We start from the raw sequence: 56,606 nt of genomic DNA, 5'->3' as shown, positions 1-56,606 counted from the left end.
GTCGTGCCTTTTTCCGGAACCGGCATCACGGCCCGATGCCAGAATGCCAAACCGAGCAACATCAACGCTGCAAGAGCAAAACAGGCAAACCAGGAGATCCACCCAGCAATGATCACCAGAGCCCCATTACCAACCAACATGGCTACCCGGTAGGCCGCGACCCGCAAACCGGAGTATCCGGCCTGTTCACTTTCCGGTAAGGTCTGGATATAAAAACCATCGACGGACATATCGTGGGTGGCGGACATCACCGCCATGAGCGCGAAAATCTTGAAGGCTAGTGACAGATTCATCGTCTGCGCGGGCCAGATGAGCAGCATGGCTACTCCCGCCAGGATCAGTTCCATGACAAAGATCCAGCGCTTTTTATTGCCGAAGAGATCAATCAGTGGGCTCCAGAACAACTTGAAGTTCCAGGGCAGCCCCAGCAGAGAAAGTAAGCCGATCAGAGGAGTTCCAGCTCCAGCAGCGGTAAAAAATTGTACAGACACTTGCTGTACCAGGGAAAACGGTAGCCCCTCGGCATAATAGCTACTGGCGATCCAGAATACTTTTCGCATAAAAAACCCCGCATGAAGCGGGGTTTGTATCATGAAACCAGTAGGTTTATGAAGCCTTGGGCGGCGCGATGGGCTTTTGCGCCAGTACCCAGGAGGCAAGTTCCTTGGCTTGCGCAGGGGTAACATCCTGGGCCGGCATAGGCATGCCACCCCATACACCGCTGATACCATGCTGGATGGCATCCGCCAGTTTTCCTTCTGCCTTCGGATTGCCTTTGTACTTGTAGGCTACCCAGGCAAACGCCGGTCCTACGACCTTGGCATCGACCTGATGACAAGCAAAACAGCCCTTCGCTTCCGCCAGGGATTTGGCCTTGGCCATCTGGTCTGTGCTCATCGCTGCTGGAACCAGATGAGCTGCGGGAGATGTCTGATAGGCCGCCGGTGAGTTGGTCTCTGCGCTGGAACCAGATTCTGTTGCTCCAGCACCACTGTCGCTGGAAGACATTGCCGTGCTGTCACTGCCACTTGCGGACGATGCTGCTGCACTGCTGCTTTCGTTACCTTTACCACAGGCTGCTGCAAGCCCAATGATCCCCAGCATTACTACGGTCCGCGCCAGCGGATGAATACGCTTCCCTTCCATAACCATTGCAAAACCTCCCTTTGTTTCCGTGAGATCTTTCTCGCCCAACGTTCTGTAATTTAAAAAAGAGGATAAAACAAAATGGGCCAGTGGAGAAGAACCCACCGGCCCATTCCCAGACAGCCTCTGTAGAGAGGATCAGTCGGTAGAGGTACTGGAGCCCCCACTGCCGTCATCACTGGAGGTCGCCGCATCCGCCGAATCCGAAGACTCGGTGCTGGCGGCACCACTCATGCCACTCATGTCAGAGGCCGTCGCCGCGGAACTTTCCGGCGCGGTGCTGGCTGCCGTGGCAGAACTCGTATCGGAGCTGGCGGCGGCAGAGGATTCGGTGGTGGCGCTGGAAGAAGCGGCGGCAGTGCTCTCCTCTTTCTTCGCGCAGGCACTGGCCAGGGCAATGACGCCAGCCAGCAGGACCAATCGGGTAACAGGCTTAATTTTGCTCATATCCAACATGCTCACATTCTCCCTGAATGAATGAGGAAGTAATCCCCGCTCAGCAATCTAGCATCATCATCTCTAAGCCTGCAAGAGAGCGAGAATCGGCCTGGAGAGAACCGGGGCTTGGGGCATCGTTACTTGCTCTCCTCATACAATAACGATATAAATATACTAATACACTATGATGTTAGGGGGTTTGTGATGCTTCAAAAATCTCTGCAACAGGATCTGGCGCAGGTACGTCCGATCCGGCTACAGGAGCTGCGCGCGGCCATCCGGCCGGAACGTTATCAACAATCCATCACCCGAGCGCTGCTGGCTTACTTCTTTGACGCCCTGCTCTACCTGGGCGCGATTGCCGGTGCCCTGCTCGCTCCCCATGGATGGCTAAAGCTGGTATTCGGATTGCTGGCCGGTGCAGCCGTCGCCTTCATGTTTGTTTGGGCCCACGATGCGGCGCACGGTGCCCTCTTCCGCAGTCAGCATTTGTCGCGCTGGTTGGGGACGGTTTTTATGCTGCCCTCTTTCAATATGTACCGCCTGTGGGCCTTCGGCCATAACCGCGTGCATCATGGCTTTACCAGTCTGAGTTCGGTTGACTGGATCTGGCGCCCTTGGACCCCTGCCGAATACCGCAAAAGCTCCTGGCCAAGGCGCCTGCTCTACCGTCTGGAGCGCAGCCCCTATGCTTGTGCCTTACACTACATTTTACGCGTCTGGTGGCCAGGCATGCTGCGTTTTCGTGGGGACGGAAAAAATCGCACTGCATTTCGCAATGACAAACTCATTACCCTAGCCTTTTTCCTGGGCTTCTCGGTACTCGCTTGGTGGATTGGGGGAATCTGGTCATGGATCTCGGCGGTACTTCTGCCCTTCATCGTTTTTAACTACTTCATCGCGCTCTTTGTCTTTTTGCATCACACGCACCCCGATCTACCCTTTTTCGCTGAAAAAGAGGATTGGACACCGGCGCTGGGTCAGCTCTATTGCAGCACCATCGTGCGTTGCTCGCGCATCAGCGAGATGCTGATCCACAACATCCTTATCCATACTCCGCACCATGTCGATGCGCGGATCCCTTTCTATCACCTGAAGGGGGCCTATGCCGATCTGCGCGAGCAGTATGGACAATATATCCACGAAATGCGCTTCAGTTTTCGCGCAGTATGGCGAATTTTTGCGCAGTGCCAGCTTTACGATTACGAACAGCATTGCTGGCTGCGTTTCCGCCAGGCGCGCTCGTGGCTTGCAACACAGGAGCAGAATGGCCTGCTGACGCGGGTGATCGATGTCGCCCCGGTGGTCCGCAGGCAAGGGACTGCGCAGGGTTGAAGAGGCTCTACTGGCCGCCGAAATAGTCGCGGTACCAGGCAACGAAGCGTCCAAGCCCCGTCGCCAGGTCTGTGCGCGGGGCGAAATCCACCGTCCGCTGCAATTCGCTGACCTCGGCATAGGTGGCGTGCACGTCGCCATCCTGCATCGGCAGAAGCTCCAGTTCGGCGCTGCGTCCCAGCGCCTCCTCCAGCAGCCGAATAAATTCCAGCAACGCCACGGGCTGATGATTGCCGATGTTGTGAATGCGAAACGGCGCTGCGCTGCTTGCTGGATCTGCCGGCCAACTTTCTTGCGGCGCGGGCGCAAGAGGGAGCAGCCGCGTCACTGCCTCGACGATGTCATCGATATAGGTGAAGTCGCGCTGCATCTGTCCGTGATTGAATACCGGGATCTTTTCTCCGGCCAGGATTTTCTGGGTGAAACTGAAATAGGCCATATCTGGCCGACCCCAGGGGCCGTAGACTGTAAAAAAGCGTAAACCGGTGCAGGGGATGCGGTAGAGGTGGGCATAGCTGTGCGCCATCAACTCGCCTGCCCGCTTGGTCGCGGCGTAGAGACTGACCGGATGATCGACCGGATCATGGGTGCTGTAGGGTAACTGGCTGTTGGCGCCATAGACAGAACTGGAAGAAGCAAAGAGCAGGTGTTGCACCTGCTGCTGCCGACAACCCTCCAGAACATTCAGAAAACCTTGCAGGTTACTGTCCACGTATTCGTGGGGCGCCTTCAGGGAATAGCGAACTCCCGCCTGGGCCGCCAGATTGACCACTGCCGCGAAAGGCAAGCGCGAAAACAGCGCTTCCATACCGGCTCGATCCGCGAGATCGAGTCGTTGAAACTGGAAAGCGGGATGACTTTCCAACTGCGCCAGACGGGCGCGCTTGAGAGCGGGATCATAATAGGCATTGAGGTTATCGATGCCATAGACCGAATACCCCTCCGCGAGTAGGCGACGACTGAGATGAAAGCCGATGAACCCGGCCGCTCCGGTTACCAGAATCCGTCCATCCATGCTCATTCCCTCTCACGCAGCCAGGCCTGATAGCGTCTCACGCCAGCTTCCACATCCAGGAAGGGAGCGGTATAGCCCGCGGCGCGCAATGTTTCGATATCGGCCTGGGTATAACTCTGATATTTGCCATGCAGGGCTTCGGGCATGGGCATGTACGTAATCATTCCTTGCTGTTGCAGTTCGACGAGGGAGCGGGGCGCTTTGCCGGTTTCTGCGTCGATCGTCTGGATGACGGCGAGGGCGACATCATTGAAACTCTGCGCCCGACCCGTTCCGACATTGTAGATGCCAGAATTTGGATGCTCCAAAAAGTGAAAATGGACGGCAACTACGTCGTCCACATGGATGAAATCGCGACGCTGTTCGCCATCCGCATAACCGGCACTACCAGCAAAGAGGCGTACCCTGCCCTCCTGGCGATATTGCCGGGAAAAATGCAGAGCCACCGACGCCATACGTCCCTTATGGAACTCCCGTGGCCCATAGACGTTGAAGAAGCGAAAGCCATGCACCGGTGCCTGTAGGGCGTGCCACTGGGCCCGCAGGTACTGGTCGAACTGAAATTTGCTGAAGGCATAGATATTGAGGGGATCTTCCGCTGCGCGCTCTTCGCGAAAGCGACCGGTCATGCCATACACCGAGGCGCTAGAGGCATAGAGGAACGGTACCCGGTTTTCCTGACACCAATGGAACAGGGCCTTGCTGTGGGCGTAGTTGTTGTCCATGACATAGCGACCATCACTGGCCATGGTGTCGGAACAGGCGCCCTGATGAAAGATGGCGTCGATCTTCCCCAGACGGCCCGCAAGCAGTTCGGGCAGAAAGGCCTCGGCCTCGAAATAATCGCGAATGTCGAGATCGGCGAGGTTGCGAAACTTGTCGGCACGTTGCAAATGATCACTGACCAGAATGTCAGAGATCCCTCGCTGATTGAGGGCGTGTACGAGATTGGCACCGATGAATCCAGCACCGCCAGTAACGATATACATGGGATTGGCCACCTCCTTTGCGCTATGATAGCAAAAACCCTGCTGGAAGGAGCCATGCCTGATCATTCTCTGCTGACGGTCGTTGTTCTGCTCGCCGCCGCAGTACTCACGGTGGCTGCGGCCCGGAAAGTGCGCCTGCCTCCCATCATTTCCTATCTGCTGATGGGGATGCTGCTCGGCCCGCATGCCCTGGCGTTGGTGCCAGACGAGGAACGCATGCGACACCTGGCGGAATTTGGGGTCGTCTTCCTGATGTTCAGTATCGGGCTGGAGTTCAGCTTGGCGCAGTTCATTCGCATGCGTCGCTTGGTTTTTGGCCTCGGCAGCGCGCAGGTGGTGTTAACGGCCATCACCTTCCTTGGTGTTGCCCTACTCATTCCCCTATCGTGGCGGACTGGTGTTGTGCTCGGCGGGATTCTGGCGATGTCGTCCACCGCCATGGTGGTGCGCGCCCTGGCGGATCGTCTGGAAACGCAAAGCCGTCATGGCCGCATTGCCATCAGTATATTGCTGTTCCAGGATCTCGCGGTCATCCCTCTGCTCATTCTCATCCCGGCTCTCGCAGGGTCGCCCAGGGAATTGCCCCATGATTTGGCCATTGCCGGTGCTAAAGCGGTTTTGGCATTGCTGCTGCTGGTGGTCATCGGTCGCCCGCTCGTCAGTCCCTGGTTTGAGTGGGTAGCCGCGCGCAAATCGAATGAGCTTTTCATGCTCAATCTCTTGCTCGTCACCCTCGGGCTGGCCTGGATTACCGAAGCAGCCGGGTTGTCTTTGGCCCTGGGCGCTTTCATCGCCGGCATGCTGCTTGCCGAAACCGCCTATCGCTACCAGGTGGAGGCCGACATCGCTTCCTTCCGGGATATCCTGCTCGGGCTTTTTTTTGTGACCATCGGCATGATGGTCGATGTTCCTGTCTTGATCGAGTATCTACCCTGGGTCTTGCTGGTCCTGGTACTGATCTTCTTTCTCAAGGGCGGCCTAGTGTGGATCATTTGCCGTGTGACTGGCTTTGAGAACGGAGTGGCGCTACGTAGCGCAGTGGTCTTGGCGCAGGCGGGGGAGTTTGGCTTCGTGCTCATTTCGCTCGCCAGCCAGAAAAATCTGCTGCCGCCCGGCGTATTGCAACCGGTGTTGGGTGCGATGCTCCTGTCCATGCTCTTCGCGCCGGTGCTGGTGCAGTACAATGGGGCCATTGCCCGTCTCCTGGCTCCGGGTTACCGTAACCGCCGACAGCAGGATCTGGAAGAAGTCCGGCAGCAGGATCTGCGGGAACATGTCATCATCTGCGGCTATGGTCGCGTGGGGCAGAGCATCGCACGCGTTCTCGAGGATGAGGGGGTTCCCTACTTGGCCCTCGATCTCGACCCTACCCGGGTACGCCAGGCCCAGGCCGCAGGGGAAACCATTTTCTATGGTGACGCCAGTCGCCGCGATCTGCTGGAGGCAGCCGGTATTGGTCACGCCCGTGCCATCGTCATTACCTATGGCAATGTCCAGGAAACCGCCCGCGTGCTTGCCGTCGCCAAGGAGCTGCGGCCGCAGATTCCCAGTGTCGTCCGGGCGCATGACGACAGTCAGATGGCAGCCTTGGAGGCAGCCGGTGCCGATGAGGTCATTCCGGAAGTTACCGAAGGGGCACTCATGCTCGCCTCCCAAACCTTGCTGCAAATCGGCTTTCCGCTTAGTACGGTATTGCGACGAGTGCGGCGTTTCCGGCAGGAACGCTACAGTCTCTTTCGCGGGAATTTTTGGGGCGGCTCAGCACCGGGAGAGGACCAGGAATCGCCACGCCTCTACTCCATCGCTTTGGGCGAGACCGCCTATGCCCTCGGGCGCCGCCTGGGTGACTTAGAGCTGGAAAAACGTGGGGTGCAAGTCGCCGCTGTGCGTCGCTTTGGAATTCGTGGGCGCGAACCTTCGCCAGAAACCAGACTCCGCCGCGGGGACGTTCTGGTACTTTTTGGTTCGCCAGAATCACTGACGGATTCCGAGCGCTTTGTGTTGCATGGGGAGCAGGAGGAGAAAGACGCGAAAGGTGTGGAGGCAGTGTAGGTCGGAAATCACGCAATCGAGAGGAGTTAGCGCTATGCGTTGGAGTTTGTTGGAAATTGCCGGTCGTGCGGAGATCGCCGTCTGGATCGGAGACAATGCCTTTCAGCTGCGGGAATTGGACGGGAATCTAAGCGTAAGCGATGTACTGAGCCGGAGTTCCCGCCTACGCGAGCAACTGGATCATATGCCAACACAATGCGCGCCCATCGATCAGCGCCAGATGCGTTATCTTCCTCCCCTGCTCGGCCAGAAGATTCTTTGTGCCGGACTCAACTATCGCGACCACATTGCCGAGACCGGGAGTGTGGCACCACAGTATCCCAATCTTTTTATTCGGTTTCCCGACTCACTGGTGGGGCACGAGGAGGCCCTGGAGATACCAGACGTCTCGGTGGAGTTCGATTATGAAGTGGAGCTGGCGGTGGTGCTTGGACGGCCTCTCTCTGGCCGGATCAGCCGGGAGCAGGCGTTGGCGGCAGTGTCCGGCTATACCATTTTCAACGATGGCAGCCTGCGAGATCTGCAGTTCCGCAGTAGTCAGTGGACCTTGGGCAAAAACGTGGCGCGCAGTGGTGCCATGGGCCCCTGGGTAGTAAGTGCCGACGATTTACCCGTCGGCGGCGCAGGGCTGCGCCTGCAGACCCGCATTGGTGAGGAAACCCTGCAGGATGGCAATACCGGCGATCTTCTGTTCGATGTGGCGGACTTGCTGGTCGCCACGGCCGCTGCCCTGCCCTTGCGACCTGGCGATGTGTTGGCGACCGGCACGCCGGCGGGGGTGGGCTTCAGCCGCCAGCCGCCGCGCTTTCTGCAGGCTGGCGAGATCTGCGAATTGCAGATCGAGGGCATTGGCACGTTACGTAATCCGATTCGCCATGCTCGGTAATTCCGGTACTACTCCAGGTAGGTGTAGCCTTGCAGACCATCGCGGAAGTCCCGTAAAAAGCCCTCCCGTTCTGCGGCGGGGACACTGCCGGCGCCTGCCAGTTTCTGCTCGAACTGGCGGACGAGTTCCTCGGCAGAAAATTGCACATACTGCAACACCTCGGCCACCGAGTCTCCTGGCACTGCACCTTCCAGGCGCAGGGCGCCATCTTCTTCACAAATCACATTGACGGCATCGGTATCGCCAAAAAGATTGTGCATATCGCCAAGAATCTCCTGGTAGGCGCCCACCAGAAACACCGCCAGATAATAGGGTTCGTCAGCGCGCAACCCATGAACTGGCAGCGTCGGCCCTAAACCATCAGCCGTGACGTAGGCATCAATGCGACCGTCGGAATCACAGGTGATATCCTCCAGGCGCGCGTGCCGCTCCGGGCGTTCGTCCAGGCGGTGTACAGGCATGATCGGGAAAACCTGATCGATCGCCCACACATCCGGTAGCGACTGAAACAGAGAAAAATTGGCAAAATATTTGTCTACCAACTTTTCTTCAAGTTCATCCAGAACTTCACGATGGGCGCGCTTGGCGGGGTCCAACAACGCGCGACAGCGCCACATCAGGTGCGCGTACAGGCGCTCCGCTTGCGCCCGTTGAGCAAGGGTAATCAATCCGAGCTTGAACTCCTGTTGCTCCTCACCAATGCGGAAAAGAGCCTCCTGATAAACCTCCAGGGCAGTATTGGCATCAGGGTGCTGCTGCACGCGATCCAGGAGGCGTCGCCACGGATGATTGGTATCTTCCGGAAGATCATCGGGGGCCAAGGTCTCGCCCGAGGCGCGCTCGACATCGACCACATTGAAGAGCAATACCGCGTGATGGGCGGTGAGGGCCCGACCCGATTCGGAAATGATTCGCGGCTGCGGCAAGTCTTCCTGATGGCAAATTTCCGCCAAGCCTCCTACCACCGCTTGGGCGTAGTCCCCCAGCCGGTAGTTAGTGGAACAGTAGGCCCGCGAGTGGGTGCCTTCGTAATCTACCCCCAGCCCGCCGCCGACATCGACTACCTGCACATCGGCACCCAGATGACGTAATTCCGCGTAGAGCCGCGCGCACTCGCGCATACCCCCGTGAATGAACTGGATATTAGGGATTTGTGAGCCAAGATGAAAATGCAGGAGCTGCAGGCAGTCCAGAGCATCGACGGCGGCGAGCTCGCTGAGGAGCTGCAGGATTTCTGTGGAGGAGAGCCCAAACTTGGATTTTTCGCCCCCCGTATTCTGCCATTTTCCCGCACCTGCCGAAGCCAGACGGGCGCGCACCCCAATGCGGGGGCGCACCTGCAATTCCTTGGCGATGCGCAAAATCAGCGGCAATTCTGCGCTTTTCTCGATCACGAGATAGACCCGCAGGCCCAGACGTTCCCCCATCAACGCCAGACGAATGTATTCGGCGTCTTTATAACCATTGCAGATGACGGTACCACCTACCGGCATCAATGCCAGCACGGTCAGGAGTTCGGGCTTGCTACCGGCTTCCAGACCCAGCTGACCCTGCCCGGCGCGCAGGATCTCTTCCACCACGCGCCGTTGTTGATTTACTTTGATGGGATAGACCGGGGTGTAGGGGGCGACGTAGTTCTCCGGCTGCATTGCCTCCTGGAAGGCAGTTTGCAGGGCTTCAACGCGCTGCTGCAGAATTTGCGGAAAGCGCAGGAGACAGGGTAATCCCAGATTTTGTCCGGAAAGCCGCTGGATGACGTCCACCAGACCGGCGCGGCTGCGGGCCTGCGGGCCATCGGGAGTGACCCAAAGTTGACCGTCTTCCCCCACCTGAAAAAAACCTTCGCCCCAATGGGCTAGATTGTACAGATTGCTCGAGTCTTCCGGCGTCCAGCCCATCGTCCCTTCCTTCATTTGACGCGCACAGTCTAGAAGTTGACAGGCTACGACTCAAGCTCTGTTAGAGCGCCTCATTGGCATAATCCGCGAGACGCGAGCGTTCCCCGCGCCGCAGAGTGATATGACCGCTATGCTCCCATTTCTTGAAACGGTCGACGACATAGGTCAGGCCCGAAGTGGTCTCCGTCAGATAGGGGGTGTCGATCTGGGCGATGTTCCCCAGGCAAACGACCTTGGTTCCAGGACCAGCGCGGGTGATCAGGGTTTTCATTTCCTTGGGGGTAAGGTTCTGTGCCTCGTCAATGATGACGAACTTTTCCAGAAAGGTACGCCCGCGCATGAAGCTCATGGATTTGATACGCAGTCGCTTGCTGATCAGGTCCTGGGTGGCGCTGCGCCCCCAACTGCCTGCCCCCTCGGGACCGCGCGAGAGTATTTCGAGATTGTCTTCGATCGCCCCCATCCAGGGCTGCATCTTTTCCTCTTCGGTACCTGGCAGAAAGCCGATTTCATCACCGACGGGAACCGTCGCCCGGGTGATGATGGCTTCGGCGTAGCGCTTTTCCTCGAAAATCTGCTGCAGTGCCGCAGCCAAAGTCAGCAGGGTCTTGCCCGTACCTGCCGGCCCGAGAATGCTGATGAAGTCGATCTCGGGATCGAGCAGCAGGGCCAAGGCGAAATTCTGCTCGCGGTTGCGCGCACGAATACCCCATACTGCATTCCGTTCCGAGCCGTAATCGGTAATCCTCTCGATAATAGCATGATCGGGAGCCACGCTGCGGACGATGGCGGAAAAGTCTTCGCGCTGCTCACCACCCGGATCCAATTGAATGAACTGGTTGGGATACCAGTGCTCTACCGCCGGGCCACGCAGACGGTAGAAGCTGCGACCATTCTCCTGCCAGGCATCGAGGTCGCGACTGTGGTGCTCCCAGAAGTCCTGAGACAGGACGTCGACACCGGTATAGAGCAGATCGGCATCTTCGAGGGCGCGGTCATTGTGATAATCCTCCACACGAATGCCGAGGGTGCGGCCTTTGATGCGTAAGTTGATATCCTTGCTGACGAGGATGACCTCGCGATCGGGATGCATCCCTTGCAGCGCCAGAGTAACGGCAAGGATCTCATGATCTGCTTTGCCACCCGCCAGATCTTCCGGCAGTGTTGCCTGATAGGCGGCCGTCTGAAAATAGAGTCGTCCCTGCGCATAGGGCAGCGGCAGGCCGATCTCGAGGTCCGCGTCACTGCCGAGCATTTCATCGAGATGTCGACTCACCTGGCGGACGTTACGGGCTTGCTCGCTCAAGCCCTTTTTGTGTTGATCCAGCTCCTCCAGCACAATCATCGGCAGGAGGATGTCGTGTTCCTGAAAGCGGAACAGCGACGCCGGATCGTGCATCAGAACATTGGTATCCAGCACATAGAGCCGCCTTTGTGCTGCCGCAGATCCCGTCGTCATCCGGCGAGCTTCTCGACGATGGCCAGGATCTTTTCAGCGTGACCGGCTGCCTTCACTTTTCGTTCGATGTAGGCAAGCTTTCCCTCGCGATCGATCACAAAGGTGCTGCGCTCGATCCCCAGATAGACCTTGCCGTAGTTCTTCTTTTCCTTGATGACGTCGTACGCCTTGCACAGGGTTTCGTCGGGGTCGGCAAGCAGGGAGAAAGGGAATTCGTATTTGCAAGCAAACTTCAGATGGCTGGCGACACTATCCCGGGATACCCCCAGTATTTCGGCGCCGGCCACCTGAAACTTGGGGTAGAGGGCGGTAAATTCCTGCCCCTCGGTGGTGCAGCCAGGGGTATCATCTTTCGGATAGAAATAGAGCACGACGCTCTTGCCCCGCAGGGAGCTCAGGGCGATATCCTCGTCTCGCTGATTTTTAGCGGTGAATTCTGGAGCAATTTGACCAATTTCGAGGCGTTCGGCCACGGCTTTTCTCCCATTGCGACGTCCTCGTGAATCTAACGCGCTCGCGACGTAGCTGTCCAGTTGCTTTGCTGACAGCGGATGCGCGGGGTACCATGCGGGGATGGAACGAGCGACGGATAATGCAGCGCAAACAGTAGAGGCGGAACGGCGGGTTCGTGCCGCCGGCCAGCGTCCGACCCGTGCCCGCCTGCAAATCCTGCAATCTCTGCTCGATCTGGGGCAACCCGTGAGCCACAGCGAGATTCAGGAACACATCCAAGTACGTTGGGCAGAAAGCATCGACCGTGTCACGCTTTATCGGGGACTGGACTGGCTGGTACAGCATCACCTGACGCATCGCATCACCGCCGATGATCGCGTCTGGCGCTTCAGCGCCATCAATCCGGAGCACCCATCGCATCCCCATTTTCACTGTCTGCGCTGCGGCCAGGTGCTCTGCCTCCCGGAAAGTCAGCTCCCCGCGCCAAAGCTTCCCGCGGAGTATCGCGTGGAAGAGATCGAGGTGGTCGTCAACGGCGTCTGCCCGCACTGCCAACGACAGGATTAGTTGGGTATGGGCACATGAACGAGGATGCCTGCCCTGCCGCCACCATCCAGGTTCAGCTCGCGGCGAGCCAATCCTCCAGCGTCTTCAGATCGACGACGACAGAGGCCCCAGTCTCCCCTCCCTGCAGGATCCTTCCTGGATGCTCCGGCTCTCCGAGCTGATCGAGAACCCGTAATGCCCCGGTAAAGTCTTGTCCCTGGGTATATTCCGTTTGCGTGATCAACACCGGCAGCCCGGCATCGAGCGCCGAGCGCAAACCATTCTCGGAGTCTTCCAGGGCCAGGCAATCGGCGGCCATCAGGTCCAGGCGCTGCAAGACATGCTGATAGATGTCTGGCGCCGGTTTTTTCTGCGGGACGATATCGCCGGCACCGATATAGTCAAAACGATTCCAGCCGCCCTCCCCCAAATTGCTTTGCAACAACGCCGCAACATTATCGGGGGTCGTGGTGGTGGCAATGGCCAAGCGCATCCCTGCCGCGCGTGCGGACTCCAGTAGGCGTTTCACCCCAGGGCGCAAAGGCGCGATACCCTCGGCAATGATTTCTCCGTAGAGGGCGGTTTTGCGCCGGTGAATTTCGCGGATCTCGCTGTCAGTCAGTTGCGGATATTGGGGATGATCCTGCAAAAAGCCACGCAGGCGCTCCTTGCCACCCGTGATCTTGAGATATTTGCCGTAGGTCGGCACATCCCACGCGAAAGGCAGGCCAAACTCGGAAAATGCGCGATTGAAGGCGACGCGATGGGCGTCGCGCTCGGTATCGGCCAGGGTTCCATCGACATCAAAAATGAGGGCACGCAGACGGGGCATGGGGACAACCTCCTGGGGAACGGGTTTATGGGTTTTGACGCCACTCGACTGATCGGTCGGTAGGATATACCGAAATGGGCGGCGTTTGCCAAAGTCAGAAATCTCTGCTACACCATGCGCGATTTTCTCCACATTAAGACAGGAAGACAGACCATGACGGATAGCGCTGCGGCCATCAAAACTAGTAACCCGCAAGAGCTTCAGGCTTTCACCCCGTACCAGCCGGCGGCTGACGAAGAGTACATGAGTGCGGGACAGATCGCCCACTTTCGCAAGATACTGGAAGACTGGCGAAGCGAACTGATGGCGGAAGTCGATCGGACGGTCCAGAACCTGCAGATCGAGAATGTCAACTACTCCGACCCCAATGACCGTGCCAGCCTGGAGACCGATATGGGTCTCGAATTGCGCGCCCGCGACCGCGAGCGCAAGCTGATTCGCAAGATCAACCAGACCCTGGCACGGATCGATGCTGGTGAGTATGGGTACTGCGAGGCTTGCGGCGTGGAAATCGGTCTGCGGCGCCTGGAAGCCCGCCCCACCGCCACCCTCTGCATCGACTGCAAGACGCTGGAAGAAAAGCGTGAGCGGCAAATGGCGCAGGACTGATTCGCAGCTACCCGGGGCTACTTCCGGCAGGCTTTCGCGCAGGTGACGGAGATGCAATGGCGGAGATACAACGACTGCTGACCGAGGAAGATGCTGCCGAATTGCGCAGAGCCCGCGAGCTTCTGGAAAACCCCGGCTTGGCAGCACGTCTTGTGGATCAGCTGGGGGCCCCCATCGAACAGGGGTTGCAACGACTGCCGCAAAAGTGGCACCGCGAGATTGGCCGAATCAGCAAGACGGCGCTGGGCAAGGCTGCCGACGCGGCGCTTTTCACCCTGGATGACGCACCCTTCCGTGCGCCATCTCCGCGTTGGCACCAGGCAGCGGTCGCGGCCTCTGGCGCAGTGGGGGGATTTTTTGGTCTTTCCGCCCTTGCTGTGGAGTTACCCATCTCGACCACGATCATGTTGCGTTCCATCATCGATATCGCCCGCAGTCAGGGAGAATCCATCAGCAGCCCTGCGACCAAAGCCGCCTGTCTGGAGGTCTTCGCCCTCGGGAGCACCAGGCAGGGCACAGATGATGCGGCAGAAACGGGCTACTACGCCGCGCGCATGGCCTTGAGTGGCTTGGTCAGCGAAGTGGGTCGGGCCGGTGCCAGTGGCGCCGGATCATCCGCCAGCGCCGCTCTGTTGGCCTTACTGCGCAAGGTCGCTGAACGCTTTGGTGTAGCGGTGACCGACAAGGCCTTGGCGCAGCTTGTGCCGGCCTTGGGCGCCATTGGCGGCGCCACGATCAACAGCATTTTCATTACGCATTTTCAGGACATGGCGACCGGCCATTTCCTCATCCGCAAGCTGGAACGCAAGTATGGTCAAGCATTCATAGCAGAAGCGTATCAGGCACTAGCCTGATAAATCTTACGCTACGGAACAAGGGTACTCGCTTTCTGTGATGCCTTTTGCGCGCTCTCGCAGCTCATCGGCAGGCCAGTCTCCTCCGATAGGCAGGGAGCCCGAAACAGCCTTCCCGTCCACATGCCGAGAAAGCTTTTGCGCGTTACAATCACCCAGAAAAACGCCAGCAGGATGGTGAAGACGGCTCCCAGGGGTTGGAAAACCCAGAAGCCGGTTTTGTCGGCCAGCAGGTACGTGGCCGCGTTGAACACCCCCAAAGGGAAGGTGAATCCCCACCAACCCATATTGAAAGGCAACCCCTCCCGCAAATAGCGCAGGGTGAAGAAGATCGCCATGCACATCCACCACAGGCCGAAGCCCCACAACAGCAAGGCGATCATGAGACCTGCCATCTGTGCAAAATGGGCCATTTCTGCCAGGACGCCATGAAAACTGGCGAAATCCGCATTACCGAGGGTAATCATGGCCATCGCGCCGGTACCGAGGGGACCCAGGGTCAACCAGCCCGATACAGCCATGTCCTGATGCGGCAGCTTGTGCAGGGTCAGACGTAGCAGCAGGATGGCGAGGATTCCCATGGCGAGCAAGACCGAAATGGCCCACAGTACGTAGCTCATGTAGATCACGTTCTCCGCTGCGGCGGAGGCCAGATGCGGGGCCACCAAACCGCCACTGGCCGCGGTAACCTCCGGTGGCACTATGGGGAGCAGCCAGGCTGCGGTCATCCGCTCCATGCTGTGGCCTTGGCTGGTGAACATAAAATAGGGCACCAGCAGCACCGAAGTGAGAGCGAGGATTACATCCATCCACCAGAAGGCTGTCGCGACGGCCAGGCTCTCGGGACGCAAGGGCCAGATGATGAAAAAACCATTGACGATGGTGGCGAATCCCATGGGGATGGCACCGATGAAAAGAGACTGCACGGGATGATCGAAGAGTTTCTGAAAATCCCGAAAGTAAAATATCGCCCGACTGAGGAAGAGGATACTGAATAGCGCAAAGAAAAAGCTGTTGATGCACCACAGGGCCTTGGCAATCTCCGCTTGTCCCCAGTGACCGTACGGAAAGAGGGCCAGCATCAGGGCCAGGATGCCCGTTCCCATATTGGCAGTGAACCAGTTGGGGGTAAAGTGACGAATCACCTGCCGGATGTCACCGTTTGGTACATTTGAGAGAAAACCCATGACGGAGCACTCCTTACAGATTGGACGGTGACATGTTATGCGCGGTAAAATATCAAATCCAATGCATTAAAGTAATTCATGTGATTATTAAATCTAATTTCATGGAGAGGGCCGCATGGAGCGACGTATCGATCCCAGCCTGCTTCTAATCTGGGCACAAGCCGCACGCGCCGGAAACCTGCATCAGGCAGCCGAACGCCTGTTTCTTACCCAACCGGCCATTTCCCATCGTCTCAAACAGTTGCAGGAGCGTGTGGGGGAGCCTCTCTATCGTCGCACCCATCGTGGTATCAGCCCTACTCCTATGGGCATTGCGCTGTGGCGTATTGGTGAGCACATCGAAGCCGCGTTGGCAGAAGCTGAGTCCCTGTGCGCAGACAGTCAAGGTCTGCTGACGGGTACCGTGCACATGGCTGCCAGTCAAAGTAACGCCGAAGTGTTGTTGCCCCGCTTGCTGGCGGAGTTTCACCGCGACTATCCTGGGATCCACTTGCAGGTTTGCGCGCTCAATAGCCGGCAAGCGCGGCAAAACAAGGATGAATATGATCTGGTCTTTGTAGAAGACGACGTGCAACTGGGAGAGCAAGGGAACTGGCGCTTGGAAATCCTCGTCAAGACCGAGATCGGCCTGATGCTGCCCGGGCAACATCCATGGGCACAGGAAGGCTCGGCGATCCCCTTGCAAGTCTTGGAGGGCAAGGATCTGATCTGGCGGGAACCGGGGTCCGGCATTCGCGAAGCAGTGCAGCAGGCTGCTCGGCGCCTCGACATCGACTTGGCCATTCGCTATGAGTTCAGTGGCCATGCGGCCATCCGCGAAGGTGTTCGTAGCGGTTTGGGTCTCGGATTTTCTTCCTTTTATCGGAGCAATCTCCCGGATGATCTGCGTCTGTTGCACTTCGACCCACCTATCCCGCATCGTCTTGCGGTCCTGTTCCGAGAAGATGCCAATCCGGCCACCCATACCCTGCTGCAAAGCTTGCGCTCGCATCTGCGAGGCGCCGACGCTTGAAACTACCTCCCCTTACCCCGGCAAAGCTATTGCGGCGCTACAAGCGCTTTCTTGCCGACTGTGAGCTGGAAAACGGCGAGGTGGTGCAGGTGCATTGTCCCAACCCCGGCAGCATGCGCAGTTGCGCCGAAGCCGGCCAGCCCGTCCTGTTGTCCTGGCATGCGGATAAAAAACGCAAGCTCCCCTGGACCTGGGAACTCTACTGGAGCGGTGCGAGTTGGGTAACGATCAATACCCAAAGACCCAATGCCGTGGTGGCCGAAGCGCTGCGCGAGCAGCGGATCGTGGAGCTCGCCGGGTATCGCGAGCTACGCCGCGAAGTTGCCTACGGCGAGCATGAACGAGTGGATTTCTGGCTGGGCGATCCCGAGCACGGCGAGGTCTTCGTTGAAGTGAAATCCTGCACCCTGCTGGACGATGAAGGCGTGCTGCGCTTCCCGGATGCCCACAGCCGTCGAGCGCTGCGTCATCTGCAGGCACTGGAAGGGGAGCGATCACGCGGGCATCGTGCCGTCATGCTGTTTTTGCTGGGACGCGAGGATGGTCACGGTTTTGCCCCCGCTGACGCGATCGACCCGAAGTACGGCGCCGCGCTGCGCCAGGCGCGCGAGCGCGGTGTTGAGGTGCTTGCCTACCGAAGCCGAGTCAGGCCTGATAGTATAGAGCTTTGTGACGCGGAACCGCTGCTGTTCTGAGTGAACCGTGCGAAGGAGCCTATATGTTACGCCGAGCCCAAGCCCGTCCCCCGGTAGTGGTCCACAACGCCGAAGAAATCGAAAAAATGCGCGTTGCCGGGCAACTGACCGCCATGGTCCTGAAAATGATTGCCGAGCATGTGCGTCCCGGCATCAGCACGGGGGAACTCGATAAGATCTGTCACGACTATATCGTCAATGATCTGCAGGGGATCCCGGCCCCCCTCCACTACCAGCCCAGCCCAGAGTATCCGCCCTTTCCCAAGTCCGTGTGCATCTCGGTCAATCACGTGATCTGCCACGGTATTCCTGGTGACCGCATTCTCAAAGATGGCGATATTCTCAATATCGATGTCACCGTTATCAAGGATGGCTTTCATGGTGACAGCAGCAAGATGTTCCTGGTGGGGAACGTCCCCCTGAAAGCGCGGCGCGTCGTCGAAGTGGCGCACGAGAGTATGGTGCGTGGCATCGAAGTCGTGCGCCCCGGGGCAACTTTAGGAGATATCGGGCACGCCATTCAGAGTTATGCCGAAGCGCAACATTGTTCGGTCGTGCGTGAATTTTGTGGTCACGGTATTGGCCGCAAATTTCATGATGAACCGCAGATCCTGCATTACGGCGAGCCTGGCAAGGGGCTGGCCCTGCAGGTCGGGCAAACCTTCACCATCGAGCCCATGATCAATGCTGGCAAGCGGCATATTAAGGCCCTTCCCGACGGCTGGACCATCGTCACCAAAGACCACAGCCCTTCGGCGCAGTGGGAACACACGGTTCTGGTGACGGAGACCGGCCATGAGGTACTCACCCAGTTACCGGGAGATTCCCTCTGAGAGCAGCGGCCTTGGCCTCTGACAGCGAGTCGGTGCCTCTCCCCGCCGCTGCAGCTTTGCCGTCGCCTTTTCCCGCTATGGGCAGCACCACGCAGCGCCTGCGCCGTTTTGCGCGGGAAACCGATGCCCTGTTGCAGACCCTCTGGCACCAGTTCGAGCCGCCTGCCGGGCTCAGCCTGATTGCGGTTGGCGGTTATGGACGCGGCGTCCTCTTTCCTTTCTCGGATCTCGATCTGCTGCTCTTGCGCGCGCCCGACTGCGCCGCGGAAGACTTTGTCAGACAACTTCTGACATCTCTCTGGGATCAGGGGCGGCAGGTTGGCGCCTCTTTGCGCACAATAGACGAATCCCTCGAGGCGGCGCGGGACGACTTGACTGTTGCAACCACCTTGCTGGAATGCCGTTTTCTTGCCGGCGACGCAGAGCTCTGGCAGGACCTGCAAGCACAACTGCAGAACAATCCCCCCTGGTCCATCAATGCCTTTTTTGCCGCCAAGGTGGCCGAACAGGAGGCGCGGCATCGTCGTTTCCGTGACACCGCCTACCATCTGGAACCGCAGATCAAAGATGGGCCAGGGGGGCTGCGCGATGTGCACCAGCTGCTTTGGTTTGCCGGGCGCGTTTGGCAACGGCCAGAGCTGGCGATGTTCAAGCGCGTCGACATCCTGGATGCGGCGGACTTGCGCCAGTTGCGCGCGGCCGAGCGTTTTATCGCGCAAGTGCGGGTAGCCATGCATCTGCGTAGCGGACGTGCCGAGGATCGGCTGCGTCTAGAGTTACAGGAAGCCATCGCGAAGGATCTTGGCTTTTCGGCAAAACGCGGCAGAAGTGCGGCGGAGCGTCTGATGCAACGCCTCTATCAGTCCTTTGCCGAAATCCAGAGTTTGGCAGCCATTGTTGAAGAGGCGATTGCGCACTACTTGGCCACGGGAGAATCCCCCGATAGCTCCGTCGATGCCGAGGAGAGTCCAAGTGCGCTGCTACGCCATTGGGGACAACGAGCGAGTGTTGCGGCGGATTTGCCCGCTCAGATGCTGCGCGCCGCTCGGCGCCAAAAAAGAGATTGGAAACCGCAACTGTTTTCCGATCCAGCCTTTCGTCTGGCATTTTTACGGGCCATTATCGAGCCTGTGCGCGCAAGCCGAATGCTGAACTGGTTGCATCGTGCCGGCATACTCGGACGCATCCTTCCCGCTTTCCAGCGGGTCAGCGGGCTAATTCAGCACGATCTGTTTCATGCCTACACCGTCGATCAGCACACCCTCTTCTTGATCGATCAACTTGCGGAGCTCTGGCGCGACGAGGAGACTGGCAGCATTCGCAGAGCCCGGCGCGAAATCGACCAACCTGCCTACCTGATCCTGGCTGGACTTTTTCACGACATAGGCAAAGGTCGCGGGGGGGATCATTCGCGTATCGGGGCACGGGAATGGCGCAGCTTCGCGCGACGGCTGCAGCTCCCGGAAAGCGAGCGCGCTCTGGTCGCCTGGCTCGTGGAAGGGCACCTGCAGATGTCCTCCATCTCGCAGCGACGCGATCTCGACGATCCCGAAATCATTCGCCAGTTTGCCCTCTGGGCGGGTACCCGCAAGCGCCTGGCGCACCTGTTTCTATTGACCGTAGCGGATATGCGGGCTACCAACCCAGAGCTCTGGAATGACTGGAAAGCCAGCCTTCTCTATAAACTTTATGAGCGCGCCGACGCCTTTCTCGCCTCTGATACCGCCCCGGATGATCGCCTGGAAACTGCGCGCCAGCGCATCGAGATATTGGGTCGAGATTTTCCCTCCATGCAACGCGAACGACTGGAGCGGTTGTGGCGCGCCCTGCCGGTAGGGTACTTTCTCCGCTACGATAGCGAAGAGCTGCTTTGGCAGGCTCGACAGATCCTGCAAAGAGACGAAGAGTATCACGTCGCCATCCGGCGCCATCCCCACCAGGGAGAGCAAATTTTCCTTTTCGGTCCCGACCGGCCAGGTTTGTTTCAGGATATTGCCGCACTCCTCGATCGTCATTCCCTGGCAGTTCTGGAAGCACGGATCGATACCAGCGACAACGGTCTCGTGCTGGATACCTTTCACGTACTCGACGAAACACGCGCCTTTCAGCGTTCGGCGGCGGCCCATGATGAGCTGGCGACGGAGCTCCGCAACATGCTGCATCTGGGGGTAATCAGCCAACCCCACTTTGGGCTGCGCCACCGCGATGCGCGCCATCGTTTTTTTGCCGGCATTCCGCTGCAACTGCATCTGGATAATGATGCACTTCCGGACGACACCTTGCTGGAAGTGCAGGCCTGTGACCAGATGGGATTGCTCTATACCGTTGGTGCGGTAATTGCGGGTCTCGGGTTCAGCGTCGTTGCCGCAAAGGTTTCTACCTTTGGTGAGCGTGTGGAGGACACCTTTTTCATCCGTAATGAACAAGGGGAAAAATTGCGCCGCCGGGAGCGTCAACTCTTGCTGGCAACCCTAGAACAGCGACTGAACGACAAATTTCCTTCGGAGAGGGCGAAAGTTCATTGATCTCCCAGTTTTTACCCGCAGCACAACGTCTACCTGATCGCTGTCTCGCCCTGGCAGGAATGCTCCGTGCTGCGCTCGAGGTGCAGGAAGCAGCGCGGCGCGGACGTAGCGATAATCACCTGTTGCTGCTCAGCGTGCAGAGCATTTTGGCGATCGACGCGCAGGACAGCATTGCTGCCCTGGCAGGCCTTGAAGGATTGCAGCGCGCCCTGCAGGCCCTCTGCCCATTGCTGCATCGGGGTCCGGCACAGGCGGAGGAAGCAGAACTCTTGCGCTATACCCTCTCGCTAGCCAAGTTGAGCGGCCGCCTGCTGGCGCAGCCAAAGGCCCTGGATCGCGTGCAACGGGGCATAGAGCAGGCGCGACGCCAAGTCGATCATTTTGGCGAGCTGCTGCATCCCAGTGTCCTGGCCGGTCTGGCCGACACCTATGCCGAGGGTATCGGTACCCTCTCGCCGCGCATCATTGTGTCCGGCGAAAGCCGTTTTCTCACCCGCGACGAAGATACCGCCCGCATTCGCACCCTTCTCCTCGGGGGAATCCGTGCCGGCGTGCTGTGGCGTCAGGCGGGAGGCAGGATCTGGAGCACGCTGCTCGAACGGGGAAAACTCTGCGAATGCAGCCGCGACTACCTGCGTCAGTTACCCGGCCGCTCCTGACCGGCTCCATAGGCACAACGTCTGCGTAACGGACATTGGCTGCAAAATGGGCGGCGCGGTCGACAAATATTTTTGCCCAGTTCCACAAGCAAGGCGTGTAATTCATTGCGCATTGCGACATCGCCAGGTACCAGAGCCGACTCGATGTCCCGCTGTAACTCTGCGTACGTCACCCGCTCTGTGCACCAGCCCAGACGGCTGGCGATGCGCTTGGTATAGGCATCGACAACCATGATCGGCAGTTGGAGCGCGTAGAGCAGAATGGAGTCGGCGGTTTCCTCCCCGACCCCATGCACCTGCAGCAATTTCCTGCGCAAATTGGCAAGAGCCCCTCTCTCCCGCAGGGATTCCGGCAGTTCGGCACAGCCCTCTTCCTGCAAAAAGGCACACAGGGCCCGCAGGCGGCGAGCCTTTACCCGATAATAGCCGGAGGGATGCAGACAGGACTCCAGATTCGCGTCATTGCTGGCGAGAATCTTCTCGACGCCCATCAGGTCGGCAGCCTGCAAGCGGGCAATCGCCTTCTCCACATTCGACCACGCCGTATTCTGCGTCAGGATGGCACCGACCATTACCTCGAAGGGTGTTTTGGCAGGCCACCAGTGTTGCACTCCCCAACGATCCAGCAATTGACGGTACAGCCATTGCCAATCGTTTACCGAAGCCGTCATCGCCGGGGTGGCATCCGCCGACCGCGTGCCGTACCAGAAGGGCTCCCCGGCGCGTGTTTTGCGGGTAGGTCGTCTTTTTCCTGCCAATCGATCTCTGCAAAAAGCGCCGCACGCTCCTCCTCTGGCAACTCCTCGAAGTACCCACTCTTCAAATGCCTGGGCATTTCGATAGGACCATAGCGCACGCGGATCAGACGGCTCACCGCCAGATTCAGGGCACTGAACATACGCCGCACCTCGCGATTGCGGCCCTCCTCCAGCGTGACATGATACCAGTGATTTGCCCCTTCCCCGCCGGCATCTTCGATCTGCAGAAATTTGGCGGGACCGTCTTCCAGCTCCACGCCGCTGAGCAGTTGGTCTATCTGCTGGTCCGATAGCCGGCCGAGCACACGCACCGCATATTCCCGCTGCAGCCCATAGCGCGGATGCATCAGCCGATTGGCCAGATCTCCATCATTGCTGAGGAGGAGCAGACCCTCGGAATTCAGATCCAGCCTGCCGATCGAGACCCAGCGGCTGGCGCGCAGGCGTGGTAGGCGGTCAAAGACCGAGGGCCGGCCCTCGGGGTCACGCCGACTGCAGATCTCCCCAGCCGGTTTGTGGTAGCGCAAGATCCGCAGCCGTCCCTGCGTCCAGGCGGGAATCTGCAGCGGCTTGCCATCCACCAGGATTTGCGCGTTCGCGTCTACGCGATCGCCCAGTTTGGCAAGCTGCCCATTAACGCTGACGCGACCGGCGGCAATCCATTCTTCCAAAGCCCGGCGCGAGCCGAGGCCATAGCGTGCCAGCACCTTTTGCAACTTCTCATCCATTTGGCTGCCTCCCGGCAGTAACAAAACGGCCCCACCGAGCTGGTGGGGCCGATACTGGCGACGTCAGCGTGCCTCAGGAAGCCTTGCGCTGCTCGACTTCTGTCTCTTCCTTGAGGCGGGTGATACCCATCATCTTGAAGAGCACACGCTCGTAGAAGGGCTCGGAGACCCCCATCTTCATCTTGCGGATGAAGTACTTCTCGAAGGCGACCTTGGCCAGATGTACCCAACGCCCGTAGGCGAAAATGTCCACCTTGCGCGGCTTGATCTGCGGCAGCGCCACAAAGGCAGCGCCACGATCACCCATGTCCGCAAAGCAGACGGCATTCCAGGTACCCATGGTCTTGTCGCCCACGCGGCCTTCGATGTCCGCCTTGATGTTGTACACCGAGGCGCTGACCATGGACTCGATCATATAACCGGTCTTGGGAGCGCCAGTCGGTACCGGGGTCGCTTCCACGGGCGGAATGGCGATGGCAATGCCGACGGCGTAGATGTTGGAGTATTTCTTGCTGCGCTGGTTGTCATCGACAATGACAAAGCCGCCCGGATTGCAGAGTCCTTCGACATTGGCAACCGCAGGAATGCCGCGGAAAGCGGGGATCATCATGCCAAACTTCACCGGCAGGGTGAATTCCTTGACGGTCTCGCCCTTGTCGTTGACCTGGGTGATGAACATTTCGCCATTCTCGACCTTGCTCACCTTGCAGTTGGTGTAGGCCTTGATGCCCTCCTCTTCCAGCCCTTTGGTAAGGATGCCGGTGGAATCACCAACCCCAGAGATACCCAGATGACCAATGTAGGGCTCGCTCGTAACAAACGAGAAGGAGGGCACCTTGTCGCGCATCCCGCGCTTCTTGAGGTCGGAAGCGACAATCATGGCGTACTCGTACGCAGGACCGAAGCAGCTGGCACCAGCCATGGCACCGATGACGATGGGGCCGGGATTTTCGAGCAGTTCTTGGTACTTGCCATAGGCGAGTTCCGCATGATCGGTAGTGCAGACAGACTGCACGGGTCCTTCATGCGGGTCAGAACCCGGGACCAGCTCAAAGGCCAAACGTGGTCCGGTGGCGATCATCAGATAGTCGTAATGCACCGAGCTACCATCCGCCAAGGTAATGGTCTGCGCTTCGGCGTCGATCTTTTCCGCATTCTTGGCGATGAACTTGATGCCACGGCGTTCTACATAGGGCCGAATGGGAAAGGTAATGTCTTCGCGCTTAGACCAGCCCACGCCCAGCCACGGGTTGGACGGCACGAACTGAAAGTAGTCGTTGGTGCTGATCAATGTAACTTCGTGGCCCGCTCCCAGAGCGTGCTTCATCTCATACGCGGCAGGCATTCCGCCCGTGCCTGCGCCCAAAATCACCACATGTGCCATGGTCTTGCTCCTCAAGTTTCTGCCCAATGCAAACGCCGATAATGTCGGCAAAGATTTTCTACTGTTAGCTTACCGGGAAACTATCAATCAGCGCGGGGCCACAGTCAAATCAGCACTTTCTAATCTTTTCATTATATTTCCTTATGATTCTGGCAACGCATTTTCCAGATTCACCGCAGGCATTTCGGCCAAGGAAGACAAACCAAAATGACGCAGGAATTCCGTCGTTGTTCCCCACAGCGCTGGTCGTCCCGGGCCGTCTCGATGCCCCTTGATTTCAATCCAGTCAAAGTCCTGTAGTTGTTGCAGAATGCCACTGCCCACAGCAACGCCGCGCCAATCTTCGATTTCGGGCCGCGTGATGGGCTGATGGTAGGCGATAATGGCCAGAGTCTCCAAAAGGACCTTGCGCAACGGGCGCGGCTTCTCCAGCTGCAGCTCTTGGAGAAGATACAGATACCGCGGATGCAGGCGCGCCTGCACCTGCCCTCCCTGCGCGATCAGCTGCAGAGGCCCCCAACCGGTCTCTACAAGTTGGACCAGCACTTCCCGCCATTGTGGATGGTCGTTGCCGAGCAAAGCATCCAAGTCTTTCTCGCTTATGCCCTCTGTACGCAAGAGCAGAATCGCCAGGAGGAGATCGCGCAGGGGATCTTCAGACATTCTCGTCCCCGGCGACGGCACTCAGCAGCCAAACCTCATCTTGCCAGAGCAAGCACAGTGCCTGTTGCCGCAAGAGCTCAAGAATGGCCAGTAGATTCAGTCCTACTTGTAAGCGATCTCGTTGCCGCGGCAGGATTTCATGAAAATGCAGCGGGCGGATGGCGCTACGACAGCATTGCAATACCTCGAGAATGCGTTGCCGCAGGTCGAAGGCGAAGTGCGGCGCTGGTGCGCGCGCCTGCCTGTGTCGGTGACGCTGCGCGATCTGTCGCAACAGCTCTGGCAGTCGGGATACGGCAAGCACGGGCGGTACGAGCGGCACCGGATCATGGGCAAGAGCGGTGGGAAGCAGAAAATCCAGGCCGGCCCGCGGTAGGGTCGTCAACGCCTCGGCTTCCGCCTGCACCTGGGCGAGCTTGGCCAGGCGCAGTGCGAGCTCGGCGCGCGGATCCTCAGCCTCCCCCTCCTCACTGGGCGGCAGGGGTAAGAGCATGCGTGCCTTGATCTCTGCCAGCCAGGCTGCCATCAACAGGTAATCTGCCGCCAATTCCAGCTGTCGCCGCCGAGCCTCCTCCAGGTAGCTAAGATACTGGCGGGTGACTTCCGCGACAGGAATGTCGCGAATATCCATCCGATTGCGGCGAATGAGCCATAAAAGCAGATCCAGCGGCCCGGAAAACTGGTCGAGAATGACCTCCAGGGCATCGGGCGGAATATACAGCCCCTCGGGGATGGGCATGACCTCCCCGGAGGCAACTCCCTGATCAGCCGGCATCCAGCCCCATGACTTCGCGGACGCGAATCAAGGTCTGCTCGGCGCGGGCTCGTGCCTTCTCGGCCCCATGCGCAGCAATTTCCCGCAGCCGCTCCGGCCGTGCCGCCCAGTCCTCGGCGCGTGCACGGATGGGCTCCTGCTCCTCCAACACCTTGTCCACCAGTACGCTCTTGCACTCCACGCAGCCAATGCCAGCACTGCGACAACCCTCTTGCACCCAGGCACGGGTGGTCTCATGGGAATAAATCTGGTGCAACGGCCAGACCGGGCAGCGCTCCGGGTCGCCGGGATCGTGGCGCCCCACCCGTGCCGGATCCGTGGGCATGGTGAGCAGTTTTTTGCGCACTGTTTCCGGCTCTTCGCGCAGGGCGATGGCGTTGCCATAAGATTTGCTCATCTTCCGCCCGTCCAATCCCGGCATTTTTGCCGCTTCCGTCAGTAGCGGTTGCGGTTCGCTGAGAATCGTCCGTCCCTTGCCTTCGAGATTGGCAAGCAGCAGGATGCGCGTTGCCTCGTTGATACTGGCAGCGCTGTCAAGGAGTTCGCGTGCCTGCGTGACCGCGCTGCCGTCACCATCCTGTTGAAAACGCTCCAGCAGACGCTGATATTGCTGCTTGCCTTTTTTGCCGAGGGCGCGCAGGCCTGCTGCGAGTGCCTCGCTATCCTCCTGGCTGCGGCCATAGAGGCTGTTGAAACGACGCGCCAGTTCGCGACAGATTTCCAGGTGCGCCACCTGATCGGCACCGACCGGCACCCAGGCAGCGTCATAGAGCAGGATATCGGCGCTCATCAAGGCCGGGTAGCCCAAAAATCCGAAGGTTGCCAGGTCGCGGTCGCGCAACTGCTCCTGCTGATCTTTGAAGGTGGGCACCCGCTCCAGCCAGGACAAAGGCGTCAGCATGCCCAGCAGGAGGGCCAACTCGGCATGCTGGGGTACCCAACTCTGCACAAAAAGCGTTGCCTTTTCCGGATCGAGCCCTACCGCCAGCCATTCGACCAGCAGATCCCAGGTCGACTGGCGAATACCCTCTGGATGCTCGTAATGGGTAGTGAGGGCATGCAGATCGGCGACAAAGAAAAAGCTCTCGTGCTGCTCCTGCAAACGCAGCCAGTTTTTCAAGACGCCATGGTAATGGCCGAGATGCAGGCGTCCCGTAGGACGCATGCCGGAAACGACCGTTGCGCTCATGCCAGCCCTCCCAGCCGAAAAAAGAATCCCTGAAACCAGGTAAAGGCGGGGCCCAGCACCGTCCATAGGATCCCGGTAAAGAGCAGCACAATCAGAATGATGAATCCATAAGGCTCGACCCGGCTTAGGGCATTGGATGCGTCGCGGGGCAAGAGGCCCACCGCCACCCGCCCGCCATCGAGGGGCGGAATGGGAATGAGATTGAACAGAATCAGTACCCCATTGATCAGGATGCCCGCCTGCCCCATCAACCGCATTGGCTCGGCAAAGTACGGTGCGGTAGCTGCCAACTGCACCCCCAGCCAGAGGACCATGGTCCAGAAGATTGCCATGATCAGATTGGCGGCAGGTCCGGCGATGGCAACCAACACCATATCGCGCTTGGGATCGCGCAGACCTGCGAAATTGACCGGCACTGGTTTGGCGTAGCCGAACAGGAAAGGTGAATGGAACAGCAGCAACATGGCGGGCAGCAGGATCGTGCCAAAGGGATCGATGTGCTTGAGCGGATTCAGGGTCAGGCGACCCATCAGCATGGCCGTGGGATCGCCGCGTTTCCAGGCCATCCAGCCATGGGCGACCTCGTGCACGGTAATCGCAAAGAGCACCGGAATCGCCCAGATACTGATCTGCCGAATAATATTTTCGATATCGTTCATGCGCCGACTATACCTCTTCTGCGATCGGATTTCCGGTATCGGCCAGTTCGATTCCCAAAGAATCCGGATCACCCAGGCCGCGGCGAAGAAGACGTGGCGGCCACTCACTCAGATCAATCACCGTAGAGCACTGGGTTTTGCCGTCCTCGGCGCGGAGCAGCACATCCACGCGATTACCGATCCGATCCGTGATTTCATGCACTTCGTGTAACGGCAGAGAATCACCGGGAAGCTGCAGAGTGGAGCTCATCAGCGGTTCTCCCAGCTCGCCAAGGAGCCCCTGTACCACCGGGGCATCCGGCACACGTACCCCAATGCTGCGCCGTCGCGGGTCTGCCAGGCGCCGCGGGACGTCGTGGGTTGCGGGCAAAATAAAGGTGAAGGGACCAGGTAAGACCCGCTTCAGGATGGCAAAGTTGCGATCGTCGAGCTTGGCGTATTCTGTTAGCTGCGAAATACTGGAAAATAGCAAGGACAGGTCGTGATGGACGTCGAGCTGACGGATCTGCCGCAGGCGCTCCTGCGCCGCCTTGGCGCTCATGCAACATCCCAGCGCGTAGCAAGTGTCGGTGGGATACACCAGAAGGCCACCGGCGCGGGCCTGCTCTGCCGCCTGTCGGAGAAGACGCGCTTGCGGGGTTTGCGGATGGACATCCAATATCAGGGTCAAAGAGTTCTCGATAGGCAAGGAGAAAACTGCGGCATGATAGACCAAGTACAACATTTGCTGCCAGCTCTTGCGGGAGGCAGCCGCATACTCCTGCTGATGAGTGGTGGAGTCGAGAGCAGTACACTCTTGCGCCTTCTGCAGCGCGCAGGCTATGCACCGGAACCGTTTTTTCTGGATTACGCGCAGCGCGCTGCGGCGCAGGAGTGGCGATCGGTGCTGGCGCAGTGCGGGCAGCTGGGGATCGCTGCCCGGAGCATACCTATGGGAGAATTGGGCGAGGCGCTTGGCGAACTTCGACCGCATCGCTTCCATGTGCCCATGCTCTATCGCAATCTGATCGCCATCAGCGTGGCGGCCAGCGCCGCGGGCGCCTTGGGAATTCCACACATCTGCATGGGGATCACTGCTGATGACGCCGCGGTGGACAGCGGATCACGCGCGGAAACATTGGCCCCGCTGCGGAACAGTCTGGCAGCGCTGGGACGTACTCTGTTGCTGCCACTGTCAGAATTGACCAAGGCGGAAGTCGTGGCATTGGGTCAGGACTTGGGCGTCGAGTGGAATTTATCGTACAGTTGTCTGCTTGGGAGGGCGCAGCATTGTGGCGTTTGCCCGCAGTGCCTGAAGCGACGGGAAGCATTCCGTCGCGCTGGCCTGCGGTCCGTAGACGTCCAGTACGCCCGCAATGAATGATTGACAGAACAGGAGAGCTGCCTCGAATGGCCAAGAACCCCCGCCATCCTCGCTGGTCTCTACAAGATATCCCCTTCGACCGCATAGAGTGCGCTGCCATCGCTGAGGAAAATGACTGGTTTTATCTTTTGGCTGGCGCTTCTTTTGTCGAGACCTTGTCGGACCTCTACGCTCGCAATCTGGCGGAATATTATGGAAGCAATTTGGAGGCGCAGTCGTGGCTCCGGGAGCAGTGGGAACAGGAAGAGGTGCAGCACGGCCGCGCCCTGCGCGCCTACGTTTTGGCAGTTTGGCCAGATTTCAATTGGGAGGCCGCCTACGCACGATTCGTGGCGGAATATGGCCCGCTCTGCCAGACCGAAAGTCTGGGACCTACCCCGGCACTGGAGATGGCGGCCCGTTGCGTGGTCGAGACCGGCACTGCCAGTTTTTATACGATGATTCAACAGGCAAGCCCGGAACCCGTATTACGTGAGCTTGCTGCTCGTATCCGCGCCGACGAGGTACAACACTATAAGTACTTTTATCGCTTCTTCCGGGAATACCAGACGCGGGAAAGAATTTCTCGCTGGCGAATTCTGCGCGGATTGTGGCAACGTGCCGCCGAGGCAGACCTCGAGGACAGCTTTTTGGCCATTCGTTGCGCCTTTGAACTGCGCAATCCAGGGCAGACTTTTACCCCAAACGACTTCCGCGCCTTTCGCAAACGTCTGAGCGTCTGGATTCGCCGTCACTATCCCTTTGAGATGGCAATCAAGATGCTGATGAAGCCGGTTGCCCTGCCACCGATGCTACAACGCCTGCTCCTTCCCTTGCTCATGCGCGGAGCCCGGCGCGCAGTTACCTGAGCCGTCTGGCATGACCTCAGAGAAGCTGTCGCAATCGCTGTTGCGGGTCTGCCTCGGCTTGCTGTTGGCATGCGGACTGCTTTCCTCCCTGGCGTCAGCTAGCCCAACGAGCGACTTCGCCGGTGATGCTAGTGTACTGCACCACATTCATGATTCCTTGAACGGCTCAGTCAGCCTCCAGCAACTGCGTCAATGGCAAAGACAGACGCAGGCTGTGGTTGCCTCCGCCAACGCCTGTACTCAGAGGCAGCAGGCATCACTCAACACCATTGAAAAATCTCTGCATATTCTAGGCCATCCAGTCGCAGGCGAGCCAGCTGAGCTCGGTCAATTGCGACAAAAGCTCGAAACCCAGCAGAAACAGGTCAACGGAAAACTCGCTGCGTGCAAGGTACTGTATGTCGGTGGGAATACCGTCCTCGGCGAACTGCACGCCAAGCAAACCCGTATCCATACCCGAGAACTGTTGCAGCGCGGTCCCGATTTTATTCAGCAAATTTCACAGATTGTCAGCACCCCCAAAAAAACATGGGAACAAGAAAGGGATTTTTGGATTCGTTGGAATGCTATCGCGATATTCAACGACCCCAATTTTCAGGGGGCCTGGGGAATCGGCATTGCTGTTTACCTGGTGGCGATGATTCTGCGCCGTAACTCCAGATCTGCAATTCGGGAGTTATATCCGCTGCTTGCCATTATCGCCTGGCTACTGGCAAGTGTTCTGCTCGGTGTTTTGCTGCCGATCACTGAGTTGGTGCTGACGACTTTATCCGCGTACATCCTCAGCACCTGGCTCGCCCGCTCCATGCTGCGCCATCTAGCCGAGATACCCAATCGTGCACAGCGAGAAGCCGTGTTATTGCGGGTATTGTGGCGTCCGTTGCGCTTCATCATCACCTTTGGCGTCTTCGTGGTGATGTACCAGTCCCTTGATCCGCAGGGAAGCAACATCATCGCCGAACACACGGCCCTGTTGACCGTAATCCATACAGCAATTCTCTCCAGCATCATCTGGATGCTATGGCGTGCTCGACGCTTCACCTTTCTCAAGAATTGGCGATGGCTGCAAGTCCTTCTTTTTGGTCTGGCCACGGTTCTGATCCTGCTCAATTTCATTGGCTTCTCTCAGCTTGCCAATTATCTCACCGATGGTTTCGTCACTACTTTGGTAGCCGTCATCGTTGCCCGAGTCGTCGCCTGGTTCATAGACGATATCTGGGGGGAAGACGACGACGAAGACAACGGTGCTCTGCCGCGTCTCCTTCGGCAACACCTGGGATTCACTACACAAGGCAGTTCGTGGTTGTACTGGCTACGAATTCTCATCCACGCCTCCCTCTGGATGTTGGTATTGGCTATCAGTTTGCTTGCCTGGGGCCTAACGCATAGTAGCTTCCACTACTTTTGGCAGTATTTCATTCAAGGTTTCAGCGTCGGGAACTTTCATATTCAGCCGTTTCGCTGGTTGATCGCGATCTTCTTGTTGATTGTTCTGTTTAATGTCAACCAATGGATACAGAGCCGGCTAGCCAGTGCGCGCGGTATTTTTCGCCATTTCGACATTGGCTCCCGTCATTCCGTCCTCGCTATTTTTCGCTATGTCGGCTTTATCATTGCCATTCTTCTATCGCTATCGACAGCGGGAGTGGCTTTGCATAACCTCGCCATCATTGCCGGTGCGCTGTCCGTCGGAATTGGTTTTGGTTTGCAGAATATCGTCAACAACTTCGTTTCGGGAATCATTCTACTGCTGGAACGTCCCATTCGCGTTGGTGACTGGGTCAGGGTGGGAACAACGGAAGGTTATGTACAGCGGCTCAGCATACGCTCTACGCTGATTCTGACCTTCGATCGCACGGAAGTTTTTGTACCGAATTCCGAGCTCATATCCGGTCAGGTCACCAATTGGACGTACAGTAATAACGTGCTGCGGCTCATGATTCCGTTACGAGTACGGCATGACTCGGATATTGACGAAGTGCGCGAAATTCTGGAAGAAGTTGGTCAAAATCACCCTGACGTTTTACAGGATGATCCGCGCGGTATTCCACCGACGGCATTACTGCTGGATGTAACCGAAAACTCTCTAGTGTTTTATCTGCGCGTGTACATCGGCGACTGCAACAACAGCTTTACCATTCAGACAGAACTACGTGCCCGAGCGGTTGAGGCGTTATATCGCCGCGGCATACGCCTTGCGCACCAGCAGCAGGATCTTTATTTTCCGGAGCGCGCTCCGGCCGCCGAGCACGATAGCTCGGCTCAGGTCTGACTACGTACCAGATTATCGCGGTGAATAGCAACGCGAAAATCATCAGAAACATCGCCCTCTTCGGCCAATTGCAGACGACAGTGTTGGAGCAGATGAAAATCCAGATTGATCAGACCGCGAGCAATCTCGCGCCCGCTTGGATCGAGACAACTGACGAGATCTCCCCGCCGAAATTCACCTTCCTGTCCTTTGATACCGAAAACTAGGAGGCTCGCACCCTCCGCTCGAACAGCATCGGATGCCCCAGCGTCAAGATATAACTTACCATGCACACGCAAGTGGTCAGACAGCCAGCGCTTACGCGCCGTCAGAACGGCTTTTCTGGCTTCGAGCAGGGTACCGACTGACTCTCCCGCGGCGATACGGAGTAACACTCGCTCCTCCAGACCGCCAGCGATGATCGTGGAGGTGCCTGAACGCGCCGCCCGTGCCGCTGCCTTCACCTTTGCCAACATCCCACCCGTACCTACCGAGGATCCACCGGAACCGGCCAAACGTTCTAGGCGCGCCTCACCTGCCTTGGCATGATGGATTAACTTTGCTTCGGGATGCGTGCGCGGATCCGCGTCAAACAGACCGGACTGATCCGTCAGCAAAACGAGCAAGTCTGCATCCCATAAATTAGCGACCAACGCTCCCAAGGTATCGTTGTCGCCCAGCTGTATGGCGCGATGCGAGATGGCGTCGTTTTCATTGACGATGGGTAATACGCCGTGATCGATCAAGGTGCGCAAAGTTTCGCGGGCATTCAGGTAGCGCGCACGATTGCGCAGCTCCTCATGCGTGAGTAGGACTTGGCCACAGTGCAAGGTAGGATGGTTTTCCCGCTGAATCTGGTGCAGGATTTTCTCGTAGCCATGCATGAGAATAGACTGACCGACGCTGGCAGCAGCCTGACGATCGGCAAGGCGTGTCGGTCGGCTTTCCCAGCCCATACGTCGAGCTCCAACGCCGACCGCTCCAGAAGACACCAATACGATCTGATACCCATCATGGATCAGCGCCTGTATCTGCAATAGCCAGTCGGAAACCCGGTCTTCTGCAAGCCTTCCCATGCCATTCATGAGCAGGCTGCTGCCGATTTTCACCACCCATTTTCTTCCTGCGGAAGGACGCTCCCGCTGGTTTTCGCTCACGGTGCGCCAACCCCGCGCTTACCCAGATTTCGCATGTAGACCCGAATCTCGTGATCAGAGACAGCACTATGCACTGCCCAGTAAAAAATCGCAAGGCTGAATGCGGCGATGATGGCCATTCCCTCGTAGAACCCGATCATACCAATCCCGCCCAGCGATTTAGGGCTAATCCAAGATACTCCCCATATACCAAGGAAATAAGGAATAATCCACCACATGTATTGCCAACCCATTTCGCGCAGAGGTTCTTTGCGGAAAACACCCCAGATAGCATAGAGCGCAAGCAGTACAAATAGTGTTCCAAAAATAAAATTGAGGGTATGCAATCCGGACCAGTAGACGATCCAGGTCCCCACAACAAAAGAGATCGGTGCGATTACTTTTGCTCCAGGAAGGGTGAAGGGCCGCTCGAGGTTTGGCATCGCCTTGCGTAGCTGCATCAACGCAATGGGACCGATGACATACGACAATACCGTCATGGAAGCGATATAACCAACCATTTTCTGCCAGGACGGAAAAGGTAGGAAGAAAATGGCCCCGACAATGTAGAGCAAAATCAGACTGGTCCAGGGCACGCCATGCCCGTTGATCTTGCCAAGAATCCTAGGGAACGCTCCACTTTCTGCCGTTGCCAGGGTGACACGGGCGGAAGTGGCGGTGTAAATCAATGCTGTCCCGGCTGGAGAGACAAAGGCGTCCACGTACAGAAGGACAGCGAGCCAGGAAATTCCAATGCTGGCGGCCAGCGCCGCAAATGGCCCATTGATGCCGGGAAAGTGCAAATGCTCCCAGCCACCATTGGCCAGATCTTCTGGTCGCACCGCAGCAATGAATGCCACTTGTACAAGGATATAGATGCCACCTGCGATCAGCACCGAAAGAATGGTCGCCAACGGCAGATCACGTTTGGGGTTTTCACTTTCACCCGCCAGATCGATGGCGTGGCGAAAGCCCAACAAAGAGAAAATGACGCCACCGGTTGCCACGGCAACAAACATTCCTTGAATATTGCTAGCAGAATTTCCCGCAGCGCTGTGAAAATTGCCCGAATGCCAGCCGAGAACAATAAAAGCAATTCCTGTGAGCGCTGGAATCGCTATCTTCCACCAGGTGGCACCGTTGTTGATCCGAAAAATCCAGCGTACTGAAAGAAAGTTCAGTGCCACGAAAAACGCCAAAGCGAGCAGTGCGTAGAAATATCCTTGACTGCTCAGCAAGCTACTATTGGGCTGCAAAAAATGAGGAAAATAATTATTTCCGTAGGTAAGCAACGCCGTCACTTCGATAGGAGCAATCGTCGCGTATGACAAAAACAAAATCCAGGTCCACATGTTACCGACGATCGGACCGTTGCCAATATTCGCCAGATGAACTACCGCGCCGGCTTTGGGAATTAGCGGTGCAAGTTCGGCGAAAACCACAGCAAGCAAAAGAATGGCGACCATGCCGATCACCCACGAACCTATCGCATAAGGACCAGCCATTTTGGCCGTATATAGCGGACCGAATAGCCAGCCAGAACCAATTGAAGCACCAACGCAGGCAAGGATTAGACCCTGCAATTTTCCTTCCCGCCGTAAACCCCTCTTATCATCCCGCAGTGGTTGATCTTTCAAAGTGATTCTCCCTTTTTTGATGATAATCTAATTTTACCTTGCCATAAAAATAAATGTGTGTCAAATCTCGAAAATGCTTTCACGAAGTTTTTCTTATTTTGCAAATTGAAATCAGGATAGCTACTATACTTTAATTAATGTATTTGGATTTTGTGATCATCCGAATAACATGAGATATTTATCGTGTGATGGGACTATCACTACTGGAGGATCCTCATTTTCCCTTCGGACGTCCAGGTACAATATTTGCTGGACGAATTGTATACCGCTGCAGTGATTCATAAGGAATGCCAATGCTTGACCGCTCGAATGATAGAATTGCGCCAAATGAAGATCTCAATTGCCAGAGCGTCGCGCGCAAGATCTCTTTGCCCTTGGCAGTGCGCCCAGAACAAGACTGCGTCACGGCCGCGCAGCGCTATCTCGAAGATCTCTCCTGGGATGCCGTCGTAGAACGCTCTGCACCTTGGATCCAGGGCGCACGCGAGTCGCAACGCCACAATTTCTTGGGTATGGAAGCCCTGTTGGCAGAATATCCACTGGATAGCGCGAGCGGAACTGCTCTCATGCGACTGTCCGAGGCCTTGCTGCGCGTCCCAGACCGCGCCACTGCAGGCGTTCTTGCCGCAGATCAGCTACGGCGCGGATTCTCCGAGCAAGATGGGCGCCAAGACAACACTCGCTCCCTCATTACACCGATGTTGCGCATGGCAGCCCAGTGGCTTCCGGACCCCACGCAGGGCTCCTCGCCAAAGCAGACGCTGCGCGCCCGCAGCATCCTGCATGCCGCTACCCAGGCAGTGCGTTTTATCGGCCATCAGTTCATTTTGGGAGAAACCATTGAACAGGCACAGAAACGAGCTGCAAATCAGCGTCGCTTGTCTGATAACTGGCGATTTTCTTTTGATATGCTGGGGGAGGGTGCGCGCTGTCAGGAGGACGCTGAACGATACTACCAAGCCTACCAAAATGTCCTGGGCCAGTTGCGGCTGCAAGAGCACAAAGGAGGGCCGATAGAACGGGATGGTCTCTCTATCAAGCTCTCCGCCCTCGAGCCACGCCTCGAAGCAGTGCAGTTGGAGATTCTTCTCCCGCGCTTACTCCCCAAGTTGGTGCAGTTGGCAAAAATGGCTGCGGGGGCGCGGGTAGGTTTAACCATCGATGCGGAGGAATGCGAGCGCTTAGAGCTGACCCTGCAGATCCTGGAGACACTCCTTGGAGCAATTGCGGATGATGCCGACTGCGCGGATTGGACTGGATTGGGTATTGCAATCCAAGCCTATCAGACACGTGCTTTGGATACCGTCGACGCAGCAATTTCTCTGGCACAACAATTTCAGCGTCCACTGATGTTGCGCTTGGTAAAGGGGGCCTATTGGGATAGCGAAATCAAACGCGCCCAAGAACTAGGCTTGACAGGATATCCCGTATACACCCGCAAACGTCATACGGACTTATCCTACCTCGCTTGCGCGCGAAAAATGTTGGCGGCGGCTTCTGAAGGACATATTTTCGCACAGTTTGCCACGCACAATGCGACGACAATTGCCGCGATTCTTCTCATGGCGGAAGGATTGCCACAAGGCGTTTTTGAGCTGCAGAAGTTACATGGAATGGGAGATGCCATCTATGCAGAAGTACTGGCATCAGAGTCTCTTCCCGTGCGGGTCTATGCGCCAGTGGGCATACATCGCGATCTGCTTGCCTATCTGGTCCGGCGGCTTTTGGAAAACGGTGCCAACAGTTCTTTCGTGCACCAATTGGCGCAAAAGCGCGTTCCTCTTTCAGCGCTTCTCGCCAACCCCTTTTTGGGGGACAGCGACTCGCCCCTACCCTTACCCGCGGAAATATATGGTGAGATCGCCGGCGCGCAGCGTCCCAATCCCATAGGGGTAGACGTATCAGAAGAAAGTCAGCGCTCTGCCCTGATGCAGGCCTGGCGGCACGAGCTGCCACCGCAAAAAACGCGCAAGGAAGACCCATGCGATACCATTCCCGAGCGTATGCGCAAACTGCAAGAGGCGCAGCAACGATGGAATTCCTTGCCCCTCGCGGAGCGTTGCGCCTGCCTGCTGCGCGCCGCGGATTTGCTGGAGGCACAGCGTGATTCCTTCACCGCTCTGGTAGTCTGGGAAGGGCACAAAAGCTGGGTCGATGCCATCGCCGAGGTGCGCGAGACCATCGACTATTGCCGCTATTACGGTCTATTGGCGCAAGAGCAATTGGCTGATCGTCGTCTGCCGGGACCCACTGGCGAGTCCAATGGTCTGCGCATGGAAGGTCGTGGCAGCATGGTATGCATCAGCCCCTGGAACTTTCCTCTCGCCATCTTCGCCGGACAGCTGCTTGCTGCCATCGTTTGCGGTAACAGCGTGGCGGTCAAACCCGCTGAACAGACGCCGGCAATTGCGGAGGCGTTTGTAGCCTTGCTCCAACGCGCCGGTGTCCCCACAGGTGTGGTCGATTTGTTTCACGGCCCGGGGCGCAGCCTTGGCGCCGAATTGGTACGCGCTACAGGAGTAGCTGGCGTGCTTTTTACCGGCTCTACCGGCGTGGCAAAGCAGATTCAGAGAAGTCTGGCCGCAAGCGAAAGTCCGATCGTACCCTTGGTTGCTGAAACCGGCGGTCTCAACGCTATGATCGTTGACTCCACTGCTCTCCCAGAACAGGTAGTGGATCATGTGCTGCTGAGCGCCTTTCGCAGTGCCGGACAGCGTTGTTCTGCCCTGCGTCTGCTTTTTGTGCAAGATGATATCGCCGATGGGCTCGTACAGATGCTTGCCGGCGCAATGGCACTCTTACAGATTGGCCCACCCGAGGATTTTGCCAGCGATGTGGGTCCCGTCATCGACGTCACTGCCCAAAAACGAATCCTTGCGCAAATCCAAAGATTGGAATTACAGAGGGGAAAGTTACTGGCGCGTAGTCCCTGGCCCTCTTCGGCAAACATCACCGGCAATGGTAGCGCCGCCATCATGCGGGATAGTCTGGGGCGAGTACTGCATTTTATCGCACCCAGCCTCTATATCGTAACTCCAGACCAGATCCTGGCGGAAGAAATCTTTGGACCAATCCTGCAGGTGGTGCGTTGGTCGGGTTCCTGGGAGGACGTCGTAGAACAGATCAATACCTTTGGCTATGGTCTGACCTTGGGCATCCAGACGCGAATTGACCGTCGCGCAGAAGGCATCAGCCGCCTCGCCCGCATCGGAAATATCTACGTAAATCGTGGCATGACGGGTGCCGTGGTCGGCGTGCAACCCTTTGGTGGAGCGGGACTTTCCGGTACTGGCCCGAAAGCGGGAGGACCACACTTTCTGGCGCGTTTGTGCCAGGAAAAAAGCATCAGCATCAATACGGCAGCAGCGGGAGGAAATGCAAGCCTGCTCAGTCAATCCAAGTGGTAAGGCCTGGCCTGTATGACAGAAGATTTTGCCGCTTTGATACATAGCATACTGTAATGTTTGCGATCTGCATTTTACCATGTTAGGGTGAAAATGAAGCCGCATGATAGGAGATCCGCTCATGACACACAAAAAAGCCACCCTGCATCGCGAATTGACGTTAATCGACCTTCTCATCATTGGTATTGGTGGAGCAGTGGGTACTGGCGTCTTATTTGGTAGTGCAGGTATGGCAGCAATTGCTGGGCCGGGAGTTATTTTTGCCTGGCTGATTGGTGGGCTCATGTACCTCACGGTTGGTCTCACCTACATAGATCTCAATCGTTTGTATCCAGAGGAAGGCGGGCCGTCACGCTATAGTTTATATACCTTTGGATCGATCACCAACATGATCAATGCGTTTTGCGATATACTTTGGTATCTTTTCATTCCTCCCATCGAGGCCCTGGGGGTAGTCGAAGGACTTAATTTCTTCTACCCACACTTCATCAATTCCTCGGGAAATCCAACCATGCTCGGCGCCATCCTTGGCGTTGTATTCATGCTGTTATTTTTTCCTTTCAACTATTTTGGCGTCAAGGCGTTTTCCAAGAACACCAACTGGTTTGGCGGAATTAAGCTGCTACTCTACCTAGCCGTCGCCTTGGGCTTCCTCTCCGTTGGTCACTTTGTCAACTTCACTGCACACGGTGGACTGGCTCCCTTTGGGATTTCCGGAATTTTTCTCGCTATCCCGCTAGGTATGTTTGCTTTCGGCAGTCTGCGCGTGATTCCGGATTACTCGGAGGAAGTCAAAGATACAAAGGTGATATCAAAAGCGATATTGCTCTCCTTACTTGGTCAGACTCTGTTGTATATTCTGTTTGGTGCGGCGCTTGTTGCGGGACTGAACTGGCATGACGTCAAAATTACGGCTGGACATTGGGCAGGTTTGACCTCCATTCCAGGAAATCCATTTCTTTTCATGGCGGGGCACTCCAATCTTTCTTGGCTAGTGGCCATAGTCGTCATTATCGCGATTATCGGTCCCTTCGTTACAGGATATATCTATCAGGGTGGAGCCAGTCGTATCCTGTTTGCCATGGGAAGATCGAAAATCCTCAGCAAGAAAATGACGGAGCTCAGCAAGTCTCATGGGATTCCCGTGCAGTCCTTGGTTGTCACCACAGTGGTCGGCGTTCTGATTGCTTTCATCGCCGCACCGGCACCCTCTATCTACGCCTTATTGGGAGATGCTGTTGTTGCAGGTTATCTGGGTTTTGCCGTCAATCCTCCGATCATGATTGCGCTGCGCAAAGATGGGACTCAGGGATATTTTCGTTCGCCCACTGTGGTCAATATCATCGCCGCATTAGCCATGGCTTCGGCATCGCTCATTGTGTACTGGAGTGGATGGCCTTCCGTTCCGTATGCTGCCATTTTGGTACTTTTGTTGTCGATCATTTTCGGTTTCTCGGGACGCGCCAACACCCATTTCGTCAATTCGATCTGGTATATTTCTTATATTATTTTTCTCTCCTTCATGACGTACATCGGCAGCGAAGGCGCACTGCATCTCCTAAACTTCACTTGGGGTAGCATTATTGTAATTCTGGTAACGGTATTTATCTTTCTACCTTGGGCAGTTGCGTCCCGCCTGAGCGTGGAAGAACAGCCCAAGTTTGTTGCACCCATCGCCTGAAGATCTAAAGAGGTCTGATAGTAGAATCACCCGTGTCTTCCAGGGCACGGGTTTTTTATTGAAAATCCTGTGAGACCGCACGCAGATCAGAAAGGCGCGTAGAATAATCCTGTATTTCTTCGACAATGATGTTATGAACATAGGGGCCGTTCTTTTCGAGACGCCCCAGCACCCCCAGGAGTTTGCCGTGCAACACCGGGCGCCGCCACTCCTCCACCCGCTGTGGCCAGACGATAAGATTGGCACTGCCCGACTCATCGACAATGGTCAGGAACACCGTACCGTGCGCAGTGCTGGGGCGCTGGCGATGGGTCACCAAGCCGGCGACGCGCACCTTTGTACCCGAAGGCCGGCGCAGAGACTGCACAATGCTACGGTAACCTTCCCGTTCCAACTGTGGCCGTAAAAAAGACAACGGATGGGGACCCAGGCTCAAGCCCAACTGTTGATAATCGTCGCGACAAAGACTTTGCGCAGATGGTGGCGGCAGCGTAGAAGGTTGTTTGGAAGCTACGGGTAGCGCTAGCGCCGTATTCTTGCATAGCGCCAGGATTTGCCACAGTGCCTCACGCCGATGTCCGAGCAAGGCATCGAAGGCGCCAGCACGTGCCAGCTTTTCCAAGCTTTGCCGTCCAACTCCGGCGTCCTGCAATAAGGTCTCAGGATCAAGATTGCCATCTGCCTCACGCCAGGCAAGGCAGCGCTCGATATCGCTACGCAGCAGTCCCTTGACTTGATGTAACCCCAGACGCACGCGCCGGCCGCGGGCCCGGGTTTCCCAATGACTGCGACGGATATCCACAGGCAATACCTGCACACCCTGACGCTTTGCTTCTTCGACGATCTGTGCCGGCGCATAAAAACCCATCGGCTGGCTGTTGAGCAGAGCAGCCGTGAATACCGCCGGATGGTGGCATTTGATCCATGCCGAGGCATAAACCAGTAGCGCAAAGCTTGCGGCATGGGATTCGGGAAAGCCATATTCGGCAAAGCCACGAATCTGCTCACAGAGTTGCTGGGCAAAATCTTCTGCATAGCCGCGGGCCGCCAGACCCTCCAAGAGACGTTGCTGATATGGTCCCAGATTCCCCTTGCGCCGCCAGGCAGCCATGGCGCGGCGCAGACCATCGGCCGCATCGCCATCAAAGCCGGCCGCTTCCATGGCGATCTGCATCACCTGCTCTTGAAAGATCGGTACCCCCAGGGTGCGCTCCAGAACCTTCTGGACTTCGGGGCCGGGATACGATACTGCCTCCTGACCCGCCCGACGACGCAGATAGGGATGTACCATGCCCCCTTGAATGGGACCGGGACGGATAATGGCCACTTCAATCACCAGATCGTAAAAGCAGTGGGGCTTCAATCGCGGCAGCATCCCCATCTGCGCCCGCGATTCTACCTGAAAGACCCCCAGGCTCTCGCCGCGCTGCAGCATGGCATAGACCTGCGGATCTTCTGCGGGAAGGTCGGCGAGCCGCATGTGCAAATCCGCCAAGGCGCGACGCAACACAGTCAGCATTCCCAAAGCAAGCAGATCCACCTTCAAGATACCGAGCAGATCCAGATCGTTTTTATCCCACTGCAATACCGTACGTTCCGACATCCGGGCTGGCTCGATGGGGACCAGGGCATCGAGCGGCGTCTCGGAAAGGACCATCCCTCCCACATGCTGCGAAAGATGGCGCGGCATCCCTACCAAGGCATTGACGACAATGATGAGGCGTTGCACGGCGGAATGTTGCGGGTCGAAGCCGGCCTCTTGCAGACGTTCGGGAAGCACCCGGCGACCATCCCACCACGCCAATTGCTGACAAAGTTGATCCTGCTCGCTGGCGGAGAAAGCCAGGGCACGCGCCGCATCCCGCATGGCGCTGCGCGGGCGATAATGGATGATACTGGCAGTCAAGGCGGCGTGGCGGCGACCGTAGCGACGAAAGACATATTGGATGACCTCTTCCCGCCGCTCGTGCTCAAAGTCGATATCGATATCCGGTGGCTCTCCCCGTTCGCGGGATAAAAACCGGGAAAAGAGCAGATGTGCACGTGCCGGATCCACCTCGGTGATGCCTAGGACATAGCAAAGTACGGAATTGGCTGCCGAGCCGCGTCCCTGGCAGAGAATGTCGCGCTCCCTGGCGAAACTGACAATCTCGTATACCGTCAGAAAGTAATTGGCGTAGCCCAGCTCGGCGACGATGCGCAATTCTTCCTGCAATTGCTGCCGGACCGCCTCTGGCGCGCCATGGGGATAGCGTCGCAGCAGACCTTTTTCGGCTTCTTGTTGCAGATATTCCTGTGGGCTTTGGGAAGCCGGGCAGGACCCTTGCGGATAGTGGTAGCGTAGTTCCTGCAGAGAAAATCGACAGCGCTGAGCAATATGGACGCTTTCTGCCAGCAGTTCTGCTGGATAGAGCTGCGCCAGTTGCTGGCGTGTGCGCAAGTGCTGCTCGCCATTACTGGGCAGATCCCAGCCTACCGCAGAGACCGGCTTGCGCAAACGGATGGCCGTAAGGACATCCAATAAAAAGCGCTCGGAACGCCGCGCCATGCGCACGCCAGTACAGGCGACCGCGGGAAGCTGGAAGTGCTGCTGCCAGTGGCGCAGAGCCGTCAGCTGCCGTTGTTGATCGCCGCGATAACGTAAGGAAAGTCCAAGCCACAGCCGCGCGCCACCCCAGGCAGCACGTAGCTCCGTTACCAGGTGATCTGCTGCGGGCGCGTTGCGATACTCCGGCAGGAGAATCGCCAAGAGTCCAGACAAAGGTAGCAGATCAGCAAGGAAGATGCGGTATCCTCCTTTCTCCGCCCGGCTGCGGGCAAGGCTGATCAACTGCGCCAACGCCGCATAGCCTGCCCGGTCCTCTACCAGCAAGACGAGACGCAATCCCTCTTCCAGTTGCAGGGTACAACCAATCAGCAAAGGAAAGGCGATTGTCTGGGCATGCACATGGGCGCGCGGCGCGCTATACAAAGAGCATTCTTCGGTAATGGCGAGTGCCGCATAGCCCAGTGCCTTTGCGCGATCGAGCAGATCTTCGACATTTGCCGTTGCCTGCTGAAAACTCAGATTACTTAGGCAATAGAGCTCAGCGTAGGCAGGATCAGGCAAAGTATCCATGCAGAAAATATCTGGCAGAGCGGCGATCGCGGAAAACCCAGCACTCCGCCCCATCGCTCCGTCGCCAACGGAAATAATCCCGACTGACGTCGTGACCATCCCACCAACCACCCTCAATCCGCTCCAGTTCGCTAGTTTCTGGCTCATGCAGCACAGAAACCGGGATGGGCTCAGGTAACAACCACAGAGGACGTGGGCGAAGATCGGGAAGAGCCGTGTTCGTCTCTGACTCTTCCGGCACGACGGAATGCCACGCGTATTCCGGACGATGATCCGCACGGGGCTGTACACGATAAATGCTATCCACCCCCAGGCGGGCACGCCAACGATCCAGCAATTGTCCTTGCTCCCGCAGCAGATTCTGCTCCCAGAACGCGCCCTGCTCTCCTGCCCAGTTCTCCGTATCCATGGCACGCAGCTGCAGGTGCCGAGCCGCAAAACCCCAAGGATGTCGTTGCAGACGCTCTTGCCAAAGCTGCAGAAAGAGCTCCGCACTGGTCAGAGGATCACGACTGTGCAACAACTGACGATATTGTGCATCCCGCCCCTGCAAGAGGAGCTCCCAGCGCGTGCTGGCCCGATGACGCAAGCGTAGCCGCAATTCCTGAAAGGCGCGCCGCAGGGGAAAGCGTAAGCCTTGCCAATCAGAGACTTCCTGCAGCAGAGGAAAGGCGACTACAAATTCTTCCTGCAGGGGCCAAGGGCTACGCGGATCTGCTCTTATTCCGCGCAAACGGTCCAAAAAGCGCTCCCATTCCGGCCCAAAACGCAGCGCCCGTTCCCGCCGATCGAGGCGCAGCCAATCGCCGCAACTGTAAAGACCCAGACTTTCCCAGCGGGCGTGCAGCGTGTCGTTTGCGGGGAGAAGTTTCAAGGGGATCTCCTGCCAGCACTCTGTAAAAGAGCGGTCTGCAGGCCCGTGGCACAATTCCCCATCCTTTCCCTGCCAGGCAAACAGTGCTGCAGCCAGGGAGGTGGGTGCCAGGCCCAAACGAATCCGCAAGCGTTCTCCAGCAAATTCACGAATGGCCTGGAGCAGCGCTTGAGGCCTTGCCCGCCAACGCGAGTTGCCTTGCAGCTCTACGGCCAATGCGTGCGGCCATTCCTGCAGGGCTACTACCTGCGGTCCCCAGGCATATAGCAGTTGCGCGCAACGGTCGAGAAGATTGAACTCGCGCTCTGCATCCCGCTGCATAACCTGCAGTTGCGGGGCCAGAGCACGCGCCTGCGCAGCACTCATGCCGATCTGAATACCCTGCTTTGCTGCCCCAGCATCCATCTGCCAGACCCGCTGCCGGGTATCGGCGATCCAGACACCAGGCAGAGTGCCGTCAAGATTCCACAACTCCGCAGCCAGGGCGGGAAAAATCACCGCAAGCCACTGCTCTGCCATGAGGCATCCTCTTAGATCGCCAGAGGCAATTCCAGATTGGCCGCTGCTGGCGCCGTAGCACCACGACGCTTTTCCACCTGTACCCGCGTGTGCTCGCCAGCAGGCTGCAGGCGCAGACGCAAGGCCGCCGGACTACGTTGGCTGACGACATCCCGATAAAAGAAAAAGCCCATGCTGTTGCCGGTCTCCGCAGCGAGTTGCAGACGCCGTTGGGCCGCTTCCTCCAACGCCGGTGGCCAAGCCAGTACAGCGCTACAGGTACCCGATCGCAGGGCCGACTCCAGCGTCCATAGCTGATCCTGACGCTGGCGTGGATGGATTATCAGCATTCGATCCAGGCGTACGCCTGCCGCCGCCAGGGCTGGCGCATAGGGGATATAAGGCGGTAGGCACCAAAGTATCCAGCGCTTCTCTTGCTGGCTCAATGCAGCGATGGTCGGCAGAAGCAGGCGGAGTTCACCGATACCTTCTACCTGACTATGGATTTCGGTAATGGCCCCGCGCGGCCAGCCGCCCAGCAAATCGCGTACTTCGCTGTGCCCGGGATCTTGCAGATGCTTCTGCCGCCCAGGATTTCCGGCTTCGGCGCGCCACAAACGCTGTGGATGACGGGCTAACAGTTCTTCGACAGCAGTTTTCATCACAGACCTCCTAAACGAAGCAATCCCACCACCAATCCTTCCAGGCGGAGGTCCTGCTTACGCAAATCGACTTCTATGGGAGAAAAATCCGGATTTTCCGGCAATAAAAATACCTGGTACCCATCCTTACGCCAGCGTTTGACGGTAACTTCACCATCCACACGAGCCACTACCACTTGCCCATTGTGTGCTTCACTGCATTGCTGCACAGCAAGAATATCGCCATCAAGGATACCTGCATCGCGCATGCTCATTCCCTGTACGCGCAGAAGATAGTCCGCACCCGGAAAGAGTTGTGGATCGATGGGTAAACACCCTTCCTGCTGGCCCTCGGCCAGAATCGGGGCACCTGCGGGTACCCGGCCAATGAGGGGCAAACCGCTTTCTTCGATCAGCTCGCTGACCAGACGAATGCCGCGCGCCCTACCCTCCTGCAAGACTAGATATCCCTTGCGGGCCAAGGTACGCACATGACTTTCAGCAGCGTTGGGGGAACGGAAATGAAAGGCCTCCTGTAGCTCGGCCCGTGTAGGGGGCAGGCCATGCTTGGCAATTTGCTCTTGAATCCATAGCAAAATTTGCTGTTGCCGACGTGTCAGAGCTTCCACAAGCATCCTCCGTAACCAGTAACTGTATTTTTATACAGTATTCATGAGGAATGCAAGCGCTCTGGCAAAAATCTAGCGAGGATGTGGCAAGGTCCAGTGGCGATAGATGCTGAGAGTACGCAGAACAAAGGTACAGGAAGCCCCAAGCAGAAGACTGAGCCACGCCGGAAGCTGCAGCCAGTCACCGCCGAGCAGCAGGATGGCACCGAGCAGCGCGGCCGACGCATAGATATCACCGCGCAAGACGACGGGAACCTGTGCCGTCAGCACGTCGCGCACTATGCCACCGCCGATGCCGCTGATCATGCCCAGTACGGCCGCCATCTCCGGCGCCAATCCATAGTCCAGCGCCTTTTGCGTTCCGGTAACGGCAAACAACCCCAGACCCGCGGCATCAAACAGCAAGACCGGATACTGCATGCGTTCAAACAGCCGATGAAAGAAAAACACCAACAAGCCTGCCACTACCGCCAAGGCGATGCCGTGCCAGTCACGGGTGGATTGCGGCGGAATCGCGCCGATCAGGACATCCCGCACGATTCCTCCGGACACCGCCGTAACCACGGCCAATACCACAATCCCAAAAATATCCAGACCGGCGCGAACGCCGCGCATGGCGCCACTTATGGCAAAGACGAAAATGCCGATGAAATTGAAGATGTCCAAAAACAAGGAAAAATGCATGGCAGACGCGTCAAAACGAAAGCGCGCATGGTAGCCCATTCCGGGCCTGGCAGAAAAATCCGCAGATCCCAAACTACGACGCAAAGGCCCGCTCTCTGTCCTGTGCTACACTATAACTAGCGTCGAGTCAGGGCCTCGCTTTGTTGCTGAGGCCGCCACCGACCCACCGAAAATCCATAAGGAGTACTCATGACCGAACGACAAAAGACTGCTGTAGTGACCGGCGCCTCCTCCGGCATTGGCGCTGCCACGGTCCAAGTGCTCTGTGCAGCTGGCTATCACGTGATTCTGGCGGCGCGGCGACGCGAGCGTCTGGAAAAAATCGCCCGCGAATATGGTGGAATGCCTCTGGAGCTGGATGTCACCTCCAGCGCGTCTGTCGCTGCCTTTGCCGCGCAGATCGACATCCCGGTCGATGTGCTGGTGAACAATGCCGGGGGCGCCCTCGGAAAGGAATCGCTGGTGGAGTTCGACGAGGAACACTGGCTGCAGATGTATCAAAGCAATGTTCTTGGGCTGGCTCGGGTTACTCGTGCCCTCTGGCCCCGGCTACAGCAATCCCCCGCTGCCACGGTCATCAACATTGGCTCGGTGGCTGGTGAGGAAACCTATGCGGGAGGTGCCGGGTACACCGCTTGCAAACATGCGGTACGGGCCATCAGCGAAACCATGCGCCTGGAATGGTTGGGACAGCCGATTCGCGTCACCGAGATCGATCCTGGACTGGTAGAGACGGAATTTTCCCTGGTGCGCTTTGCTGGCGACGCGAAAGCGGCCAAGGCCGTATATGAAGGCATGGCCCCGCTGGTGGCGGAAGACATTGCCGAGGCCATTCGTTGGGTAGTGTCTCTGCCCGAGCATGTGAACATCGATCGTCTGGTCATCAAACCGCGCGACCAGGCCCGCGTAGACAAGGTAGCTCGACGTTAGTCGACGCAATTTGCGCACACGACAACGGCGCCTTACGGGCGCCGTTTTTCCGTCAGCACGGATCGCTAAGTGCAGGTCAAAGCGGGATCTTGGGATTACTGCTCTTGTCCTGCTCTGCTGCGGGTTTTTGCCAGTGAACCTGATACATGCCCTGCTGCCATGGCGCGACTCCAGACGGCTGCGCCTGCTGGGATCTGGGAGACGGCGCTTGCGCTACCCCTGTCGGAGCAGAGGGGATGCCGAACAGCGGGAACAGCACTGGTACAGGCGCTTGCACCATCGGCACACCGGGCATGGCAAAGGCAACCTGCATCATTTGATTCATCATCGCCATCTGTTGCTCCATGGCGACCTGCATTTGCCGCATCTGCACGGCATTCTGCTGCATCAACGCCTCTGCTTGGGCGGTATTCAGGGAGTGAAAGGCCACCTGTGCCTGCGGTCCGCTACCATAGCTGATGCTTTCAATATGGATGACACCGCCAGGAATGTGCATGGTTTTTTGTTCTACATGCACCGGAACCGTTTTACCATCCACCAGCACGTAGGGTGCGGCAACGGCCAGGCCACTTGCCAGCAAAGTACCGGCCAAACCCACAGCGAGGGTGGCCTTGATGGCTCTTGAAGTATGTTTCTGCATGAAAAACCTCCACTCTCACAAAACCATTTATTTGGACCGTAACAAAACCCCAGCGGTTCCGTAAAGCAGCAAGGAGTTGGCAAATGGGCTATCATGCCCAATCCGTTACCTGCAGGAGCAAGAATGGCCGCCAATCCGTGGCAGCGCCCAACCAGCAAAAACTGGCATGCACTCTTTGCGCTGCTGCCCTTCCTGCGTCCAAGACTCTGGTTATTGATTCTCTACGCCATCGCCTTATTGTTGAGTGCGGCGGGTACTCTTGTTCTGCCCCAAGGGGCACGATACCTTCTCGATCCCGGCTTCGACAACGCCCGGGTTTTGTTCCTAGCGAGCCTGGCCCTGCTGCTGCTCGGCATCTTCACCACTGCCGCCCGTGCCGCACGCGAGGCGCTGGCAACCTGGATCGGGCAAAAAGTGGTCGCCGATCTGCGGGAACGGGTTTTTGCCCATGCGGTGCATCTGCCCGCCCTGTTTTACGAGAAGTTCCGCACCGGCGAGGTGATTTCGCGGCTGAGCAGTGACGTCACCATCCTGCGCTTTGGCCTGGCTGGGGTACTGGGTGGAGCTTTACAGCACGGACTGACGTTGATCGGCTCTTTGATCATGATGTTGGTTACCGCACCCATTCTGGTCCTGCCGGTGGTCATCGTGGTGCCGCCACTCGTCTGGGTCAATCTGCGTTCTGGACGCTTACAACGCAAATATAGTCGCCTGGAGCAGGACTACCTTGCTGATCTCTCGTCACACACCGAGGAAAGCATCAATGCCATCCGCACGGTGCAGGCATTGACGCGCGAAAATGCCACCAAGGATACCTATCGGGCAGGTATCCAAGGCGTTTTGCAACAGGTACGCGCGCGCATCAAGGTACAGGCGGGAGCATCCTTACTCAGCGGCTTTCTCATTTTTCTCCTTTTGGCGGGCATGCTTTACCTGGGCGGCTGGCAAATTCTGCATCATCGCGGCAGTATCGGTGGGCTCACCGCCTTCCTGATCTACGCCATGTTTGCTACCTCCGCCCTGTCTTCCCTCGGCAGCCTGTGGGGACAATTGGGACGGCTACTCGGCGCCGTCGAGCGCCTGCTCGCACTACTGGAGCAGGAACCGGAGGAGTCGCCAGCGCAAAGGGCGACAGAAAGTCCGGTGACGGCATCGCCCTCGGCTGCCAGCCTGCGTTTTGTCCAAGTATATTTTTCTTATCCCAGCCGCAGTGACATCGCTACCCTGGAAAATATCGACCTGACTATCGAGGCAGGGGAACATCTGGCGCTGGTTGGAGCCTCAGGGGCCGGTAAAAGCACGTTTTTCGATCTGTTGCTGCACCATTACGCACCAACGCGAGGACAGATACTACTCGACGGCCAAGATATCAGCCAAATGCGCGTACACGATCTGCGCCAGCAAATTGCGATCGTTCCCCAACATCCGGCCATTTTCTCGCTCAGCGTCGCGGACAATATCCTACTCGCCAAACCCGGCGCGCCGGCTTCGGCCTTGCAAGCCGCCATGCGAGCTGCACGCGTCGATGAGTTTGTCGAACGTTTGCCTGAGGGCATGCACACCCATGTCGGCGAGAAGGGAATCACGCTGTCGGGCGGACAACGCCAACGCATTGCCATTGCTCGTGCCCTGCTCCGCAATCCGCGCATTCTGATTCTGGACGAGGCCACCAGCGCCCTCGATGCTGAAAATGAGCGACTGATACAGGAAGCTTTGGCCGAACTGATTCGCGGTCGCACCACCCTGGTTGCCGCGCATCGTCTGGCAACCATTCGTGATGCTGACCGTATCGTAGTGCTGGAAGCCGGACGCATCACGGCGATTGGCGACCACGCGAATCTGCTGCATAACTCTGCCGTGTATCGCCATTTCGCCAGCCTGCAGTCTCTGGATGAACGCCCACTCTCCAAAATCGCCACGTCGTGATCTGACAACAAGATTACAAAATCTTTTCAAAATGTTAGCACGGTGCAAGAAGAATCCGTCGGGACATCCCAACAAGAACCTAGCCATCGCTTATCGGAATAATATCGCATCTCTATGTTTTTTATACAGATAAAAAGTTGGCATGCTGATTGCTAAGAAACCATCGCAGTTCAATCTAGCCTTTTAAGGAGAAGTACCATGTCTGTAAAAACTTCCGCTATCGTCGTTGCTTTGGCCTCTTTGTTTGCCGTCTCCAGCGCATTTGCTGCCACCACCCCCGCCGCTGCCGAGAAGCCGGCTGCCAAGATGGAAGCTCACAAGGCTCCCGTGAAGAAGGAAATGAAGAAAGTCGAGCATAAGGCCCCAGCGAAGAAAGCCATGAAGAAGGCACCCGCCAAGAAGGTGGAAGCCAAGAAAGCCGAAGCCAAGGCGGGCTGATCTCCGCGCAGTACAGAAAGAAACATGCATGGGGGCCAACCGGCCCCCTTCGCATATCTGGAACTCCACTACGCTGTGCTACTCTTACGGCATAGCAAGCCGCAGATATCAGGTAGCCATGAAATACAAAGCCCTACTTTTGACCGCAGCCCTTATCACCATTGTCCCACTTGGAAGTCTTGCTGCAGGTACCTCTTTGAGTGCTGCAAAAATCGAGCAGCTGCAGCGCTCAGCAAAACTTGGATACGGAGCAGCCCAGTATGAGCTAGGTCTGGCTTACGCTGCGGGCGACGGGGTGCCGCAAAATTTGCAGCTCGCTGTTTTCTGGTGGCAAAAAGCGGCAGAAAATCTCGACGCTGCCGCGCAGTTGCAGCTTGGAACTGCGTACGCCCATGGTTGGGGTGTTCAGAAAAACATGGACCAAGCGATTTACTGGTGGCAAAAAGCGGCGCAGGACGGCGATCGAGCGGTTGCTGAACAAGCACGTCTATTACTCGATCAGGCAGCGTAGACGCAGTCCCCGCAAGCAGCGGCATGAGCAAGGACAAACGCTCGACGCACTGCTATACTAACCTGCCCTGCCCAAGTGGCGAAATCGGTAGACGCAAGGGACTTAAAATCCCTCGGCTTATGCCGTGCCGGTTCGAGTCCGGCCTTGGGCACCATTTGAAAATCAGATAGTTGCGGTCGTTCAGAAAAAGAAACCGTTGCATCGTTCCGGTATGGACGCATGGCTACTGACGTCGCTGGAGCGAAAGACCACGATCCCGGCCATGGATGAACTTTTGATACATCAATGGTTCAATTATCTCAACGCCGAGAAAGACTGAGGTATCATGCGGAACATCGGGAACTCGAGCATCAGGATCATCGAGGGCTACGCACACCTTCAGGTAGACGTGCAAAGCGGGCTTTCGAACGGGCCTTTGCGGAAGAGGCGGTATAGAACCAATAAGCGCCTGACCTGCCGCACGCTCAGCCCGAGCTGCTGTGCCGCCTCTTGCTGCCGTAGCGTCCGGCTGACCAACTGCTGCATCACCTCTAGCCGGTCCACCGGCCTTCTGCGTCATCGTAATGGTCGCCTCTGTCACCGCTCCCCTAAAACCAAAAGAAGAAATTTTACAATTGGACAAAGAGGATATTTCGACTTTGGGTTGAGAAGATCAGAGGTTGGCCTTGACAACGGACGCGCCCCGGCACTAGTTTCATAATTTCGAAAGTAACGAAACAGGTGCTCCATGTTTTTTCAACAGCGTGGTGGTGCCGATGGCACGCAGTCCTATTTCTATGGCTGTGGTGGCAAGGGATTCGCGGTGGCGGTCGATGTCGTCGCTGGCGACGAGGATTGGTTTCTGCAACAGGCAGAGCAAAAAGGGGTGCGCATCTCCTATGTCATCGACACCCATCTCCATGCCGACCATCTTTCCGGCGGGCGGCAGTTGGCGCAGCAAGTTGGGGCGCCTTACTGTCTGCACGATAGCGATCAGGATCTGGCCAACTTTCCGATCCGCGCTCTACACGATGGTGAAGTGTTGGAAACCGGGAATGTCCAGACCAAAATTCTGCACACTCCGGGGCACACGCAGGACAGTATCTGTCTGTTGGTGACTGACCAGCGGCGCGGCCCCGAGCCCTGGTTTTTGTTGACGGGAGACACCCTCTTCGTCGGTGCCGTTGGACGTCCAGACCTGGGCGGGACACCGGAAGAAATGGCAGCCCTGCTCTACGAGAGCCTGCAGAACAAGATCCTTCCCTTGGCGGACACCATCGAAATCTATCCCGGACACGCGGCAGGGAGTGTCTGTGGTGCGGGGTTGTCGGGCAAGGCCAGCTCTACCCTGGCCTTCGAGAAGCGCTGGGACCCCTATTTGCAGATGGATCGCGCAAGCTTTGTGCGCGAACTCGTGGCCAGCATCCCGCCACGACCCGCCCAGATGGAACAGATCGTGGCGGCCAATCTCGGGCGTGCGGCATGAGTACAGGAACCGTGCGTTTCGCCCTCTTTGCCGAGGTATTCGCCGCCCTTGCGCATCCCAAGCGCCTGGAAATCATCCATCTTTTGGGAATGAAACAATATAGTGCCGGAGAGTTGGCAGAACGAACCGGCCTCGCCAAGGCGAACCTCTCCCAGCACCTCAATGTCCTCAAGGCGCGGGGGCTGGTCCACTGTGAAAAATGCGGCACCTTCTGTCATTACCGTTTGACGAGTCCCAAGGTGCTGGAGACTTGTCAGATCGTGCGCGGCTTGATTCTGGAACAAATGGAACTCACCACGCAACAACGCGCGGAACTGGTGCAGCTCCCGCAAAAAGATTCGGCATGAATGCCATGCCATCTGCGGCCTCGGCGCGGTATCCGCAGGGTATCGCGCAGAACTCGCAACAATTCGCCCTGCAGACGGCGCAGGTCTTTTTCGTCGGCCTCCTCCTTGGCATGGAACGCACTGTCTTGCCGACCATGCGGGAGGATTTTGGGCTCAGCAGTCACGCCTTTCTCTTTCTTGCCAGTTTTGTGGTCTCCTTCGGCCTGGTGAAAGGCATCCTCAATTTTGTTGCCGGCGATCTCTCCGATCGGGTGGGCCGGAAACGGGTATTGTTTTGGGGTTGGCTGGCCGGTATACCTATTCCACTACTGATTTTCTTTGCTCCGAACTGGTGGTGGATCATTGCCGCCAATGTTTTTTTAGGTGTTAATCAAGCCTTTACCTGGACGATGACGGTGACCAGCCAGATCGACTTGGCCGGCAGCCGCCAACGCGGGTTGGCGGTGGGCATCAACGAAGCCATGGGGTATATCGCCGTAGGCCTCGCCGGTTTGGGCACTGGTTATCTGGCAGTACTCTATGGCCCCCGCTGGACGATTCTCGGCTTTGCCTTGCTGGTGATTGCCTTGGCTTTGCTGGCGCTGATTTGGGTGCGTGATACCCTGCCTTGGGCCCAGGCCGAACATCAGGAACAGAACGGTTCCCTCCCCCTCCATCCGGATTCGGCCAGAACCCAGCTGGAAAGCCGATGGCAGAGCTTTGTCCGGGTCTCGTTTCGTGATCATACCTATCGCGCGCTCTGCCAGGGTGGGGTGGCCAACAAGGTGGCAGACACTCTGGTCTGGGTGATGCTGCCGGTGTACTTTCGCTTTCATGGGGAGGGGATTGTCCAGATTGGGTGGATTACGGGTAGCTACGCCATGGTTTGGGGCCTATGCCAGTTTTGGACGGGGCATCTTGCCGATCGTGTGGGACGCAAAGTGCCCATATTGTCTGGGTTCTTTCTTTTGACCTTGGGGCTCGTGGGGATTGCCTTGGTCCATCACTTTGCCGCCTGGATGCTTGCCGCCGCCGTCATGGGGCTGGGTATGGCGTTACTCTATCCCAACCTGATTGCGGCCATGGCAGATGTGGCACCCGCGGCGGTGCGGGGCAAGACGTTGGGGATCTATCGCTATTGGCGGGATACGGGATACGCTATCGGTGGACTGCTTTTGGGTGGCGCCGCGCAGTGGGCCGATGCCGCCTTGCCGACGATCTGGTTGACGGCGGGTGTCACCGCTGTCTCCGCAATCTGGATCGCCCTGGCGGTGGAGGAAACGCATCCCATTTCCAATCGTCAAGGAGCGGGCTAATGTTTACCGTACCCATCTTACTACACCGCGATATCGCCGAAGAAAATCTGCGGGCAGACACGTCCCTTCGCCTCGCCGTGGCCATCTGGTATTTTAACCGAAGTCTGCTGGTCAAAGAGAACTATGGAATGGACAAGCCGTTGACTGGCGTGACAGCGGTGCCAAAGCTCTCCGGATACGCTGCAGGAAATCAAAACGGGGTGATGACGATCTATTTCCCCGATCAGGAGGTGAACCCGGTCTATTTGGCTCGCCTCCAGAGATATCCCAAGGAGGTAATCAAATGAGCGAGATCACTTTGCAATCGACCATCACCTGCCCGGTTTGCGGGCACAGTGAGATAGAAACCATGCCCGTAGACTCCTGCCTGTATTTCTACGAATGCCAGGGTTGCGGTGCCCTACTTTCGCCCAAATCTGGTGATTGTTGTGTGTTCTGCTCCTATGGCACCGTACCGTGCCCACCAAAGCAGAAAATAGCCCGATCCTCTGAGCATCCGTGTTGTAAAGCTGAGAACAATCGCGCAGATTCATGAGTGTTGTTGCATAAATATCGATAGGAGATCGTTACCGCTCAACGCGCACCGTACTTCTCGGCCTGATTTGTGCGGACTACCCTGCTCCTGCATTCTCTGAGCAGGAGCACGTATGAACCCACGACGCAGCGACTGGCAAAGATTGATCGAGGAACAAGAAACCAGCGGCCAGCTCTTCGTGTTTCTGAACTGCCGGCGCACGCAGCTGAAGGTGCTGCACTGTCTAAACGCCCAAAATCTTCAGGCAATCAGCATGGACTTCCGGTAAAAAGCTCCCTCAGAAGGCTACATCGCGCACATGCCGGCGCAATAACAATCACGCATCAGCCGACTTTTCAGCGGCATCCTCGGACATACCACCACGCGAATGAAAGAACGCTATGAGCACCTGCAAATCGAGGCACAACGTAATGCCCTCGAATCTGTCTTTTCCGTATGGAAGCAATCGGAAGCATGCAATATAACTCGCTGTTTTTATTGGTGGGCGGTACAAGGTTCGAACTTGTGGCCCCTGCCGTGTGAAGGCAGTGCTCTACCGCTGAGCTAACCGCCCAACTCTTCAATAGGCGCTTAGAATAGGGGAGTCGAAGGGGAAAATCAAGCAGTACGCAGTGCCCTACTCCCCCTATCCGCTGGGGCGAGTGACGGGGTTTGACCGATCCTGTGCTACACTCGAACGCACGGGTGGAGAGAAATGGGGAGAGGGTGAGACAACTTCCGCACAGGCGCGCGCAACTGCGGCGCGGCATCCGCGCCGCATGGGTTCTTGTCCCCTTGCTATGCGCCTTGCCGACGGCAGCCTTTGCCAAGAACCTGATTTCTTTCCAGATCGATGGGGCGCCCGCGGATCTTACGGTGCAGTTGCAGAATGCGATGCCAAGTCTTCCCTACGATGGCAAAGAAAGCCGACTGCATGAACTCATCCTTTCTTCCAATTTGCGTTTGCGCGATGCGCTGCAGGCTTACGGCTACTATCACGCTACCTGGCATAGTAAAACGCTACCGCTGAAAAACGGGGATGCCGTCGTCCAGTATGACATCGCGCTTGGCCAACCTATTCGCGTCAGAAATACGGATATACGTATCCTTGGCACGATTACGGAGGCCCCCAGCCTGCGCCAAAGGATAAAGCCTTTTCCTCTCAGCAACGGCAACATTCTCGATCAGGTCAGCTATGAAACCTGGAAAGATCAGAGCCTTTCATTTCTCCGGTCCAGAGGATATATCAGGGCTTATTACCAGCGCCACGAACTTCTCATCGACAAGAAAAATGATTGGGCTGACATCTATCTTTGGCTCAATAGTGGCGAACGCTTTCGAGTAGGCAGTATTTCCATTGTTGGTGCAGAGCGCTATCCACGCTGGTTCATCGAACGCTATCTTACCTTCAAAACTGGAGACTGGTATTCACCTGACGCGCTGTCTGTGACAGAGAGCAACCTGCACGATGCAAATCGTTTCGAGAATGTGCAAGTACTTGGGGATACTGCACATCCTGTCGATACCGCTGTGCCGGTAACGGTCAAGCTTGCCAGCCTGCCGGAACAGCATTTGAAAGTGGGCGTTGGCTACAGCACCAATATTGGCCTGAATGGTATACTCTATTACGATAACTACAATATGTTTCAACGTGCGCAGCATTTGCACGTAGCAGTGCAGGCCGCACAGCGGACGCGTAACATTGGCGCAACTTATACCTGGCCAATTGGTTCCACCCTGGGATCGGAATATATTGCTACCACCTCTTTTCAAAATGAGACTTACCAGATCTGGTCAGCCAATGAGCTCAGCGCGGCGATCGGTCGCCGCTGGGCGCTTGCCGACAATGCTAGAAAAAATGTCAACGCCACGATACAGGCGATGTTTAATCTGGAGCAGGCTTCGTATACCGTATCGGGCATCAGTGATAGTTCATTTTATCTTTATCCCTCGGTGACCTATCGCGTGCAGAATTATCGTAACATCCTGCGACCGGTATCTGGCTTCTATGTGCAGGCAACCGCCGAAGGAGCGAGCAAGGTCTGGGGGAGCACCAGCAATTTCATGCGGTTGCGGGTGCGAGGGGGCTGGGACCAGATGCTTTCCCCTGACTGGGGGATCGGTGCGCGAGCAAGCTTGGGAGCACTCTGGCTGCACGGACCCATTCGCAATTTGCCGCCCGATCTGCGCTTTTTTG

The 56,606-nt window shown here is 57.3% G+C and carries 54 protein-coding genes and 2 tRNA genes (2 of these 56 running past the window's edge); 28 read left to right on the top strand and 28 right to left on the bottom strand.

What is annotated here, in order from left to right; translation table 11 throughout:
* From MQE22_RS06715 to MQE22_RS06705, 3 genes are all read right to left on the bottom strand, one after another.
* Positions 1-560, bottom strand: the start of a protein-coding gene (locus tag MQE22_RS06715) for an MFS transporter (protein WP_215871174.1). It extends 658 nt beyond the left edge of the window; the window shows 560 of its 1,218 coding nt (coding positions 1-560); the start codon lies at positions 558-560; its stop codon lies beyond the left edge, outside the window.
* A 46-nt stretch (positions 561-606) separates the two neighbouring features.
* The gene (locus MQE22_RS06710) at positions 607-1,152 is read right to left on the bottom strand and encodes a c-type cytochrome (protein ID WP_226826882.1); all 546 of its coding nucleotides are present in this window, start codon (positions 1,150-1,152) and stop codon (positions 607-609) included.
* 132 nt (positions 1,153-1,284) lie between these two features.
* Positions 1,285-1,593, bottom strand: a complete 309-nt coding sequence (locus tag MQE22_RS06705; RefSeq protein ID WP_226826880.1) for a hypothetical protein — start codon at positions 1,591-1,593, stop codon at positions 1,285-1,287.
* Between the two features lie 195 nt (positions 1,594-1,788).
* Here MQE22_RS06705 and MQE22_RS06700 point away from each other — a divergent pair, with 195 nt between their 5' ends.
* Positions 1,789-2,919: a fatty acid desaturase gene (locus MQE22_RS06700; protein ID WP_215873234.1), complete on the top strand. Its 1,131-nt coding sequence runs from the start codon at positions 1,789-1,791 to the stop codon at positions 2,917-2,919.
* Positions 2,920-2,926: 7 nt separating this feature from the next.
* On the opposite strand, the gene MQE22_RS06695 is transcribed toward MQE22_RS06700, so the two are convergent.
* Entirely contained in the window at positions 2,927-3,934 is a 1,008-nt protein-coding gene (locus tag MQE22_RS06695) for an NAD-dependent epimerase (RefSeq protein ID WP_215873235.1), read from the bottom strand.
* Positions 3,935-3,936: 2 nt separating this feature from the next.
* Entirely contained in the window at positions 3,937-4,923 is a 987-nt protein-coding gene (gene rfaD, locus MQE22_RS06690; protein WP_215873236.1) for an ADP-glyceromanno-heptose 6-epimerase, read from the bottom strand.
* 54 nt (positions 4,924-4,977) lie between these two features.
* Here rfaD and MQE22_RS06685 point away from each other — a divergent pair, with 54 nt between their 5' ends.
* Together MQE22_RS06685 and MQE22_RS06680 are read left to right on the top strand one after the other, a co-directional pair.
* Complete coding sequence (locus MQE22_RS06685; RefSeq protein ID WP_215873237.1) at positions 4,978-6,975, top strand: monovalent cation:proton antiporter family protein; 1,998 nt, start codon at positions 4,978-4,980, stop codon at positions 6,973-6,975.
* Between the two features lie 34 nt (positions 6,976-7,009).
* Positions 7,010-7,861 carry a fumarylacetoacetate hydrolase family protein gene (locus tag MQE22_RS06680; RefSeq protein ID WP_215873238.1) on the top strand — a complete coding sequence of 284 codons (852 nt, stop codon included), beginning with the start codon at positions 7,010-7,012 and terminating at the stop codon, positions 7,859-7,861.
* A gap of 8 nt (positions 7,862-7,869) precedes the next feature.
* On the opposite strand, the gene speA is transcribed toward MQE22_RS06680, so the two are convergent.
* From speA to MQE22_RS06665, 3 genes are all read right to left on the bottom strand, one after another.
* Positions 7,870-9,759 carry a biosynthetic arginine decarboxylase gene (gene speA, locus MQE22_RS06675; RefSeq protein WP_215873239.1) on the bottom strand — a complete coding sequence of 630 codons (1,890 nt, stop codon included), beginning with the start codon at positions 9,757-9,759 and terminating at the stop codon, positions 7,870-7,872.
* Between the two features lie 61 nt (positions 9,760-9,820).
* Positions 9,821-11,218: a PhoH family protein gene (locus tag MQE22_RS06670; RefSeq protein ID WP_215873240.1), complete on the bottom strand. Its 1,398-nt coding sequence runs from the start codon at positions 11,216-11,218 to the stop codon at positions 9,821-9,823.
* Entirely contained in the window at positions 11,215-11,691 is a 477-nt protein-coding gene (locus tag MQE22_RS06665; RefSeq protein WP_215873241.1) for a peroxiredoxin, read from the bottom strand. The genes MQE22_RS06670 and MQE22_RS06665 overlap by 4 nt, the downstream gene beginning before the upstream one ends.
* A 100-nt stretch (positions 11,692-11,791) precedes the next feature.
* On the opposite strand from MQE22_RS06665, the gene MQE22_RS06660 reads away from it, so the two are divergent.
* On the top strand, positions 11,792-12,238 hold the full coding sequence (locus MQE22_RS06660; RefSeq protein ID WP_215873242.1) for a Fur family transcriptional regulator: 447 nt from the start codon (positions 11,792-11,794) through the stop codon (positions 12,236-12,238).
* A gap of 52 nt (positions 12,239-12,290) precedes the next feature.
* On the opposite strand, the gene MQE22_RS06655 is transcribed toward MQE22_RS06660, so the two are convergent.
* Positions 12,291-13,049, bottom strand: coding sequence for an HAD-IA family hydrolase (locus tag MQE22_RS06655; RefSeq protein ID WP_215873243.1), 759 nt, complete (start codon positions 13,047-13,049; stop codon positions 12,291-12,293).
* Positions 13,050-13,202: 153 nt separating this feature from the next.
* On the opposite strand from MQE22_RS06655, the gene dksA reads away from it, so the two are divergent.
* Together dksA and MQE22_RS06645 are read left to right on the top strand one after the other, a co-directional pair.
* A complete protein-coding gene (gene dksA / locus MQE22_RS06650) occupies positions 13,203-13,658 on the top strand; it encodes an RNA polymerase-binding protein DksA (protein ID WP_215873244.1) in 456 nt (151 codons plus the stop codon).
* Positions 13,659-13,714: 56 nt separating this feature from the next.
* Positions 13,715-14,512 (top strand): EcsC family protein, encoded by a 798-nt coding sequence (locus MQE22_RS06645; protein ID WP_215873245.1) that lies wholly within the window; start codon positions 13,715-13,717, stop codon positions 14,510-14,512.
* Positions 14,513-14,523: 11 nt separating this feature from the next.
* Here MQE22_RS06645 and MQE22_RS06640 read toward each other — a convergent pair whose 3' ends face one another.
* Entirely contained in the window at positions 14,524-15,699 is a 1,176-nt protein-coding gene (locus MQE22_RS06640) for a TDT family transporter (protein ID WP_215873246.1), read from the bottom strand.
* Positions 15,700-15,814: 115 nt separating this feature from the next.
* Here MQE22_RS06640 and MQE22_RS06635 point away from each other — a divergent pair, with 115 nt between their 5' ends.
* Genes MQE22_RS06635 through hflD form a run of 5 tightly spaced genes read left to right on the top strand, consistent with a single transcriptional unit; the run spans position 15,815 to position 21,423 of the window.
* The gene (locus MQE22_RS06635; protein WP_215873247.1) at positions 15,815-16,711 is read left to right on the top strand and encodes a LysR family transcriptional regulator; all 897 of its coding nucleotides are present in this window, start codon (positions 15,815-15,817) and stop codon (positions 16,709-16,711) included.
* On the top strand, positions 16,708-17,406 hold the full coding sequence (gene sfsA, locus MQE22_RS06630) for a DNA/RNA nuclease SfsA (RefSeq protein WP_215873248.1): 699 nt from the start codon (positions 16,708-16,710) through the stop codon (positions 17,404-17,406). The genes MQE22_RS06635 and sfsA overlap by 4 nt, the downstream gene beginning before the upstream one ends.
* Before the next feature lie 23 nt (positions 17,407-17,429).
* Positions 17,430-18,239 (top strand): type I methionyl aminopeptidase, encoded by an 810-nt coding sequence (map, locus tag MQE22_RS06625; protein WP_215873249.1) that lies wholly within the window; start codon positions 17,430-17,432, stop codon positions 18,237-18,239.
* A gap of 11 nt (positions 18,240-18,250) precedes the next feature.
* Positions 18,251-20,764, top strand: coding sequence for a bifunctional uridylyltransferase/uridylyl-removing protein GlnD (locus MQE22_RS06620; protein WP_215873250.1), 2,514 nt, complete (start codon positions 18,251-18,253; stop codon positions 20,762-20,764).
* Positions 20,761-21,423, top strand: coding sequence for a high frequency lysogenization protein HflD (hflD, locus tag MQE22_RS06615; RefSeq protein WP_215873251.1), 663 nt, complete (start codon positions 20,761-20,763; stop codon positions 21,421-21,423). Before MQE22_RS06620 ends, hflD begins: the two co-directional genes overlap by 4 nt.
* On the opposite strand, the gene MQE22_RS06610 is transcribed toward hflD, so the two are convergent.
* The 8 genes from MQE22_RS06610 to MQE22_RS06575 form a co-directional block, all read right to left on the bottom strand.
* Positions 21,402-22,094: an endonuclease III domain-containing protein gene (locus MQE22_RS06610; protein ID WP_215873252.1), complete on the bottom strand. Its 693-nt coding sequence runs from the start codon at positions 22,092-22,094 to the stop codon at positions 21,402-21,404. The two genes, hflD and MQE22_RS06610, sit on opposite strands and share 22 nt — an antisense overlap.
* Positions 22,091-22,909, bottom strand: coding sequence for a 23S rRNA pseudouridine(2605) synthase RluB (gene rluB / locus MQE22_RS06605; RefSeq protein ID WP_215873253.1), 819 nt, complete (start codon positions 22,907-22,909; stop codon positions 22,091-22,093). The genes MQE22_RS06610 and rluB overlap by 4 nt, the downstream gene beginning before the upstream one ends.
* Positions 22,910-22,982: 73 nt before the next feature.
* The gene (locus tag MQE22_RS06600) at positions 22,983-24,293 is read right to left on the bottom strand and encodes an NAD(P)/FAD-dependent oxidoreductase (RefSeq protein WP_215873254.1); all 1,311 of its coding nucleotides are present in this window, start codon (positions 24,291-24,293) and stop codon (positions 22,983-22,985) included.
* Positions 24,294-24,434: 141 nt separating this feature from the next.
* On the bottom strand, positions 24,435-24,956 hold the full coding sequence (gene scpB, locus MQE22_RS06595; RefSeq protein WP_226826878.1) for an SMC-Scp complex subunit ScpB: 522 nt from the start codon (positions 24,954-24,956) through the stop codon (positions 24,435-24,437).
* The gene (locus MQE22_RS06590) at positions 24,949-25,731 is read right to left on the bottom strand and encodes a segregation and condensation protein A (RefSeq protein WP_215873255.1); all 783 of its coding nucleotides are present in this window, start codon (positions 25,729-25,731) and stop codon (positions 24,949-24,951) included. Before MQE22_RS06590 ends, scpB begins: the two co-directional genes overlap by 8 nt.
* Positions 25,721-26,920, bottom strand: coding sequence for a tryptophan--tRNA ligase (locus MQE22_RS06585; RefSeq protein ID WP_215873256.1), 1,200 nt, complete (start codon positions 26,918-26,920; stop codon positions 25,721-25,723). The genes MQE22_RS06590 and MQE22_RS06585 overlap by 11 nt, the downstream gene beginning before the upstream one ends.
* Complete coding sequence (locus tag MQE22_RS06580) at positions 26,917-27,579, bottom strand: site-2 protease family protein (protein ID WP_215873257.1); 663 nt, start codon at positions 27,577-27,579, stop codon at positions 26,917-26,919. The genes MQE22_RS06585 and MQE22_RS06580 overlap by 4 nt, the downstream gene beginning before the upstream one ends.
* A 7-nt stretch (positions 27,580-27,586) precedes the next feature.
* On the bottom strand, positions 27,587-28,303 hold the full coding sequence (locus MQE22_RS06575; RefSeq protein ID WP_226826876.1) for an L-threonylcarbamoyladenylate synthase: 717 nt from the start codon (positions 28,301-28,303) through the stop codon (positions 27,587-27,589).
* On the opposite strand from MQE22_RS06575, the gene MQE22_RS06570 reads away from it, so the two are divergent.
* Genes MQE22_RS06570 through MQE22_RS06560 form a run of 3 tightly spaced genes read left to right on the top strand, consistent with a single transcriptional unit; the run spans position 28,283 to position 32,062 of the window.
* Complete coding sequence (locus MQE22_RS06570; protein ID WP_215873258.1) at positions 28,283-28,942, top strand: 7-cyano-7-deazaguanine synthase; 660 nt, start codon at positions 28,283-28,285, stop codon at positions 28,940-28,942. The two genes, MQE22_RS06575 and MQE22_RS06570, sit on opposite strands and share 21 nt — an antisense overlap.
* Before the next feature lie 26 nt (positions 28,943-28,968).
* Complete coding sequence (locus MQE22_RS06565; protein ID WP_215873259.1) at positions 28,969-29,790, top strand: ferritin-like domain-containing protein; 822 nt, start codon at positions 28,969-28,971, stop codon at positions 29,788-29,790.
* A gap of 10 nt (positions 29,791-29,800) precedes the next feature.
* Positions 29,801-32,062 carry a mechanosensitive ion channel family protein gene (locus MQE22_RS06560; RefSeq protein ID WP_226826874.1) on the top strand — a complete coding sequence of 754 codons (2,262 nt, stop codon included), beginning with the start codon at positions 29,801-29,803 and terminating at the stop codon, positions 32,060-32,062.
* Here MQE22_RS06560 and proB read toward each other — a convergent pair.
* Both proB and MQE22_RS06550 read right to left on the bottom strand, forming a co-directional pair.
* The gene (gene proB, locus MQE22_RS06555) at positions 32,053-33,198 is read right to left on the bottom strand and encodes a glutamate 5-kinase (RefSeq protein WP_255790268.1); all 1,146 of its coding nucleotides are present in this window, start codon (positions 33,196-33,198) and stop codon (positions 32,053-32,055) included. The two genes, MQE22_RS06560 and proB, sit on opposite strands and share 10 nt — an antisense overlap.
* On the bottom strand, positions 33,195-34,814 hold the full coding sequence (locus tag MQE22_RS06550) for an APC family permease (RefSeq protein ID WP_215873260.1): 1,620 nt from the start codon (positions 34,812-34,814) through the stop codon (positions 33,195-33,197). Before MQE22_RS06550 ends, proB begins: the two co-directional genes overlap by 4 nt.
* A gap of 293 nt (positions 34,815-35,107) precedes the next feature.
* On the opposite strand from MQE22_RS06550, the gene MQE22_RS06545 reads away from it, so the two are divergent.
* Entirely contained in the window at positions 35,108-38,221 is a 3,114-nt protein-coding gene (locus tag MQE22_RS06545) for an L-glutamate gamma-semialdehyde dehydrogenase (RefSeq protein ID WP_215873261.1), read from the top strand.
* A gap of 118 nt (positions 38,222-38,339) precedes the next feature.
* Complete coding sequence (locus tag MQE22_RS06540; protein ID WP_215873262.1) at positions 38,340-39,899, top strand: APC family permease; 1,560 nt, start codon at positions 38,340-38,342, stop codon at positions 39,897-39,899.
* 55 nt (positions 39,900-39,954) lie between these two features.
* Here the strand turns inward: MQE22_RS06540 and MQE22_RS06535 are convergent, their stop codons facing one another.
* The 5 genes from MQE22_RS06535 to MQE22_RS06515 all read right to left on the bottom strand — a co-directional run bounded on the left by MQE22_RS06535 (position 39,955) and on the right by MQE22_RS06515 (position 46,427).
* Positions 39,955-43,017 (bottom strand): error-prone DNA polymerase, encoded by a 3,063-nt coding sequence (locus MQE22_RS06535; RefSeq protein WP_215873263.1) that lies wholly within the window; start codon positions 43,015-43,017, stop codon positions 39,955-39,957.
* Entirely contained in the window at positions 43,001-44,410 is a 1,410-nt protein-coding gene (locus MQE22_RS06530; protein ID WP_215873264.1) for a Y-family DNA polymerase, read from the bottom strand. Before MQE22_RS06530 ends, MQE22_RS06535 begins: the two co-directional genes overlap by 17 nt.
* Before the next feature lie 11 nt (positions 44,411-44,421).
* Positions 44,422-45,051: a translesion DNA synthesis-associated protein ImuA gene (gene imuA, locus MQE22_RS06525; protein ID WP_215873265.1), complete on the bottom strand. Its 630-nt coding sequence runs from the start codon at positions 45,049-45,051 to the stop codon at positions 44,422-44,424.
* Positions 45,051-45,659 (bottom strand): transcriptional repressor LexA, encoded by a 609-nt coding sequence (gene lexA / locus MQE22_RS06520; protein WP_215873266.1) that lies wholly within the window; start codon positions 45,657-45,659, stop codon positions 45,051-45,053. Before lexA ends, imuA begins: the two co-directional genes overlap by 1 nt.
* A gap of 72 nt (positions 45,660-45,731) precedes the next feature.
* Positions 45,732-46,427 (bottom strand): trimeric intracellular cation channel family protein, encoded by a 696-nt coding sequence (locus tag MQE22_RS06515; RefSeq protein WP_255790265.1) that lies wholly within the window; start codon positions 46,425-46,427, stop codon positions 45,732-45,734.
* Positions 46,428-46,532: 105 nt separating this feature from the next.
* Here MQE22_RS06515 and MQE22_RS06510 point away from each other — a divergent pair, with 105 nt between their 5' ends.
* A complete protein-coding gene (locus MQE22_RS06510) occupies positions 46,533-47,273 on the top strand; it encodes an SDR family NAD(P)-dependent oxidoreductase (RefSeq protein ID WP_215873267.1) in 741 nt (246 codons plus the stop codon).
* 76 nt (positions 47,274-47,349) lie between these two features.
* Here the strand turns inward: MQE22_RS06510 and MQE22_RS06505 are convergent, their stop codons facing one another.
* Complete coding sequence (locus MQE22_RS06505) at positions 47,350-47,913, bottom strand: hypothetical protein (protein ID WP_215873268.1); 564 nt, start codon at positions 47,911-47,913, stop codon at positions 47,350-47,352.
* Between the two features lie 123 nt (positions 47,914-48,036).
* Between MQE22_RS06505 and MQE22_RS06500 the strand changes: the two genes are divergently transcribed.
* The 4 genes from MQE22_RS06500 (at position 48,037) to MQE22_RS06485 (ending at position 50,942) form a co-directional block, all read left to right on the top strand.
* Entirely contained in the window at positions 48,037-49,839 is a 1,803-nt protein-coding gene (locus MQE22_RS06500; protein ID WP_215873269.1) for an ABC transporter ATP-binding protein, read from the top strand.
* A 198-nt stretch (positions 49,840-50,037) separates the two neighbouring features.
* Positions 50,038-50,277, top strand: coding sequence for a hypothetical protein (locus MQE22_RS06495; protein WP_215873270.1), 240 nt, complete (start codon positions 50,038-50,040; stop codon positions 50,275-50,277).
* A 118-nt stretch (positions 50,278-50,395) separates the two neighbouring features.
* Entirely contained in the window at positions 50,396-50,788 is a 393-nt protein-coding gene (locus MQE22_RS06490; RefSeq protein ID WP_215873271.1) for a tetratricopeptide repeat protein, read from the top strand.
* Between the two features lie 69 nt (positions 50,789-50,857).
* A tRNA-Leu gene (locus MQE22_RS06485) sits at positions 50,858-50,942 on the top strand.
* 224 nt (positions 50,943-51,166) lie between these two features.
* Here MQE22_RS06485 and MQE22_RS13835 read toward each other — a convergent pair.
* Positions 51,167-51,313: a hypothetical protein gene (locus MQE22_RS13835; RefSeq protein WP_215873272.1), complete on the bottom strand. Its 147-nt coding sequence runs from the start codon at positions 51,311-51,313 to the stop codon at positions 51,167-51,169.
* Between the two features lie 202 nt (positions 51,314-51,515).
* Between MQE22_RS13835 and MQE22_RS06480 the strand changes: the two genes are divergently transcribed.
* The 6 genes from MQE22_RS06480 to MQE22_RS06460 all read left to right on the top strand — a co-directional run bounded on the left by MQE22_RS06480 (position 51,516) and on the right by MQE22_RS06460 (position 54,698).
* Complete coding sequence (locus MQE22_RS06480; RefSeq protein ID WP_215873273.1) at positions 51,516-52,253, top strand: MBL fold metallo-hydrolase; 738 nt, start codon at positions 51,516-51,518, stop codon at positions 52,251-52,253.
* Complete coding sequence (locus MQE22_RS06475) at positions 52,250-52,600, top strand: ArsR/SmtB family transcription factor (RefSeq protein ID WP_215873274.1); 351 nt, start codon at positions 52,250-52,252, stop codon at positions 52,598-52,600. Before MQE22_RS06480 ends, MQE22_RS06475 begins: the two co-directional genes overlap by 4 nt.
* Entirely contained in the window at positions 52,597-53,895 is a 1,299-nt protein-coding gene (locus MQE22_RS06470) for an MFS transporter (RefSeq protein ID WP_226827751.1), read from the top strand. Before MQE22_RS06475 ends, MQE22_RS06470 begins: the two co-directional genes overlap by 4 nt.
* Positions 53,895-54,182, top strand: coding sequence for a hypothetical protein (locus MQE22_RS06465; RefSeq protein ID WP_215873275.1), 288 nt, complete (start codon positions 53,895-53,897; stop codon positions 54,180-54,182). Before MQE22_RS06470 ends, MQE22_RS06465 begins: the two co-directional genes overlap by 1 nt.
* Positions 54,179-54,430 (top strand): GDCCVxC domain-containing (seleno)protein, encoded by a 252-nt coding sequence (locus tag MQE22_RS13770; RefSeq protein ID WP_303652391.1) that lies wholly within the window; start codon positions 54,179-54,181, stop codon positions 54,428-54,430. The genes MQE22_RS06465 and MQE22_RS13770 overlap by 4 nt, the downstream gene beginning before the upstream one ends.
* Positions 54,431-54,542: 112 nt before the next feature.
* Positions 54,543-54,698, top strand: coding sequence for a hypothetical protein (locus MQE22_RS06460; protein ID WP_215873276.1), 156 nt, complete (start codon positions 54,543-54,545; stop codon positions 54,696-54,698).
* A gap of 210 nt (positions 54,699-54,908) precedes the next feature.
* On the opposite strand, the gene MQE22_RS06455 is transcribed toward MQE22_RS06460, so the two are convergent.
* A tRNA-Val gene (locus tag MQE22_RS06455) sits at positions 54,909-54,983 on the bottom strand.
* Between the two features lie 131 nt (positions 54,984-55,114).
* Between MQE22_RS06455 and MQE22_RS06445 the strand changes: the two genes are divergently transcribed.
* Positions 55,115-56,606 carry the 5' portion of an autotransporter assembly complex protein TamA gene (locus MQE22_RS06445; protein WP_483190458.1) on the top strand. Its footprint extends 326 nt past the window's final position, so 1,492 of the gene's 1,818 nt are visible here — the first part of the coding sequence; its start codon is at positions 55,115-55,117; the stop codon falls past the right edge of the window.

The sequence above is a fragment of the Acidithiobacillus sp. YTS05 genome (genome assembly GCF_024396695.1).
In the GTDB taxonomy this organism is placed as follows: domain Bacteria; phylum Pseudomonadota; class Gammaproteobacteria; order Acidithiobacillales; family Acidithiobacillaceae; genus Igneacidithiobacillus; species Igneacidithiobacillus copahuensis.
Note: the sequence above shows the minus strand (reverse complement) of the source record. Positions and strands in the feature narration are given on the sequence as shown.

Coding starts and splice junctions, on each gene's coding strand:
- MQE22_RS06710 (WP_226826882.1), bottom strand. CDS start 1,152: ATGGTTATGGAAGGGAAGCGTATTCATCCGCTGGCGCGGACCGTAGTA.
- MQE22_RS06705 (WP_226826880.1), bottom strand. CDS start 1,593: ATGAGCAAAATTAAGCCTGTTACCCGATTGGTCCTGCTGGCTGGCGTC.
- MQE22_RS06700 (WP_215873234.1), top strand. CDS start 1,789: ATGCTTCAAAAATCTCTGCAACAGGATCTGGCGCAGGTACGTCCGATC.
- MQE22_RS06695 (WP_215873235.1), bottom strand. CDS start 3,934: ATGGATGGACGGATTCTGGTAACCGGAGCGGCCGGGTTCATCGGCTTT.
- rfaD (WP_215873236.1), bottom strand. CDS start 4,923: ATGTATATCGTTACTGGCGGTGCTGGATTCATCGGTGCCAATCTCGTA.
- MQE22_RS06685 (WP_215873237.1), top strand. CDS start 4,978: ATGCCTGATCATTCTCTGCTGACGGTCGTTGTTCTGCTCGCCGCCGCA.
- MQE22_RS06680 (WP_215873238.1), top strand. CDS start 7,010: ATGCGTTGGAGTTTGTTGGAAATTGCCGGTCGTGCGGAGATCGCCGTC.
- speA (WP_215873239.1), bottom strand. CDS start 9,759: ATGGGCTGGACGCCGGAAGACTCGAGCAATCTGTACAATCTAGCCCAT.
- MQE22_RS06670 (WP_215873240.1), bottom strand. CDS start 11,218: ATGACGACGGGATCTGCGGCAGCACAAAGGCGGCTCTATGTGCTGGAT.
- MQE22_RS06660 (WP_215873242.1), top strand. CDS start 11,792: ATGGAACGAGCGACGGATAATGCAGCGCAAACAGTAGAGGCGGAACGG.
- MQE22_RS06655 (WP_215873243.1), bottom strand. CDS start 13,049: ATGCCCCGTCTGCGTGCCCTCATTTTTGATGTCGATGGAACCCTGGCC.
- dksA (WP_215873244.1), top strand. CDS start 13,203: ATGACGGATAGCGCTGCGGCCATCAAAACTAGTAACCCGCAAGAGCTT.
- MQE22_RS06645 (WP_215873245.1), top strand. CDS start 13,715: ATGGCGGAGATACAACGACTGCTGACCGAGGAAGATGCTGCCGAATTG.
- MQE22_RS06640 (WP_215873246.1), bottom strand. CDS start 15,699: ATGGGTTTTCTCTCAAATGTACCAAACGGTGACATCCGGCAGGTGATT.
- MQE22_RS06635 (WP_215873247.1), top strand. CDS start 15,815: ATGGAGCGACGTATCGATCCCAGCCTGCTTCTAATCTGGGCACAAGCC.
- map (WP_215873249.1), top strand. CDS start 17,430: ATGTTACGCCGAGCCCAAGCCCGTCCCCCGGTAGTGGTCCACAACGCC.
- MQE22_RS06610 (WP_215873252.1), bottom strand. CDS start 22,094: ATGACGGCTTCGGTAAACGATTGGCAATGGCTGTACCGTCAATTGCTG.
- rluB (WP_215873253.1), bottom strand. CDS start 22,909: ATGGATGAGAAGTTGCAAAAGGTGCTGGCACGCTATGGCCTCGGCTCG.
- MQE22_RS06600 (WP_215873254.1), bottom strand. CDS start 24,293: ATGGCACATGTGGTGATTTTGGGCGCAGGCACGGGCGGAATGCCTGCC.
- scpB (WP_226826878.1), bottom strand. CDS start 24,956: ATGTCTGAAGATCCCCTGCGCGATCTCCTCCTGGCGATTCTGCTCTTG.
- MQE22_RS06590 (WP_215873255.1), bottom strand. CDS start 25,731: ATGCCGGCTGATCAGGGAGTTGCCTCCGGGGAGGTCATGCCCATCCCC.
- MQE22_RS06585 (WP_215873256.1), bottom strand. CDS start 26,920: ATGAGCGCAACGGTCGTTTCCGGCATGCGTCCTACGGGACGCCTGCAT.
- MQE22_RS06580 (WP_215873257.1), bottom strand. CDS start 27,579: ATGAACGATATCGAAAATATTATTCGGCAGATCAGTATCTGGGCGATT.
- MQE22_RS06570 (WP_215873258.1), top strand. CDS start 28,283: ATGATAGACCAAGTACAACATTTGCTGCCAGCTCTTGCGGGAGGCAGC.
- MQE22_RS06575 (WP_226826876.1), bottom strand. CDS start 28,303: ATGTTGTACTTGGTCTATCATGCCGCAGTTTTCTCCTTGCCTATCGAG.
- MQE22_RS06565 (WP_215873259.1), top strand. CDS start 28,969: ATGGCCAAGAACCCCCGCCATCCTCGCTGGTCTCTACAAGATATCCCC.
- MQE22_RS06560 (WP_226826874.1), top strand. CDS start 29,801: ATGACCTCAGAGAAGCTGTCGCAATCGCTGTTGCGGGTCTGCCTCGGC.
- MQE22_RS06545 (WP_215873261.1), top strand. CDS start 35,108: ATGCTTGACCGCTCGAATGATAGAATTGCGCCAAATGAAGATCTCAAT.
- MQE22_RS06540 (WP_215873262.1), top strand. CDS start 38,340: ATGACACACAAAAAAGCCACCCTGCATCGCGAATTGACGTTAATCGAC.
- MQE22_RS06535 (WP_215873263.1), bottom strand. CDS start 43,017: ATGGATACTTTGCCTGATCCTGCCTACGCTGAGCTCTATTGCCTAAGT.
- MQE22_RS06530 (WP_215873264.1), bottom strand. CDS start 44,410: ATGGCAGAGCAGTGGCTTGCGGTGATTTTTCCCGCCCTGGCTGCGGAG.
- imuA (WP_215873265.1), bottom strand. CDS start 45,051: ATGAAAACTGCTGTCGAAGAACTGTTAGCCCGTCATCCACAGCGTTTG.
- MQE22_RS06510 (WP_215873267.1), top strand. CDS start 46,533: ATGACCGAACGACAAAAGACTGCTGTAGTGACCGGCGCCTCCTCCGGC.
- MQE22_RS06505 (WP_215873268.1), bottom strand. CDS start 47,913: ATGCAGAAACATACTTCAAGAGCCATCAAGGCCACCCTCGCTGTGGGT.
- MQE22_RS06500 (WP_215873269.1), top strand. CDS start 48,037: ATGGCCGCCAATCCGTGGCAGCGCCCAACCAGCAAAAACTGGCATGCA.
- MQE22_RS06495 (WP_215873270.1), top strand. CDS start 50,038: ATGTCTGTAAAAACTTCCGCTATCGTCGTTGCTTTGGCCTCTTTGTTT.
- MQE22_RS06490 (WP_215873271.1), top strand. CDS start 50,396: ATGAAATACAAAGCCCTACTTTTGACCGCAGCCCTTATCACCATTGTC.
- MQE22_RS13835 (WP_215873272.1), bottom strand. CDS start 51,313: ATGCAGCAGTTGGTCAGCCGGACGCTACGGCAGCAAGAGGCGGCACAG.
- MQE22_RS06480 (WP_215873273.1), top strand. CDS start 51,516: ATGTTTTTTCAACAGCGTGGTGGTGCCGATGGCACGCAGTCCTATTTC.
- MQE22_RS06475 (WP_215873274.1), top strand. CDS start 52,250: ATGAGTACAGGAACCGTGCGTTTCGCCCTCTTTGCCGAGGTATTCGCC.
- MQE22_RS06470 (WP_226827751.1), top strand. CDS start 52,597: ATGAATGCCATGCCATCTGCGGCCTCGGCGCGGTATCCGCAGGGTATC.
- MQE22_RS06465 (WP_215873275.1), top strand. CDS start 53,895: ATGTTTACCGTACCCATCTTACTACACCGCGATATCGCCGAAGAAAAT.
- MQE22_RS13770 (WP_303652391.1), top strand. CDS start 54,179: ATGAGCGAGATCACTTTGCAATCGACCATCACCTGCCCGGTTTGCGGG.
- MQE22_RS06460 (WP_215873276.1), top strand. CDS start 54,543: ATGAACCCACGACGCAGCGACTGGCAAAGATTGATCGAGGAACAAGAA.